At 64.8% G+C, this 56328-nt stretch carries 53 protein-coding genes (1 of these 53 only partly in view); 23 read left to right on the top strand and 30 right to left on the bottom strand.

The window, feature by feature from the left end; all coding sequences use genetic code 11:
• On the bottom strand, nucleotides 1-970 hold the 5' portion of the coding sequence (locus FAS41_RS15015) for an ArsR/SmtB family transcription factor (RefSeq protein WP_138523558.1). Its footprint begins 32 nt before the window's first position; 970 of the gene's 1002 nt are visible here — the first part of the coding sequence; it begins with the start codon at nucleotides 968-970; the stop codon falls past the left edge of the window.
• Nucleotides 971-1194: 224 nt separating this feature from the next.
• Here FAS41_RS15015 and tkt point away from each other — a divergent pair, with 224 nt between their 5' ends.
• From tkt to FAS41_RS14970, 9 genes are all read left to right on the top strand, one after another.
• Nucleotides 1195-3192: a transketolase gene (gene tkt, locus FAS41_RS15010; protein ID WP_138523556.1), complete on the top strand. Its 1998-nt coding sequence runs from the start codon at nucleotides 1195-1197 to the stop codon at nucleotides 3190-3192.
• 59 nt (nucleotides 3193-3251) lie between these two features.
• The gene (gene epd / locus FAS41_RS15005) at nucleotides 3252-4298 is read left to right on the top strand and encodes an erythrose-4-phosphate dehydrogenase (RefSeq protein WP_138523553.1); all 1047 of its coding nucleotides are present in this window, start codon (nucleotides 3252-3254) and stop codon (nucleotides 4296-4298) included.
• A 28-nt stretch (nucleotides 4299-4326) separates the two neighbouring features.
• Complete coding sequence (locus FAS41_RS15000; RefSeq protein ID WP_138523551.1) at nucleotides 4327-5490, top strand: phosphoglycerate kinase; 1164 nt, start codon at nucleotides 4327-4329, stop codon at nucleotides 5488-5490.
• Nucleotides 5491-5578: 88 nt separating this feature from the next.
• Nucleotides 5579-5773, top strand: a complete 195-nt coding sequence (locus tag FAS41_RS14995) for a hypothetical protein (RefSeq protein ID WP_138523549.1) — start codon at nucleotides 5579-5581, stop codon at nucleotides 5771-5773.
• A 142-nt stretch (nucleotides 5774-5915) separates the two neighbouring features.
• Nucleotides 5916-6251 (top strand): MliC family protein, encoded by a 336-nt coding sequence (locus FAS41_RS14990; RefSeq protein ID WP_138523547.1) that lies wholly within the window; start codon nucleotides 5916-5918, stop codon nucleotides 6249-6251.
• Between the two features lie 120 nt (nucleotides 6252-6371).
• Nucleotides 6372-7436: a class II fructose-bisphosphate aldolase gene (gene fba / locus FAS41_RS14985; protein WP_138523545.1), complete on the top strand. Its 1065-nt coding sequence runs from the start codon at nucleotides 6372-6374 to the stop codon at nucleotides 7434-7436.
• A 108-nt stretch (nucleotides 7437-7544) separates the two neighbouring features.
• Nucleotides 7545-7958, top strand: a complete 414-nt coding sequence (locus FAS41_RS14980; RefSeq protein WP_138523543.1) for a hypothetical protein — start codon at nucleotides 7545-7547, stop codon at nucleotides 7956-7958.
• 37 nt (nucleotides 7959-7995) lie between these two features.
• Entirely contained in the window at nucleotides 7996-8766 is a 771-nt protein-coding gene (locus tag FAS41_RS14975) for a class I SAM-dependent methyltransferase (protein WP_138523541.1), read from the top strand.
• A gap of 49 nt (nucleotides 8767-8815) precedes the next feature.
• Entirely contained in the window at nucleotides 8816-9310 is a 495-nt protein-coding gene (locus FAS41_RS14970; protein ID WP_138523539.1) for a YgjP-like metallopeptidase domain-containing protein, read from the top strand.
• Here the strand turns inward: FAS41_RS14970 and FAS41_RS14965 are convergent.
• Together FAS41_RS14965 and FAS41_RS14960 are read right to left on the bottom strand one after the other, a co-directional pair.
• Nucleotides 9304-9771: a hypothetical protein gene (locus tag FAS41_RS14965; RefSeq protein WP_138523537.1), complete on the bottom strand. Its 468-nt coding sequence runs from the start codon at nucleotides 9769-9771 to the stop codon at nucleotides 9304-9306. The genes FAS41_RS14970 and FAS41_RS14965 overlap by 7 nt on opposite strands.
• A 176-nt stretch (nucleotides 9772-9947) precedes the next feature.
• Nucleotides 9948-12377, bottom strand: coding sequence for a penicillin-binding protein 1A (locus FAS41_RS14960; RefSeq protein ID WP_138523535.1), 2430 nt, complete (start codon nucleotides 12375-12377; stop codon nucleotides 9948-9950).
• 186 nt (nucleotides 12378-12563) lie between these two features.
• On the opposite strand from FAS41_RS14960, the gene FAS41_RS14955 reads away from it, so the two are divergent.
• The 11 genes from FAS41_RS14955 to hemE all read left to right on the top strand — a co-directional run bounded on the left by FAS41_RS14955 (nucleotide 12564) and on the right by hemE (nucleotide 28516).
• Nucleotides 12564-13628, top strand: coding sequence for a pilus assembly protein PilM (locus FAS41_RS14955; protein WP_017520515.1), 1065 nt, complete (start codon nucleotides 12564-12566; stop codon nucleotides 13626-13628).
• Nucleotides 13628-14221, top strand: coding sequence for a type 4a pilus biogenesis protein PilN (gene pilN, locus FAS41_RS14950; protein WP_138523533.1), 594 nt, complete (start codon nucleotides 13628-13630; stop codon nucleotides 14219-14221). Before FAS41_RS14955 ends, pilN begins: the two co-directional genes overlap by 1 nt.
• On the top strand, nucleotides 14218-14874 hold the full coding sequence (gene pilO / locus FAS41_RS14945) for a type 4a pilus biogenesis protein PilO (RefSeq protein WP_138523531.1): 657 nt from the start codon (nucleotides 14218-14220) through the stop codon (nucleotides 14872-14874). The genes pilN and pilO overlap by 4 nt, the downstream gene beginning before the upstream one ends.
• The gene (gene pilP / locus FAS41_RS14940; protein ID WP_138523529.1) at nucleotides 14871-15395 is read left to right on the top strand and encodes a type 4a pilus biogenesis lipoprotein PilP; all 525 of its coding nucleotides are present in this window, start codon (nucleotides 14871-14873) and stop codon (nucleotides 15393-15395) included. The genes pilO and pilP overlap by 4 nt, the downstream gene beginning before the upstream one ends.
• 53 nt (nucleotides 15396-15448) lie before the next feature.
• Entirely contained in the window at nucleotides 15449-17527 is a 2079-nt protein-coding gene (locus FAS41_RS14935) for a type IV pilus secretin PilQ (protein WP_138523527.1), read from the top strand.
• Between the two features lie 8 nt (nucleotides 17528-17535).
• Nucleotides 17536-18054, top strand: coding sequence for a shikimate kinase AroK (gene aroK / locus FAS41_RS14930; protein ID WP_138523525.1), 519 nt, complete (start codon nucleotides 17536-17538; stop codon nucleotides 18052-18054).
• A gap of 50 nt (nucleotides 18055-18104) precedes the next feature.
• The gene (aroB, locus tag FAS41_RS14925; RefSeq protein WP_138523523.1) at nucleotides 18105-19211 is read left to right on the top strand and encodes a 3-dehydroquinate synthase; all 1107 of its coding nucleotides are present in this window, start codon (nucleotides 18105-18107) and stop codon (nucleotides 19209-19211) included.
• 6 nt (nucleotides 19212-19217) lie between these two features.
• Nucleotides 19218-20909, top strand: a complete 1692-nt coding sequence (locus FAS41_RS14920; RefSeq protein ID WP_138523520.1) for an AAA family ATPase — start codon at nucleotides 19218-19220, stop codon at nucleotides 20907-20909.
• 462 nt (nucleotides 20910-21371) lie between these two features.
• On the top strand, nucleotides 21372-25817 hold the full coding sequence (gltB, locus tag FAS41_RS14915; RefSeq protein WP_138523518.1) for a glutamate synthase large subunit: 4446 nt from the start codon (nucleotides 21372-21374) through the stop codon (nucleotides 25815-25817).
• Between the two features lie 27 nt (nucleotides 25818-25844).
• A complete protein-coding gene (locus FAS41_RS14910; protein ID WP_138523517.1) occupies nucleotides 25845-27263 on the top strand; it encodes an FAD-dependent oxidoreductase in 1419 nt (472 codons plus the stop codon).
• A gap of 188 nt (nucleotides 27264-27451) precedes the next feature.
• Nucleotides 27452-28516 (top strand): uroporphyrinogen decarboxylase, encoded by a 1065-nt coding sequence (gene hemE, locus FAS41_RS14905; protein ID WP_138523515.1) that lies wholly within the window; start codon nucleotides 27452-27454, stop codon nucleotides 28514-28516.
• A gap of 325 nt (nucleotides 28517-28841) precedes the next feature.
• Here hemE and gabP read toward each other — a convergent pair whose 3' ends face one another.
• Together gabP and FAS41_RS14895 are read right to left on the bottom strand one after the other, a co-directional pair.
• Nucleotides 28842-30236: a GABA permease gene (gabP, locus tag FAS41_RS14900; RefSeq protein ID WP_138523513.1), complete on the bottom strand. Its 1395-nt coding sequence runs from the start codon at nucleotides 30234-30236 to the stop codon at nucleotides 28842-28844.
• 243 nt (nucleotides 30237-30479) lie between these two features.
• Nucleotides 30480-31718 (bottom strand): MFS transporter, encoded by a 1239-nt coding sequence (locus FAS41_RS14895; RefSeq protein ID WP_246084883.1) that lies wholly within the window; start codon nucleotides 31716-31718, stop codon nucleotides 30480-30482.
• Nucleotides 31719-32154: 436 nt separating this feature from the next.
• Between FAS41_RS14895 and FAS41_RS14890 the strand changes: the two genes are divergently transcribed.
• A complete protein-coding gene (locus tag FAS41_RS14890; protein ID WP_138523511.1) occupies nucleotides 32155-33090 on the top strand; it encodes a LysR family transcriptional regulator in 936 nt (311 codons plus the stop codon).
• Between the two features lie 4 nt (nucleotides 33091-33094).
• Here FAS41_RS14890 and FAS41_RS31180 read toward each other — a convergent pair whose 3' ends face one another.
• From FAS41_RS31180 to FAS41_RS14780, 22 genes are all read right to left on the bottom strand, one after another.
• Nucleotides 33095-33901 (bottom strand): hypothetical protein, encoded by an 807-nt coding sequence (locus FAS41_RS31180; RefSeq protein ID WP_138523509.1) that lies wholly within the window; start codon nucleotides 33899-33901, stop codon nucleotides 33095-33097.
• A 162-nt stretch (nucleotides 33902-34063) separates the two neighbouring features.
• A complete protein-coding gene (locus FAS41_RS14880; protein WP_138523507.1) occupies nucleotides 34064-34462 on the bottom strand; it encodes a hypothetical protein in 399 nt (132 codons plus the stop codon).
• A 35-nt stretch (nucleotides 34463-34497) separates the two neighbouring features.
• Entirely contained in the window at nucleotides 34498-35724 is a 1227-nt protein-coding gene (locus tag FAS41_RS14875; protein ID WP_138523505.1) for a beta-ketoacyl-ACP synthase, read from the bottom strand.
• Entirely contained in the window at nucleotides 35724-36452 is a 729-nt protein-coding gene (fabG, locus tag FAS41_RS14870) for a 3-oxoacyl-ACP reductase FabG (RefSeq protein ID WP_138523503.1), read from the bottom strand. Before fabG ends, FAS41_RS14875 begins: the two co-directional genes overlap by 1 nt.
• Entirely contained in the window at nucleotides 36445-36945 is a 501-nt protein-coding gene (locus FAS41_RS14865; protein ID WP_138523501.1) for a hotdog family protein, read from the bottom strand. Before FAS41_RS14865 ends, fabG begins: the two co-directional genes overlap by 8 nt.
• Nucleotides 36942-38150, bottom strand: coding sequence for a beta-ketoacyl-[acyl-carrier-protein] synthase family protein (locus FAS41_RS14860; protein ID WP_138523499.1), 1209 nt, complete (start codon nucleotides 38148-38150; stop codon nucleotides 36942-36944). Before FAS41_RS14860 ends, FAS41_RS14865 begins: the two co-directional genes overlap by 4 nt.
• Entirely contained in the window at nucleotides 38147-38650 is a 504-nt protein-coding gene (locus FAS41_RS14855; RefSeq protein ID WP_138523497.1) for a hypothetical protein, read from the bottom strand. Before FAS41_RS14855 ends, FAS41_RS14860 begins: the two co-directional genes overlap by 4 nt.
• Before the next feature lie 2 nt (nucleotides 38651-38652).
• Nucleotides 38653-39375, bottom strand: coding sequence for a class I SAM-dependent methyltransferase (locus tag FAS41_RS14850; protein WP_138523495.1), 723 nt, complete (start codon nucleotides 39373-39375; stop codon nucleotides 38653-38655).
• Between the two features lie 15 nt (nucleotides 39376-39390).
• Nucleotides 39391-40629, bottom strand: a complete 1239-nt coding sequence (locus tag FAS41_RS14845) for an NAD(P)/FAD-dependent oxidoreductase (protein WP_138523493.1) — start codon at nucleotides 40627-40629, stop codon at nucleotides 39391-39393.
• Entirely contained in the window at nucleotides 40616-41785 is a 1170-nt protein-coding gene (locus tag FAS41_RS14840) for a cation:proton antiporter (protein ID WP_138523491.1), read from the bottom strand. The genes FAS41_RS14845 and FAS41_RS14840 overlap by 14 nt, the downstream gene beginning before the upstream one ends.
• Nucleotides 41779-44127, bottom strand: a complete 2349-nt coding sequence (locus FAS41_RS14835) for an MMPL family transporter (RefSeq protein WP_138523489.1) — start codon at nucleotides 44125-44127, stop codon at nucleotides 41779-41781. The genes FAS41_RS14840 and FAS41_RS14835 overlap by 7 nt, the downstream gene beginning before the upstream one ends.
• A complete protein-coding gene (locus FAS41_RS14830; protein WP_138523487.1) occupies nucleotides 44099-44692 on the bottom strand; it encodes an outer membrane lipoprotein carrier protein LolA in 594 nt (197 codons plus the stop codon). The genes FAS41_RS14835 and FAS41_RS14830 overlap by 29 nt, the downstream gene beginning before the upstream one ends.
• Entirely contained in the window at nucleotides 44686-45123 is a 438-nt protein-coding gene (locus FAS41_RS14825) for an acyl-CoA thioesterase (protein ID WP_138523485.1), read from the bottom strand. Before FAS41_RS14825 ends, FAS41_RS14830 begins: the two co-directional genes overlap by 7 nt.
• Nucleotides 45116-46657 (bottom strand): HAL/PAL/TAL family ammonia-lyase, encoded by a 1542-nt coding sequence (locus tag FAS41_RS14820; protein ID WP_138523483.1) that lies wholly within the window; start codon nucleotides 46655-46657, stop codon nucleotides 45116-45118. The genes FAS41_RS14825 and FAS41_RS14820 overlap by 8 nt, the downstream gene beginning before the upstream one ends.
• The gene (locus tag FAS41_RS14815; RefSeq protein WP_246084882.1) at nucleotides 46641-47519 is read right to left on the bottom strand and encodes a lysophospholipid acyltransferase family protein; all 879 of its coding nucleotides are present in this window, start codon (nucleotides 47517-47519) and stop codon (nucleotides 46641-46643) included. Before FAS41_RS14815 ends, FAS41_RS14820 begins: the two co-directional genes overlap by 17 nt.
• A 47-nt stretch (nucleotides 47520-47566) precedes the next feature.
• On the bottom strand, nucleotides 47567-48310 hold the full coding sequence (locus tag FAS41_RS14810; RefSeq protein WP_138523479.1) for a glycosyltransferase family 2 protein: 744 nt from the start codon (nucleotides 48308-48310) through the stop codon (nucleotides 47567-47569).
• Nucleotides 48307-49983: an ApeI family dehydratase gene (locus tag FAS41_RS14805; protein WP_138523477.1), complete on the bottom strand. Its 1677-nt coding sequence runs from the start codon at nucleotides 49981-49983 to the stop codon at nucleotides 48307-48309. Before FAS41_RS14805 ends, FAS41_RS14810 begins: the two co-directional genes overlap by 4 nt.
• On the bottom strand, nucleotides 49980-50525 hold the full coding sequence (locus tag FAS41_RS14800) for a COG4648 family protein (RefSeq protein WP_138523475.1): 546 nt from the start codon (nucleotides 50523-50525) through the stop codon (nucleotides 49980-49982). The genes FAS41_RS14805 and FAS41_RS14800 overlap by 4 nt, the downstream gene beginning before the upstream one ends.
• Nucleotides 50522-50770: an acyl carrier protein gene (locus FAS41_RS14795; protein ID WP_138523473.1), complete on the bottom strand. Its 249-nt coding sequence runs from the start codon at nucleotides 50768-50770 to the stop codon at nucleotides 50522-50524. The genes FAS41_RS14800 and FAS41_RS14795 overlap by 4 nt, the downstream gene beginning before the upstream one ends.
• An 11-nt stretch (nucleotides 50771-50781) precedes the next feature.
• Nucleotides 50782-51042 carry a phosphopantetheine-binding protein gene (locus FAS41_RS14790; RefSeq protein WP_138523471.1) on the bottom strand — a complete coding sequence of 87 codons (261 nt, stop codon included), beginning with the start codon at nucleotides 51040-51042 and terminating at the stop codon, nucleotides 50782-50784.
• Nucleotides 51017-51829 carry a lysophospholipid acyltransferase family protein gene (locus FAS41_RS14785; RefSeq protein WP_138523469.1) on the bottom strand — a complete coding sequence of 271 codons (813 nt, stop codon included), beginning with the start codon at nucleotides 51827-51829 and terminating at the stop codon, nucleotides 51017-51019. The genes FAS41_RS14790 and FAS41_RS14785 overlap by 26 nt, the downstream gene beginning before the upstream one ends.
• Nucleotides 51805-52521 carry a beta-ketoacyl synthase chain length factor gene (locus tag FAS41_RS14780; RefSeq protein ID WP_138523467.1) on the bottom strand — a complete coding sequence of 239 codons (717 nt, stop codon included), beginning with the start codon at nucleotides 52519-52521 and terminating at the stop codon, nucleotides 51805-51807. The genes FAS41_RS14785 and FAS41_RS14780 overlap by 25 nt, the downstream gene beginning before the upstream one ends.
• A 303-nt stretch (nucleotides 52522-52824) precedes the next feature.
• On the opposite strand from FAS41_RS14780, the gene FAS41_RS14775 reads away from it, so the two are divergent.
• Nucleotides 52825-53592, top strand: a complete 768-nt coding sequence (locus FAS41_RS14775; RefSeq protein ID WP_138523465.1) for a ParA family protein — start codon at nucleotides 52825-52827, stop codon at nucleotides 53590-53592.
• A 4-nt stretch (nucleotides 53593-53596) separates the two neighbouring features.
• Here FAS41_RS14775 and FAS41_RS14770 read toward each other — a convergent pair whose 3' ends face one another.
• The 3 genes from FAS41_RS14770 to trxC form a co-directional block, all read right to left on the bottom strand.
• Nucleotides 53597-54406 carry a universal stress protein gene (locus tag FAS41_RS14770; protein ID WP_138523463.1) on the bottom strand — a complete coding sequence of 270 codons (810 nt, stop codon included), beginning with the start codon at nucleotides 54404-54406 and terminating at the stop codon, nucleotides 53597-53599.
• Between the two features lie 77 nt (nucleotides 54407-54483).
• Nucleotides 54484-54930: a YiiD C-terminal domain-containing protein gene (locus FAS41_RS14765; RefSeq protein WP_138523461.1), complete on the bottom strand. Its 447-nt coding sequence runs from the start codon at nucleotides 54928-54930 to the stop codon at nucleotides 54484-54486.
• Nucleotides 54931-55015: 85 nt separating this feature from the next.
• Complete coding sequence (gene trxC / locus FAS41_RS14760) at nucleotides 55016-55450, bottom strand: thioredoxin TrxC (RefSeq protein ID WP_138523459.1); 435 nt, start codon at nucleotides 55448-55450, stop codon at nucleotides 55016-55018.
• Nucleotides 55451-55605: 155 nt separating this feature from the next.
• Between trxC and FAS41_RS14755 the strand changes: the two genes are divergently transcribed.
• A partial coding sequence (locus FAS41_RS14755) for a hypothetical protein (RefSeq protein ID WP_138523457.1) occupies nucleotides 55606-56328 on the top strand: 723 nt, incomplete at its 3' end.

Raw genomic sequence — 56328 nt, 5'->3', positions numbered from 1 at the left:
GTTTGGCGAAGTGCCGTACCTGGATCTGAAAGCCATTACGTAAACCGATGTACACACTTTCGCCGGACGCGAGCCCGGCGGCATCGGCCCAATGGGCCAGGTCTTCCTGTTCGAACCCCAGCCAGAGATCACCACAGGCCTCGCGGGCCCAGCTCTGGTCGTGGCTGCAGAGTTCGGTCACCAGCAGGCTGCCACCGGGTTTTACCAGGTGCGCCAGCTGCTTCACGGCCTCCGCCGGTGCGGCGAAGTGATGCAGCACCATGTTCAGCACCACGCAGTCCGCCGCGTCGTCGACATCCTGCAGGGCGTCGCCCAGCCGCAGCCGGACGTTGTTCAAACCTTCGCTGGCGCAACGTTGTCGCGCCATCTCGAGCATGGTCTCGCTGTTGTCCAGCGCCGTGACCTGATCGAAACGCCGGGCCAGCTCGGGGAGGAATCCGCCGTCGCCGGGGCCGACTTCCAGCGCCGTGGCGCCGGGGGCAAAGCTCAGTGCATCGAGCAATGCCAGCACGCTTTCGCGGTATTGCGGCAGTCCTGCGATCAGGTCCTGGGTCGCCTGGAACTTCTCCGCGCTGCGCGCGAAGTAGTCCCGGCTCACGGCGGCACGCTGGGCGTGCACGCCATCGACGCGGGCACTGACGTCATCGGCCAGTGCCAGTTCGTCCACTTCTTCGAGTAACGCGCCGTGCAACGTGCCGCCCAGGCTTTCGCTCTGGGGCAGGGCGCGGCGATAGAAAATCGCGTTGCCTTCGCGGCGGGTGGCCACCAGGCCAGCCTGGGCCAGCACCTTCAGGTGGTGGCTCATGCCCGATTGGCGGACGCCGAAGATGTGCGCCAGCTCCAGTACGCCGAACGAATCGTTGGCCAGCACCCGCAGGACGTTCAGCCGCAGCGGATCGCCGCCGGCCTTGCACAGGGCAGCCAGCTGGTCGCAATCGTCGTGGCGGATTTCGGGCAGGCGCAGACTCATAGGTCGCGCAGTCTAGTCGTGGCTTTCGGGGTGGGCAATAGCTGTATCAAAAAGTTTTGATATTGGCGGATGAGTGGTTTTTGACCAGGTGGACGGTCTGTGCGTGTGCCTTGCATCAGGCATCTGCTGATCTGTCATTGCCCCGCAGGGCCTGGCTGGGCGAAAATACCGGCCTTTTTTCATTCCCTTCGATCTTTCGAAGCAGCCCCGCAGGAGATTCAGCGATGCCCAGCCGTCGTGAGCGAGCCAACGCCATCCGCGCACTGAGCATGGACGCCGTGCAGAAAGCCAACAGCGGCCATCCCGGCGCCCCCATGGGCATGGCGGATATCGCTGAAGTCCTCTGGCGCGACTACCTCAAGCACAACCCGAGCAACCCGCAGTGGGCTGACCGCGACCGCTTCGTGCTGTCCAACGGTCATGGCTCGATGCTGATCTACTCGCTGCTGCACCTCACCGGTTACGACGTCACCGTCGATGACCTGAAGAACTTCCGCCAGATGCACTCGCGTACCCCGGGCCATCCGGAATACGGCTACACCGCTGGCGTCGAGACCACCACCGGCCCGCTGGGCCAGGGCATCGCCAACGCCGTGGGCATGGCGCTGGCCGAGAAGGTGCTGGCCGCACAGTTCAACCGCGACGGCCACAGCATCGTCGACCACTACACCTACGCCTTCCTGGGCGACGGCTGCATGATGGAGGGCATCTCCCATGAAGTCGCCTCGCTGGCCGGCACCCTGCGCCTGAACAAGCTGGTCGCCTTCTATGACGACAACGGCATTTCCATTGATGGTGAAGTCCACGGCTGGTTCACCGACGACACCCCCAAGCGCTTCGAAGCCTACGGCTGGCAGGTGATCCGCAACGTCGACGGGCATGACGCCGGCGAGATCAAGACCGCCATCGAGACCGCCCGCAAGAGCGACGTGCCAACCCTGATCTGCTGCAAGACCATCATCGGCTTCGGCTCGCCGAACAAGCAGGGCAAGGAAGAAAGCCACGGCGCTGCTCTGGGCGTCGACGAAGTGGCCGCCACCCGCGCCGCACTGGGCTGGAACCACGCGCCGTTCGAAGTCCCGGCCGACATCTACGCCGAGTGGAGCGCCAAGGACACCGGCGCCACCCGCGAAGCCGAGTGGAACAAGCGCTTCGCCGCCTACCAGGCCGCACACCCGGAACTGGCCGCCGAGTTCGAGCGCCGCGTTGCTGGTGAGCTGCCGGCCGATTTCGCCGAGAAGGCCGCCGCCTACGTCGCCGACGTCGCGCTGAAAGGCGAGACCATCGCCAGCCGCAAGGCCAGCCAGAACGCCCTGAACGCCTTCGGCCCGCTGCTGCCGGAACTGCTGGGCGGCTCCGCCGACCTCGCCGGCTCCAACCTGACCCTGTGGAAAGGCTGCAAGGGCGTGAGTGCCGACGACGCCAACGGCAACTACCTGTTCTACGGCGTACGCGAGTTCGGCATGAGCGCCATCATGAACGGCGTGGCCCTGCACGGCGGCTTCATTCCCTACGGCGCGACCTTCCTGATCTTCATGGAATACGCCCGCAATGCGGTGCGCATGTCCGCCCTGATGAAGCAGCGCGTGCTGTACGTGTTCACCCACGACTCCATCGGTCTGGGCGAAGACGGCCCGACCCACCAGCCGATCGAGCAGCTGGCCAGTCTGCGCCTGACCCCGAACCTGGACACCTGGCGCCCGGCCGATGCCGTAGAGTCCGCGGTGGCCTGGAAGTACGCCATCGAGCGCGCCGACGGCCCGTCTGCGCTGATCTTCAGCCGCCAGAACCTGCCGCACCAGCCGCGCGACGCCGCCCAACTGGCCGACGTGGCCCGTGGTGCCTACGTGCTGAAGGATTGCGACGGCGAGCCGGAACTGATCCTGATCGCCACCGGCTCCGAAGTCGGCCTGGCCGTCCAGGCGTTCGACAAGCTCAGCGCCGAAGGCCGCAAGGTACGCGTGGTCTCCATGCCGTCCACCAGCGTCTTCGACCAGCAGGACGCCGGCTACAAGCAGGCCGTACTGCCGGTCCAGGTGGCTGCGCGTATCGCCATCGAAGCTGCCCACGCCGACTACTGGTACAAGTACGTTGGCCTGGAAGGCCGCGTGATCGGCATGACCACCTTCGGTGAGTCGGCCCCGGCCCCGGCGCTGTTCGAGCACTTCGGCTTCACCGTCGAGAACGTGCTGGAAGTCGCCGCCGAGCTGCTCGAGGCCTGACGAGCGCCTGAACCTGCCGGGGCGCATCACGCCCCGGCAGCGATCACCTAGGGATAACAATGTCCAAGCGCCCTTACCGAGTTGCCCTCAACGGCTATGGCCGTATCGGCCGCTGCGTGTTCCGTGCCCTGCACGAGCGCGGCGCCAAGGCTGATTTCTCCATCGTCGCGCTGAACGACCTGGCGGACCTGGCCAGCCTGGAATACCTCACCCGCTTCGACTCCACCCACGGCCGCTTCCCCGGCGAGGTGAGCGTGGCCGACGGCTGCCTGCATGTCGGCGGCGACTGTGTGAAGGTATTCCGCGAAGCCGAGCCCGAGGCCATCGACTGGCGCGCCCTGGACATCGACCTGGTGCTGGAATGCTCGGGTGTCTACAACACCCGCGCTGACGGCGAGCGCTTCCTCGGCGCCGGAGCGCCGCGGGTGCTGTTCTCCCAACCGATGGCCAGCGAGGCGGACATCGATGCCACCGTGGTCTTCGGCATCAACCAGCAGGGCCTCTCCGGCGCCGAGACGCTGGTATCCAACGCGTCCTGCACCACCAACTGCAGCGTGCCGTTGCTCAAGTTGCTGAACGAGGCCGTGGGCATCGAGTACGTCTCGATCACCACCATCCACTCGGCGATGAACGACCAGCCGGTGATCGACGCCTACCACCACGAAGACCTGCGCCGCACGCGCTCGGCCTTCCAGTCGGTGATCCCGGTGTCCACGGGGCTGGCGCGTGGCATCGAGCGCCTGCTGCCGGAACTCGCCGGGCGAATCCAGGCCAAAGCCATTCGGGTGCCGACAGTGAACGTCTCGGCCCTGGACATCACCCTGCAGGTCTCCCGCGATACCTCCGCCGAAGAGATCAACCGCGTGCTGCGCCAGGCCGCCACCGAAGGCCCGCTGAAAGGCCTGCTGGCGTACACCGAGTTGCCCCACGCCAGCTGCGATTTCAATCACGACCCGCACTCGGCCATCGTCGATGGCAGCCAGACCCGCGTTTCCGGCCCCCGCCTGGTGAACGTGCTGGCCTGGTTCGACAACGAGTGGGGGTTCGCCAACCGCATGCTCGACACCGCAGGGCACTTCCTGCAGGTCGCTGCTACCGAACGTTAATCAAACAGCCCCAACAGGACTGACTGTCATGACCGTGTTGAAGATGACCGACCTCGACCTCCAAGGTAAGCGCGTGCTGATCCGCGAAGACCTCAACGTTCCGGTGAAGGACGGTGTGGTCAAGAGCGACGCGCGCATCCTGGCCTCGCTGCCGACCATCAAGCTGGCCCTGGAGAAGGGCGCGGCGGTGATGGTCTGCTCGCACCTGGGCCGCCCGACCGAAGGTGAGTACTCCGAAGAGAACAGCCTGCAGCCGGTTGCCGACTACCTGTCCAAGGCTCTGGGCCGCGCCGTGCCGTTGGTCAAGGACTACCTGGGCGGCGTCGACGTGAAGCCGGGTGAAGTCGTGCTGTTCGAGAACGTGCGCTTCAACAAGGGCGAGAAGAAGAACGCCGACGAGCTGGCCCAGCAATACGCCGCCCTGTGCGACGTGTTCGTCATGGACGCCTTTGGCACCGCCCACCGCGCCGAGGGTTCCACCCACGGCGTGGCCAAGTTCGCCAAGGTTGCCGCCGCTGGCCCGCTGCTGGCCGCCGAGCTGGAAGCGCTGGGCAAGGCCCTGGGCAACCCGGCGCGCCCGATGGCCGCCATCGTTGCCGGTTCCAAGGTCTCCACCAAGCTCGACGTGCTCAACAGCCTGGCGCTGATCTGCGACCAGCTGATCGTCGGCGGCGGCATCGCCAACACCTTCCTCGCCGCGGCCGGCCACAAGGTCGGTAAATCGCTGTACGAGGCCGACCTGGTCGACACCGCCAAGGCCATCGCCGCCAAGGTCAGCGTGCCGCTGCCGGTGGACGTGGTGGTTGCCAAGGAGTTCGCCGAGACCGCCGTCGCCACCGTCAAGGACATCGCTGACGTGGCCGACGACGACATGATCCTGGACATCGGTCCGAAGACCGCCGCCCAGTTCGCTGAGCTGCTGAAAACCTCCAAGACCATCCTGTGGAACGGTCCGGTGGGCGTATTCGAGTTCGACCAGTTCGGCGAAGGCACCAAGACCCTGGCCAAGGCCATCGCCGAAGGCTCCGCCTTCAGCATCGCCGGCGGTGGCGATACCCTGGCGGCTATCGACAAGTACGGCATCGGCGAGCAGATCTCCTACATTTCCACCGGTGGTGGCGCCTTCCTCGAGTTCGTCGAGGGCAAGGTCCTGCCGGCCGTGGAAGTGCTGGAGCAGCGCGCCAAGGCCTGATCCTGGCGACACTGCCGGGCGACAGTAAAGCAAACCTCTGCGGCATCCCCGGGTCAGAAGCCTTGTGTGGATGCCAAGGAGAACGGTCATGCGAGCTGTCACCCCTCTGCTGTCGTTTTGCCTCGTGCTGGTCGGCTGTGCCGGAAGCGGTGGAGCCCCCAGCACCTGTGAAGTGATGAGCCCGCCCTCGGTCATGGTGCCTTCGGACCAGAACCGCGAACGGGTGGAAAGCCAGAGCAGCGGCGATCCGACGCCTGACCAGAAACCGGTGAATTGCCCCTGAGGCAACGCCCTGGCGGCAGGGATCACGGTCTGACAGTGCCGCCCGCGCCCTGGCGCAGGCGGCACTGGCGTTCCTGCGACGGGACGGGCAATCTGGCGCATTGGATATCCGGCGGCGCGTCCGCCCGAAGGAGAGTCGCCCGATGCTGCGTTATCTCGTCCCGGCCCTGGCGCTTTCGCTGGTGGCGGGTTGTTCCAGTCACTCGACGGGCGGAAAATTCGCTGCGCAGGGCGGTTGGAACCAGTGGGTCTGCGACAGTGAGGCTGAGGTACGGTGGCGCTACGTCGACCCCAGCAAGTCGGTCGTCGACCTGAAGCTGGGTGAGGATGACGTGGTTCATCACCTGGAAGAGGAACCCGGCGGCTCCGGCGCTTTCTATAGCGACGGGCTGATCGGCTTGAGCATCAAAGGCGACCAGGGCCTGGTCTACTGGGTCGAGAGCAACGACCTGATCGGTCGTGGTTGCAAGGCGCGCTGAGCGCCGATTGTCCGGCACGCGCCGGAAGACTTGAACACGGCCTGCCCCTGCGGCAGGCTTCCAAACATGTAGTTAAGGGGCTCGTGTAACCGAGCCTGACTTCTGGGAGAAGCGAAGACCATGGCACTCATCAGCATGCGCCAAATGCTGGACCACGCCGCCGAGTTCGGCTACGGCGTTCCGGCTTTCAACGTCAACAACCTGGAGCAGATGCGCGCCATCATGGAAGCGGCCGACAAGACCGATTCCCCGGTGATCGTGCAGGCCTCCGCCGGTGCCCGCAAATACGCCGGCGCGCCCTTCCTGCGCCACCTGATCCTCGCCGCCATCGAAGAGTTCCCGCACATTCCGGTGTGCATGCACCAGGACCACGGCACCAGCCCTGACGTCTGCCAGCGCTCCATCCAGCTGGGCTTCTCCTCCGTCATGATGGACGGCTCGCTGAAGGAAGACGGCAAGACCCCGGCCGACTACGAGTACAACGTCCGTGTCACCCAGCAGACCGTTGCCTTCGCCCACGCCTGTGGCGTGTCCGTGGAAGGCGAGCTGGGTTGCCTGGGCTCCCTGGAAACCGGCATGGCTGGTGAGGAAGACGGCGTTGGCGCCGAAGGCGTACTGGATCACAGCCAACTGCTGACCGACCCGGAAGAGGCCGCTGACTTCGTCAAGAAGACCCAGGTCGATGCCCTGGCCATTGCCATCGGCACCAGCCATGGTGCCTACAAGTTCACCAAGCCGCCGACCGGCGACGTGCTGTCCATCGAGCGCATCAAGGAAATCCACAAGCGCATCCCCAACACCCACCTGGTGATGCACGGCTCCTCCTCGGTGCCGCAAGAGTGGCTGAAGGTGATCAACGAGTTCGGCGGCGACATCAAGGAAACCTACGGCGTGCCGGTCGAGGAAATCGTTGAAGGCATCAAGCACGGCGTGCGTAAGGTCAATATCGACACCGACCTGCGCCTGGCTTCCACCGGTGCCATTCGCCGCATGATGGCCGAGCAGCCGAGTGAGTTCGACCCGCGCAAGTTCTTCGCCCAGACCATCGTCGCCATGCGCGATATCTGCATCGCTCGCTACGAAGCCTTCGGCACCGCTGGCCATGCCTCGAAGATCAAGCCGATCTCCCTGGAAGGCATGTTCCAGCGTTACGCCAAGGGTGAACTGGTGTCGAAGGTCAACTGATTCCGAGCCCGGTTCCCGCTTTCGCTCTCTCTCTGTTTCTGAAGAGCAGAAGAGCTGAAGAGCCCCGCCCTGCGGGGCTCTTTCGTATCCGCCAGAAGGAAAACGCCGATGCTGCGTGCCTTGCTTTGCGTCCTGCTGCTGACGTTCCTCGCCGGCTGTTCACTGCGCCAGGCCGCGCCTGTCGCGCCGTCACCCAAGCCTCCGGTGGACCTGCCGGCGGACGCGCAGAACTGCCTGACTCACCAGGAGTGTACGCTCAAGACCTCGCGCACCCTGCTGTTCGTCTTCGATTATGCCGAGGCGGGCGCAGCCCTGGTGGAGAACGAGAACCGCGTACTGAGCACGCCGGAAAAGGCTCCGAAGCAGGGCTGGCCGGCTATCCGTATCCAGCTGGCCGATCCGGATGGTGGCCGCTTCGAGTTCTCCAGCAAATGCCGACAGAAGCGCTGTCGTATCAAGGACTCGCGCCTGCTCAGCTGCTACCGTAGCTATCTTGATGGAAAGACCTGCCGGTTCCGCTGAGCGCTGATGCTTGGGCCGGGCCGGCTCTGGAGGCACGATGACGGATGTACATGGCAGTGCGCAGGAAGGTTTCTCCCGTGAGGCGAAGGCATACGCCCACGGGCGCCCGGACTATCCCGACGAGTTGCTGGGCTGGCTCGGCGAAGAGCTGGGCATAGGTGACGGCAAGGAAGTGGTCGACCTCGGTGCAGGTACCGGGAAGTTCACTTCCCTGTTGCTGCGTACCGGTGCGCAGGTTACCGCCATCGAGCCAGTTGCGGCCATGCGGGAGCAGCTCAGCACTTCCCTGCCTGCTGTGAAGGTGCTCAGTGGCACGGCCCAGGCGATGCCGCTGGCGGCGGAAAGCGTCGATGCGCTGACCTGCGCCCAGGCCTTCCACTGGTTCGCCGACGCGCGGGCGCTGGAAGAAATCCATCGCGTCCTGCGGCCGGGTGGCCACCTCGGCCTGGTGTGGAATGTACGCGATGAACGCGTCGACTGGGTCGCCCAGGTGACGCGCATTCTCGAGCGCTACGAAGGCAGCACGCCACGCTTCCACACCGGGCAATGGCGTCGCGCCTTTGCCGGGTCGCGCTTCGAGGACCTGCGCCTGCGCGAATTCAGCTACCAGCACATCGGTCCGCCGGAGCAGGTAATTGTCGCGCGTACCCTGTCGGTGAGCTTTATTGCGGCGCTGCCCGAAGAGCAGAAGCAGCGCGTCACCGAGCAACTGCATGAACTGATCGCCACGCACCCGACGTTGAAGGGACGCAGCGAAGTTGCCTTCCCCTATCGCACCGAGGCCTACAGCACCCGCGCGCTGGCCTGACCGGGGAATGCGGTAGACTGGCGGACGTTTCCTCCGCCAGTCGTTTCCCATGCAGCCGCTTCGTTATCTCCAGGCCTATCCTCCACATCTCCAGGACCAGGTGCGCCAGCTCATCGAGCAGGACCGCCTCGGCGAGTACCTGGAGCGCCGCTATCCCGGTCGTCATGACGTACAGAGCGACAAGGCGCTGTACGGCTATGCCATGGACCTCAAGCAGCAGTACATGCGCACCGCGCCAGCGGTGGACAAGGTCCTCTACGACAATAAGCTGGATGTAGTACAGCGCGCGCTGGGCCTGAACACGGCAATCTCGCGCGTGCAGGGTGGCAAGCTCAAGGCGAAGAAGGAAATCCGCGTCGCCTCGTTGTTCAAGGACGCGGCGCCCGAGTTCCTGCAGATGATCGTCGTCCACGAACTGGCGCACCTGAAGGAGCGCGACCACAGCAAGGCCTTCTACCAGCTCTGCGAGCACATGCTGCCCGGTTACCACCAACTGGAGTTCGACCTGCGCGTCTACTTGACCTGGCGCGACCTGCCTCAGTAGTACAGGCGCCCCAGGTAGAGCAGAGCCAGGCACCACGGCAGCAACAGGGTGATGCCCAGGTAATGCAGCGCCTTCCGCGTGCCGCTCTCACCTCGGTTAACCCAATTGATCCCCGCCAGTACCAGCGCATAGACCGCGAGGCCCGCCAGCAGCCATTCGTATTGCTCTGTTGTAGGCGATACCGGGCCGAGGTGGGTATGGGTGAGGTGCCATGCGCAAAGGGCGATGGCCGGCACCAGGAGGGCCAGCGCCACCAGGATTCGTCCAGTGAGCTGCAGCAGAAAGGCGATGAGCAGTCCCGCCAGGCCGGTGCTGGCAATCAGCACGGCAAACAACTGGTCGAGATAGACAAGGTCGGGCATGGGCTCGAGTGAGCGGGGTTGCCCGAGCAGGCGCAGCAAAGGCGCGCCAAGCAGAAGGGCGATCAGGCAGAACAGCCAGCCAAACAGGGGGCGCGCCATCCGAGGCTCCTGATGAAGTTGCTGCGGGAAGCCCCTGACGCGCCGGATGGGGTCGGTCGCCTGGGGTTGTTCGCCGCCGCAAAGCCCAGATTAATCAATGATTTGGCTAAATGCCATTATTTTGCCGGGAATAATTCCCAAAAATGAGAAGGCCCCTCCGGGGAGGGGCCTTGCTGTCAGAACAGGTCGATCGGCGCTTCTTCATCCGCTGGCATGCCGCTGCCGGGAGCGCTGCCAGGCGCCAGTTCGTTCATCGACGGTGGCGTGTCTTCGTTCTTGAACAGTTCGAAGTACGCACCTGGAGTGCCCGGAGGTGCCGCACGGCCGGTGACCGGGTCGATGCGCAGGCTGACCAGGCCGGGCGGTTCGGGCAGCAGGTGCGACGGTTTGTCTTTCAGTGCTGCGCCCATGTAGCGCATCCAGATCGGCAGAGCGACGTTGCCGCCGTATTCGGCGCGGCCGAGGCTTTCCGGCTGGTCGAAGCCTACCCAGACGGTGGTCATGAAGTCGGCGTTGAAGCCGGAGAACCAGGCGTCCTTCGATTCGTTGGTGGTACCGGTCTTGCCAGCCAGATCGTCACGCTTGAGCGCCAGGGCGCGGCGGCCGGTGCCGCGCTTGATCACGTCCTGCAGCATGCTGGTCATGATGTACGCGGTACGCGCATCGATGACGCGCTCGGCAGCGGCCGGCTCGATAGTGGTCTTGGCCTGGCTCGGGTCATCGTTGCCGAAGGCGTCGGTGGCGGCCGGTTGCGGTTGCGCCTGCACCTGTTCCTCGTTCTGGGGAATGCTCGGCGGGTTGGCCTGGTACAGCACCTGCCCGTCGCGGCTTTCGATGCGCTGCACGATGTACGGCGAGACCTTGAAGCCGCCGTTGGCGAAGACGGTCCAGGCGCTGGCGATCTCCATGGGCGTCAGGGTCGCGGTGCCCAGGGCCATGGACAGGTTGGGCGGCAGGTCGTCCTTGTTGAGGCCGAACTTGCTGATGCAATCGCGTGCGCGATTGACGCCCAGGGCCTGGAGAATGCGGATCGACACCATATTGCGCGACTTGTACAGCGCCTCGCGCATGGGGATTGGGCCGAGGAAGGTATTGGTGTCGTTCTTCGGACGCCAGACCTTGTCCAGGTACTCGTCGTAGAACACCACCGGGGCGTCGTTGATCAGTGAGGCGGCGGTGAAGCCGTTGTCCAGCGCACAGCTGTAGATGAACGGCTTGAAGCTGGAGCCGGGCTGGCGACGGGCCTGGGTGGCACGGTTGTAGTTGCTCTGTTCGAAGGAGAAGCCGCCCACCAGTGCCATGATCGCGCCGTCCTGCGGGTTGAGCGAGACCAGGGCGCTCTGTGCGGCCGGCACCTGGGTCAGGCGCAACGAGCCGTCGTCCTTGCGCTGCACGCGGATCACATCGCCAGCCTGCACCACGTCGCTGGGCTGGCTGGGCATGCGGCCCATACTGTTGTTGCTCAGATAGGGGCGGGCCCACTTCATGCCGTCCCAGCTCAGGGCTTCTTCCTTGCCGTCACGGGTCATGACCATGGCGCCGCTCTTCTCGACCTGAGTGACGATGGCGGGTTCCAGGCCGCCGAGCGGGCGCTGCTGCGCGATGGCCTGGCGCCAGGCGTCACGAGTCTTGCCGGGGAGCCGCGTCTCGGGGCCGCGGTAGCCGTGGCGCTGGTCGTAGTCCTGCAAGCCTTCGCGCAGGGCGGTGTTGGCGTCTTCCTGCAGGTCGCTGCGCACCGTGGTATAGACGCGATAGCCCTCGGTGTAGGCGTCGCCACCGAAGCGGCCGACCAGTTCGGCGCGGGCCATCTCGGCGATGTATGGGGCTGCCAGCTCCGGAGTCTGGACGTGGTAGGACGCACCGACCGGTTCCTGGATGGCGGCCTGATAACGCTGCTGGTCGATGAAGCCGAGCTTGAGCATGCGCTCGAGAATCCAGTTGCGACGCTCCAGGCTGCGCGCGGCGTTGGCGAGTGGGTTGTAGCGTGACGGCGCCTTGGGCAGGCCGGCGATCATCGCCATCTGCGCCAGGCTCAGGTCCTTGATGGACTTGCCGTAATAAACCTGCGCGGCGGCCTCGACGCCGTAAGCGCGGTTGCCCAGGTAGATCTTGTTGACGTAGAGCTCGAGGATCTCGTCCTTGGTGAGCGAGCGCTCGATCTGCAGGGCGAGCAGGATCTCGTTGATCTTGCGAGAGAAGCTTCGTTCGTTGGTGAGGAAGTAGTTCTTCGCCACCTGCATGGTGATGGTACTGCCACCGGTCTGGATGTGGCCGGTCTTCAATAATTGCGCGGCAGCACGCATCAGGCTTTTGACGTCCACGCCATAATGGTTGGCGAAATTGTCATCTTCAGCCGATAACAGTGCGTGGGTGAAATCCGGGGGGATTTCAGCAAATCGAATCGGCGTTCGGCGCATCTCGCCAAACTCTGCTATCAATTTGTTATCAGCACTGTACACGCGCAGCGGCATCTGCAACCGCACGTTGCGCAAGGCCTCCACGGACGGAAGGTTCGGGCTGAGGTACAGATAGGCGCCGCTGAAACTGAGCAGCACTCCACAAATAATGGTGACGCAGGTCCACCACAGAAACTTCAGCAGGCGCATCGGGAAGGTCTTGGATTTCCAGAGAAAAGAAAGAGTTAAGCGGATGGCGCGGTAAAAAGGGAAAAGCTGATCACATTATAAGCAGTTTTTTTGCTGGCGAGCCATTTGCGAAGCTGTCAAGTCTGGTATCTAATGTGGAAAAACATAAATCGTCCGTAAGTCTCGGATGCTGATAGGAAATCAGTCGTGCTAGGGCTCTTCAATAAGAAAGCGAACACGCTGCTGGGGATAGACATCAGTTCGACTTCGGTCAAACTTCTCGAATTGAGCCGCTCTGGAGGCCGCTACAAGGTAGAGGCCTACGCTGTCGAGCCGCTCCCGCCCAATGCAGTGGTAGAAAAGAACATCGCTGAGCTGGAGGGTGTCGGCCAGGCGTTGTCACGTGTGGTCGCCAAGGCGCGGACCGCAGTGAAAACGTCTGCGGTCGCGGTAGCCGGCTCGGCGGTCATCACTAAAACCATCGAGATGGACGGCGGTCTCTCGGACGACGAGCTGGAAAATCAGCTCAAGATCGAAGCCGATCAGTACATCCCCTATCCCCTCGAAGAGGTCGCGATCGACTTCGAGGTGCAGGGCACGTCCGCACGCAACGCGGATCGCGTCGATGTTCTTCTCGCCGCTTGCCGGAAGGAGAACGTCGAGGTGCGCGAAGCCGCGCTGGCGCTCGCGGGTCTGACGGCCAAGGTTGTCGACGTTGAAGCCTACGCGCTGGAGCGAGCATTCAGTCTGCTGGGAGACCAGCTGGGCGGCAATGCCGACGAGCTCACAGTTGCGGTGGTCGATATCGGCGCCACCATGACTACGCTCAGCGTCCTGCACCATGGCCGCACCATCTATACGCGTGAGCAGCTTTTCGGCGGGCGTCAGCTCACCGAGGAGATCCAGCGTCGCTATGGACTGTCGGTCGAGGAAGCGGGTCTCGCCAAGAAGCAGGGCGGTCTTCCGGATGACTACGACAGCGAAGTACTGCAGCCGTTCAAGGACGCCGTGGTTCAGCAGGTGTCGCGTTCGCTGCAGTTCTTCTTCGCGGCCGGCCAGTTCAACGATGTGGACTACATCCTGCTGGCGGGAGGCACTGCGTCCATCCCTGACCTGGATCGCCTGATCCAGCAGAAGATCGGTACTCCGACCCTGGTGGCCAACCCCTTCGCCGACATGGTGCTGAGCGGTAAGGTCAACGCCGGTGCGCTGGCCAGTGATGCGCCCGCGCTGATGATTGCCTGCGGTCTGGCGATGAGGAGTTTCGACTGATGGCACGCATCAACCTATTGCCGTGGCGGGAGCAGCTGCGCGAGGAGCGCAAGCAGCGCTTCCTGGTGATCCTGGGTGCCGTTCTGCTGGCTTCCGGGGCGATCGTTTTCCTGGGTGATCAGTACTTCAACTCGGCCATCGAGAACCAGACTGCGCGCAACGACTTCCTGCGCAAGGAAATCGCCGTGCTGGATGCGCGCATCAAGGAGATCAGCGAGCTGAAGACCCGTCGCCAGCAATTGCTGGAACGGATGAAGATCATTCAGGACCTGCAGGGCAACCGCCCGATCATTGGCCGCGTGTTCGACCAGCTGGTCCGCACCTTGCCCGATGGCGTCTACTTCACTGAGCTGAAGATGTCCGGGAAGTCCATTGCCATTGCCGGCGCGGCCGAGTCCAACAATCGCGTCTCCAACCTCATGCGCAACCTCGATTCGTCGGAGTGGCTGACTTCGCCGAACCTGACTGAAGTGAAGGCTATTACCCAGGGCGCCCTGGATCAGGCGAATGTCTTCCAGTTGACGGTGCAACAGACCCAGCCCGGCAGCGAGGAGCAGGACAAGCAGAGCACCCCGCAAGGAGCCAAGAAATGAGTCTGGCCAGTTCTCTGGAGAGCTTGCGCAAGGTCGATATCAACGACCTTGATCTGAACAACCTTGGTTCCTGGCCGGCAGCCGTCAAGGTCATCGCCTGTATCCTGCTGATGGCTGTGGTTCTGGCGCTTGGCTACAACTTCCATCTGAAGGAACTGCAGGAGCAGCTCGACCGCAATCGTGAGGAAGAGCAGACCCTCAAGCAGCAGTTCTCGACCAAGGCCTTCCAGGCGGCGAACCTGGAAGCCTACAAAGGGCAGATGAAGGAGATGGAAGAATCCTTCGGCGCCTTGCTGCGTCAGCTGCCGAGCGACACCGAGGTGCCCGGCCTGCTGGAAGACATCACCCGCACTGGCCTGGGTAGTGGTCTGGAGTTCGAAGAGATCAAGCTGCTGCCGGAAGTGACCCAGCAGTTCTATATCGAGCTGCCCATCCAGATCAGTGTCGTGGGCGGGTACCACGATCTGGCGACCTTCGTCAGTGGCGTGTCCAGCCTGCCGCGGATCGTGACGCTGCATGACTTCGACATCAAGCCGGCGAGCACGGACAGCACCTCCAAGCTGCGCATGAGCATCCTGGCGAAAACCTACCGCTACAACGACAAGGGCGTTAAGGCCCCGGCGGCTGGAGCCAAGACAGGAGCTAAGAAATGAGGGGGCGCCTGATCATTTGCAGTTTCCTGCTCCTGTCCTTGAACGGTTGTGGCTCGGGTAGTGATTTTGCCGACCTGCAGAGCTACATGGACGAAGTCCGCGCTCGCCCGAAGGGGACGATCGAGCCGATGCCCAAGTTCCAGACCTATGAGGCCTTTACCTATAGCGCTTCGTCCCTGCGCAGTCCCTTCCAGCCGCCGGTGAAGATCGACCTGGCGGTCAAGCAGAAGGGCAACAGGGTTATCAAGCCCGATGAAACACGGGTCAAGCAGTTCCTCGAGGGCTTCAACATCGAAACCTTCGAAATGGTCGGCACCCTGGCCAAGGACAGTCAGGTATTTGCTCTCGTGAAAGGTGCAGGAGGGGTGCATCGGGTACGAGTGGGTGACTACCTTGGACGCAACGACGGCAAGATCGTTGCGATCAACGAAGCCAAGATCGACGTGATTGAAATCGTTCCTGATGGTGAGGGTGGCTGGCTGGAGCGTCCGCGCAGTCTGACTCTCAAGGAACGCTCCTAAGGGCGGGGATGAACATGGATAACAAACAGCAGTCTGCACGACGGATTCAGACGATGAATAGAAAGCTTTCCCGCCTCGGCATTTCCGTGCTCGCGGCCGTATTCGCGCCGGCCCTGCTGGCCGCGAACCTGCAGAGTGTCGATGTCGCGGCACTGCCGGGCGATCGTGTGGAGCTGAAACTGGGCTTCGACGAACCGGTGGCCGCACCGCGTGGCTACACCATCGAGCAGCCGGCGCGCATCGCGCTTGACCTGCCGGGTGTGCACAACAAACTGGGCAGCAAGAACCGCGAACTGGGAGTGGGCAATGCCCGCAGCCTGACCGTGGTCGAGGCGAAGGACCGTACTCGCCTGATCGTCAATCTGGCGACCCTGGTGCCGTACAGCACCCGTGCGGAAGGTTCGAACCTGTACGTCGTGGTCGGTGCGGGGGCAGCGACTTCCAGCTCCTACGCGTCTGCAGCGCCGGTAGCTGCTCCGGCCGCCAAGCCCGCTCAGCCCAAGCCGTACGTCCCGGCTGGCAAGGCGATTCGCAATATCGACTTCCAGCGTGGCGAGCAGGGTGAGGGCAATGTCGTGATCGATCTGTCCGATCCGACTGTCAGCCCGGACATTCAGGAGCAGGGCGGCAAGATTCGCCTGGACTTCCCGCGTACCCAGCTGCCGGACAACCTGCGCGTTCGCCTGGACGTGAAGGACTTCGCTACCCCGGTTCAGCTCGTCAATGCTTCCGCGGTCGGCGACAAGGCCAGCATCACCATCGAGCCGACCGGTCTGTACGACTATCTCGTCTACCAGACCGATAATCGCATGACCGTCAGCATCAAGCCGCTGACCCAGGACGATGCCGAGAAGCGCAAGAAGGACACCTTCGCCTATACCGGTGAAAAGCTCTCTCTGAACTTCCAGGACATCGATGTGCGCTCGGTGCTGCAGTTGATCGCTGACTTCACCGACCTGAACCTGGTGGCTTCGGATACCGTGCAGGGCAACATCACCCTGCGCCTGCAGAACGTACCGTGGGATCAGGCGCTGGACCTGGTGCTCAAGACCAAGGGCCTGGACAAGCGCAAGGTTGGTAACGTGCTGCTGGTCGCGCCAGCTGACGAGATCGCGGCTCGCGAGCGTCAGGAACTGGAGGCGCAGAAGCAGATCTCCGAACTGGCTCCGCTGCGTCGCGAGCTGATTCAGGTGAACTACGCCAAGGCTGCGGACATCGCCAAGCTGTTCAGCTCAGTGACCGGCAGTGGTGGTGGCGCTCCGGGCGTCGCAGCGGCTGCACAGGGCGACAACCGCGGTTCGATCACCGTGGATGACCGTACCAACAGCATCATCGCCTACCAGACCCAGGATCGCCTGGATGAGCTGCGCCGCATCGTCGCCCAGCTGGACATCCCGGTCCGTCAGGTGATGATCGAGGCGCGCATCGTCGAAGCCAACGTCGACTACACCAAGGAATTGGGTGTGAACTGGAGCGGTTCGCTCTCCGGACACGGCAACTTCGATGTCTCCGGCGGCACCAACAGCACCGGCAATACCTTCGTTGACCTGGGCACGTCAAATGCCACCCCGACATCGGGCATCAGCATCGGCTTCACCACCAACAACACCATCCTGGACCTCCAGCTCAACGCGATGGAGAAAACCGGTAACGGTGAAGTGGTGTCCCAGCCGAAGGTCGTTACCTCGGACAAGGAAACCGCGAAGATCCTGAAAGGCTCGGAGATTCCCTACCAGGAAGCCAGCTCCAGCGGCGCGACCTCGGTGTCCTTCAAGGAGGCGGCGCTGTCGCTGGAAGTGACCCCGCAGATCACCCCGGACAATCGCATCATCATGGAAGTGAAGGTCAACAAGGACGAGCCGGACTACGCCAACGCCCTGAACGGCGTGCCGCCGATCAAGAAGAACGAGGTGAACGCGAAAGTGCTGGTCAACGATGGCGAAACCATCGTGATCGGTGGCGTGTTCTCCAACACCCAGACCAAGTCCACGGCCAAGGTGCCGTTCCTGGGCGACGTGCCGATGATCGGCCGCCTGTTCAAGAACGACTATGTGACCGACAGCAAGAACGAGCTGCTGGTTTTCCTTACCCCGCGGATCATGAATAATCAGGCCATTGCAATCGGCCGTTGATCAATGTCGTGTCCAATTTGATTCTGGTAGGCCCGATGGGAGCTGGTAAAAGCACCATCGGGCGTCTTCTCGCCAAAGAGCTTCACCTCGTCTTCAAAGATTCGGATAAAGAGATCGAGCAGCGCTGCGGAGCCAACATCCCCTGGATATTCGATGTCGAGGGCGAGGCTGGCTTCCGCGAGCGTGAGCAGGCGATGCTGGCCGAGCTGTGCGATGAAGGGGGCATGGTCATCGCCACGGGCGGCGGCGCCGTCATGCGCGACGCCAATCGGCTCATCCTCAAGGGTGGCGGCAAGGTGATCTACCTGCACGCTTCGGTCGAGCAGCAGATTTCCCGTACTGCGCGTGACAAGAATCGCCCGTTGCTGCAGAAGCCCAATCCGGAGCAGATTCTTCGCGATCTCATGCAGATGCGCGATCCGCTTTATCGCGAAATTGCCGACGTGATCATCGAAACCGATGAGCGGCCTCCGCGTATGGTCGTCCTGGAGATCATCGAGCGCCTGCGTGAGTTGGAGCGCCATTAACGGCGCTGCAATCTGCGGTATCCTAGTCCCCTTTCTTGCCTGGGGGTTTCATGCGCACACTCAACGTCGATCTGGCCGATCGCAGCTACCCGATCTATATCGGTGAGGGGCTGCTGGATGATCTGCGCTACTTCGAGCCGCATATCCGCGGTCGCCAGGTAGCCATCGTCACCAACGAAACCATCGCGCCGCTGTACCTGGATCGACTGCAGAAGACCCTGGCCGGCTACAAGGTCACCACGGTCGTGCTCCCCGACGGCGAGGCCTACAAGCAGTGGGAAACCCTGCAGCTGATCTTCGATGGCCTGCTGACCGCGCGCCATGATCGCAAGACCACCCTGATCGCCCTCGGCGGCGGCGTCATCGGCGACATGACCGGTTTCGCCGCGGCTTGCTACCAGCGCGGTGTCGACTTCATCCAGGTGCCGACTACCCTGCTGTCCCAGGTGGATTCCTCCGTGGGCGGCAAGACCGGCATCAACCACCCGCTGGGCAAGAACATGGTCGGGGCCTTCTACCAGCCCCAGGCCGTGATCATCGATACCGCGACCCTGAAGACCTTGCCGCCCCGCGAGCTGTCGGCAGGGCTGGCGGAAGTGATCAAGTACGGCTTCATCTGCGACGAGCCTTTCCTTACCTGGCTGGAAGCGCACATGGACGACCTGCTGGCGCTGGAGCCGACTGCGCTGACCGAAGCCATCGAGCGTTCCTGCGCGGCCAAGGCCCGCGTAGTCGGTGCCGACGAGAAGGAAACCGGCGTCCGCGCCACGCTCAACCTGGGCCATACCTTCGGCCACGCCATCGAGACCCACATGGGTTATGGCGTCTGGCTGCATGGCGAAGCCGTGGGTGCGGGAACCGTGATGGCACTTGAGATGTCGCATCGGCTGGGATGGCTGACAAAGGCCGAGCTCGATCGCGGCATCCGCCTGCTCGCCGCGGCGAAGCTGCCGGTGGTCCCGCCGCAGGAAATGAATGCCGAGCATTTTCTCGAGCACATGGCTGTCGACAAGAAAGTGCTCGATGGCCGTCTGCGTCTGGTATTGCTCCAAGGGCTGGGGGGCGCGGTCGTGACCGCCGAATTCCCCCGTGAGATTCTGGAAGAAACACTGCGCGCTGACTACCAGGCACTGGTCGGTCAGGCAGGAGAACACTGAGGTCCCATGTCCAGCTTGCATGCCGATGAGGCCTTCCTGGCCCACTACCAGTTCAGCCACGACCCTTTCGCACCGCGGGTTCCGGGCTTCAAGTTCTTCCCGGCGCAGCGCAAGCCCGTACTGGGCCAGCTGCACCACCTGGCTCGCTACAGCCAGCTGCTGCTGGCCGTGACAGGTCCGCTGGGCAGCGGCAAGACCCTGTTGCGCCAGGCCCTGGTGGCCAGCACCAACAAGGATGCTGTCTCCAGCGTGGTGATATCCGGTCGCTCGGTGACCGACGAAGCCACTCTGCTGCGCCAGCTCGCGCAAGGCCTGGGTATCACCCAGACCAGCATCGAGGCGATTCTCGCCAAGGTCGCCCAGCTGGCGATCACCGGCCAGGATGTCTATCTGCTGGTCGATGACGCCGAGCAACTGCGTGACGACGCCCTCGAAGTCCTGCTGCTGCTGGCCGCTGGCAATTCCGAAGCGCGCCTGCACGTCTTCCTGTTCGGCGAGCCTGAGTTGCTGTCGCGCCTCGAAGTGCTGTCCGAGGGCGAGGAGCGCTTCCACGCCATCGAGTTGCAGCCGTACAGCGAGGAAGAGACCCGCGAGTACCTGGCGCAGCGCCTCGAGGGTGCGGGGCAGGGTATCGAGCTGATCTCGGCTGACCTGCTGGCCGACATCCACGAACAATCCGGCGGCTGGCCCGGCACCATCAACCAGACCGCCCGCGACGCGATGATCGAAGCGATGCTGGCCGATCGCAGTGGTGAGCGCAAAGCAGCTGGCGCTGGCTTCAAACTGCCGAAGAAGCACCTGGCGATCCTCGGCGTGGTCGCCATCGGCGTCATCGCCGCCTGGTTCATGCAGGGCAAGACCACCAAGCCGGAGACTGCGAGCAACACTGCCGCGCAGACTTCGTCGCAGCTGCCGTTGGGCGGCGCCGCTACTCCGCAGCCGAATGCGCAACCGCAGCCGGATGCCCAGGGCAATGGCCCGTCGGTGGAATTCGCTGGGTCCAACCAGCCTCTGCCCCTGCCGCTGGTGGGTGAAAGCCAGCCGGTGATCCGTGAGCCCATGGCCCAGGCCGGCGGCCAGGAAGATGCCGATGAAGGCGGCATGCCGTCCGCGGCTATCCCTCCGACCGTGACCACCACCGCGCCTCCGGTGACGCCGCTGGCCAACAACGGTCCCAAACCGCTCAATCCTGTCCCGGCGGCTCCGGTCCAGCAGCAGGCCGCCATCCAGCCGGCTCCGACTCCGACGCCCACCCCGCGTCCGGAGCCGGTCAAGCCCGCCGCCACTGCACCGGCCAAGCCCGTCCAGGCCGCCAAACCGGCAGTGACCAAGCCTGCTACCACCGTCGCCAGCGCCAAACCAGCGACCGCCGCCAGCAAGCCCGCGGCAGCAACCGGTAGTGCTGGCGGCAGCAGTTGGTACCAGTCCCAGTCCGGCTCGCGCTATTCCGTGCAAGTCTTGGGTACCGGCTCCGAAGCCAGCGCCAAGGCCTTCATCAGCCAGCAGGGCGGCGGCGAGTATCGCTACTTCCGCAAGAACCTGCAGGGCAAGCCGTTCTACGTCGTGACCTATGGCAGCTTCGCCGACCGCGCCTCCGCGCAGGCGGCGATCAAGAAGTTGCCGGCGAAGATCCAGGCCTCCAAACCCTGGGCTCGTCCTTTCTCCAGCATCCAGCAGGACATCGCCGGAGCACGCTGAAAGGTCGCACTGTCGCGAAAATGAAAAAGCCGAGCCCCATCCCCTGGGGCTCGGCTTTTTTATTGGGTTGTTTCTTTTGCTGCATTCTTATAAAAATGCGACATCGGGTGTCGGCAGTGCGTCAAAAAAAAGCAGTGACGTCGCTTTCCTCGTGTGTACAATGACCTCCCTTTGCCTATCGGAAACTTGCCGCTTGAGCGAGTAGACAGGCGAAGTGCTTGAAGAGGGTCTGCTGACGTTTCGTCATGGCCAGGGCCGGAACCGCCGCCACGTTGGGTAAGACGTGGCAACTCGCGCGGAACGGTCATTCCAGGTGAACCAGGGGCTACAACGGCGCTGCACGATAGAGGCGGCCCGAGCCTTTAGGGTGCGCGGGAAACGAGCCTGCACGGCGAAACAGGGCGATGGCGAAACGTCAGCAGACCCTGGAATTTATAAAAGTTTTGCCGGTGAGAGTTCCCTATGAAAGCAGGTCTGTACCATCCTGAGACGTTCAAGGATAACTGCGGATTCGGTCTGATCGCCCATATGACGGGTGAGGCAAGCCACGAACTTCTGCAAACCGCCATCGAAGCACTGACCTGCATGACCCACCGAGGTGGGATCAACGCGGACGGGAAAACCGGGGACGGCTGTGGGCTGCTGATCCAGAAGCCCGACCAGTTCCTGCGCGCCGTGGCCAAGGAATCCTTCGCGACCGAACTGCCCGGCCAGTACGCCGTGGGCATGGTCTTCTTCAACCAGGACCCGGTGAAAGCCGAAGCCGCCCGCGCGAACATGAATCGCGAGATCGAGCGCGCCGGCCTGAAGCTGGTCGGTTGGCGCAAGGTGCCGATCGACACCAGCGTGCTGGGTCGCCTGGCGCTGGAGCGTCTGCCGCAGATCGAGCAGGTGTTCATCGGCGGTGAAGGCCTGTCCGACCAGGAATTCGCGGTCAAGCTGTTCAGCTCCCGTCGCCGCTCCTCCGTGGCCAACGCCGAGGATGCCGACCACTACATCTGCAGCTTCTCGCACAAGACCATCATCTATAAGGGCCTGATGATGCCGGCGGACCTCGCCGCCTTCTATCCGGACCTCTCCGACGAGCGCCTGAAGACCGCCATCTGCGTCTTCCACCAGCGCTTCTCGACCAACACCCTGCCGAAATGGCCGCTGGCCCAGCCGTTCCGCCTGCTGGCGCACAACGGCGAGATCAACACCATCACCGGCAACCGCAACTGGGCCCAGGCCCGTCGCGCCAAGTTCGCCAACGAGTGGATGCCGGACCTGGACGAGCTGGGCCCGCTGGTCAACCGCGTGGGCTCGGACTCCTCCAGCATGGACAACATGCTCGAGCTGATGGTCACTGGCGGCATGGACATGTTCCGTGGCCTGCGCATGATCATTCCGCCGGCCTGGCAGAACGTCGAGACCATGGACGCCGACCTGCGTGCGTTCTATGAATTCAACTCGCTGCACATGGAGCCGTGGGACGGCCCCGCCGGCGTCGTGCTGACCGACGGCCGCTACGCCGTCTGCCTGCTCGACCGCAACGGCCTGCGCCCCTCGCGCTGGGTCACCACCAAGAACGGCTACATCACCCTCGCCTCGGAAATCGGCGTGTGGGACTACAAGCCCGAGGACGTCATCGCCAAGGGCCGCGTCGGCCCGGGCCAGATCCTCGCGGTGGACACCGAGACCGGCCAGCTGCTGCAAACCGAGGACATCGACAACCGCCTGAAGTCGCGCCACCCGTACAAGCAGTGGCTGCGCCAGAGCGCGCTGCGCATCCAGGCCACCCTGGACGATGACCAGGGCGTTGCCAGCTACGATGGCGACCAGCTCAAGCAATACATGAAGATGTTCCAGGTCACCTTCGAGGAGCGTGACCAGGTGCTGCGCCCGCTTGCCGAGCAGGGCCAGGAAGCGGTCGGCTCGATGGGCGACGACACCCCGATGGCGGTGCTGTCCAAGCGCATCCGCTCGCCGTACGACTACTTCCGCCAGGTCTTCGCGCAGGTCACCAACCCGCCGATCGACCCGCTGCGCGAAGCGATCGTGATGTCCCTGGAAACCTGCCTGGGCATCGAGCAGAACATCTTCGAAGAGTCCCCGCACCACGCCAACCAGGCGATCCTGACCACCCCGGTGATCTCCCCGGCGAAGTGGCGGACCCTGATGAACCTGGAGCGTCCGGGCTTCGACCTGCACCACATCGACCTGAACTACGACGAGTCCGTTGGCCTGGAAACGGCCGTGCGCAACATCGCCGACCAGGCCGAAGAGGCCGTACGCGCGGGCAAGGTGCTGCTGGTGCTGTCCGACCGTCACATCGCCCCCGGCAAGCTGCCGGTGCATGCGGCCCTGGCCGTCGGCGCCGTGCACCATCGCCTGGTACAGACCGGCCTGCGTTGCGACTCCAACATCCTGGTGGAAACCGCCACCGCCCGTGACCCGCACCACTTCGCGGTGCTGGTGGGCTTCGGCGCGTCCGCGGTCTACCCGTTCCTCGCCTACGAGGTGCTGGCCGACCTGATCCGCACCGGCGAAGTGCTGGGTGACCTCTACGAGGTCTTCAAGTACTACCGCAAGGGCATCTCCAAGGGGATGCTGAAGATCCTCTCGAAGATGGGCATCTCCACCATCGCCTCCTACCGTGGCGCCCAGCTGTTCGAGGCCATCGGCCTGTCTGACGAAGTCACCGGCCTGTGCTTCCCGGGTACCCCAAGTCGCATCCAGGGCGCGCGCTTCCTCGATATCGAGAACGAGCAGAAGCTACTGGCCAACGAAGCCTGGAACAACCGCAAGGCGATCCAGCAGGGTGGCCTGCTGAAGTTCGTCTACGGCGGCGAGTACCACGCCTATAACCCGGACGTGGTGAATACCCTGCAAGCCGCCGTGCAGCAGGGCGACTACGCCCGGTTCAAGGAATACACCGCACTGGTGGATAGCCGCCCGGTGTCCATGCTGCGCGACCTGCTCAAGGTGAAGCCTGCCGAGCAGCCGCTGAGCCTGGACGAGATCGAGCCGCTGGAGTCCATCTTCAAGCGCTTCGACGCCGCCGGTATCTCCCTTGGCGCGCTGTCGCCGGAGGCCCACGAGGCCCTGGCCGAAGCCATGAACCGCCTGGGCGGTCGCTCCAACTCCGGTGAGGGCGGTGAAGACCCGGCGCGTTACGGCACGCTGCGCAGCTCGAAGATCAAGCAGGTGGCCACCGGCCGCTTTGGCGTGACCCCGGAATACCTGGTCAACGCCGAAGTCCTGCAGATCAAGGTGGCCCAGGGCGCCAAGCCCGGCGAAGGCGGCCAGCTGCCCGGTGGCAAGGTCAACGGCCTGATCGCACGCCTGCGCTATGCGGTGCCCGGCGTGACCCTGATCTCGCCGCCGCCGCACCACGACATCTATTCCATCGAAGACCTCGCCCAGCTGATCTTCGACCTCAAGCAGGTCAACCCGCAGGCGCTGGTATCGGTGAAGCTGGTTTCCGAGCCGGGTGTCGGCACCATTGCCGCCGGCGTGGCCAAGGCCTACGCCGACCTGATCACCATCTCCGGCTACGACGGCGGTACCGGCGCATCGCCGATCACCTCCATCAAGTACGCGGGTTCGCCGTGGGAGCTGGGCCTCGCCGAGGCGCACCAGACCCTGCGCGGCAACGACCTGCGCGGCAAGGTCCGGGTGCAGACCGACGGCGGCCTGAAGACCGGCCTGGATGTCATCAAGGCGGCCATCCTCGGCGCCGAGAGCTTCGGCTTCGGCACCGCGCCGATGATCGCTCTGGGATGCAAGTACCTGCGCATCTGCCACCTGAACAACTGCGCCACCGGCGTCGCCACCCAGAACGACAAGCTGCGCAAGGACCACTTCATCGGCACCGTGGACATGGTGGTGAACTTCTTCACCTTCATCGCCAGCGAAACCCGTGAGTGGCTGGCCAAGCTTGGCGTGCGCAGCCTGGAAGAACTGATCGGCCGCACCGATCTGCTGGAAATCCTGCCGGGCGAGACGCCCAAGCAGGGCAACCTCGACCTCACGCCGCTGCTGGGCAGCGACCTGATCCCGGCCGAGAAGCCGCAGTTCTGCGAAGTCGAGAAGAACCCGCCGTTCGACCAGGGCCTGCTGGCCGAGAAGATGGTCGAGTTGGCCCGTGGCGCCATCGAAGGTGCCAAGGGTGGCGAGTACGAACTGGACATCTGCAACTGCGACCGTTCCATCGGCGCGCGGATTTCCGGCGAGATCGCCAAAGTCCACGGCAACCAGGGCATGGCTAAAGCGCCGATCACCTTCCGCTTCAAGGGCACCGCGGGCCAGAGCTTCGGCGTGTGGAACGCCGGCGGCCTGCACCTGTACCTGGAAGGCGACGCCAACGACTACGTCGGCAAGGGCATGACCGGCGGCAAGCTGGTCGTCACCCCGCCCAAGGGCAGCCCGTTCAAGTCGCAGGAATCGGCCATCGTCGGCAACACCTGCCTGTACGGCGCCACTGGCGGCAAGCTGTTCGCTGCCGGCACGGCGGGCGAGCGCTTCGGTGTGCGCAACTCCGGCGCCCACGCCGTGGTTGAAGGTACCGGTGACCACTGCTGCGAATACATGACCGGCGGCTTCATCTGCGTTCTGGGCAAGACCGGCTACAACTTCGGCTCCGGCATGACCGGCGGCTTCGCTTATGTCCTCGACATGGACAACTCCTTCGTCGACCGCGTGAACCATGAGCTGGTTGAAATCCAGCGGATCAGCGGCGAAGCGATGGAGGCCCAGCGCAACCATCTGCGCAAGGTGCTGGTCGAGTACGTGGCGGAAACGGCGAGCGAGTGGGGCGCACATCTGCTGGAGAACCTCGACGACTACCTGCGTCGGTTCTGGCTGGTGAAACCGAAGGCTGCCAGCCTCGGTTCCCTGCTGACCAGCACTCGTGCCAACCCGCAATAAGCGCCTGAAGTTTGATGAGGTCTGAAAATGTCTGAACGTCTTAACAATGACTTCCAGTTCATCGAAGTCGGGCGCAAGGATCCGAAGAAGAAGCTTCTTCGCCAGCGCAAGCGCGAGTTCGTGGAAATCTACGACCTGTTCAAGCCGCAGCAAGCGGCTGACCAGGCCCACCGTTGCCTGGGTTGCGGCAACCCGTACTGCGAGTGGAAATGCCCGGTACACAACTTCATCCCCAACTGGCTGAAGCTGGTCTCCGAAGGCAACATCCTCGCGGCTGCCGAACTGTCCCACCAGACCAACACCCTGCCGGAAGTCTGCGGCCGCGTGTGCCCGCAGGATCGCCTGTGCGAAGGCGCCTGCACCCTGAACGACGGCTTCGGTGCGGTCACCATCGGCTCGGTGGAGAAGTACATCACCGACACCGCCTTTGCCATGGGCTGGCGCCCGGACATGTCCAAGGTCAAGCCCACGGGCAAGCGTGTCGCCGTCATCGGCGCGGGCCCGGCGGGCCTGGGCTGCGCCGACGTGCTGGTGCGCAACGGCGTGTCCCCGGTGGTGTTCGACAAGAACCCGGAAATCGGGGGCCTGCTGACCTTCGGCATCCCCGAGTTCAAGCTGGAGAAGCAGGTGCTCTCGCGCCGTCGTGAAGTCTTCACCGGCATGGGCATCGAGTTCCGCCTGAACACCGAGATTGGCAAGGACGTCACCATGGAGCAGCTGCTCGATGAGTACGATGCCGTGTTCATGGGCATGGGCACCTACACCTACATGAAAGGCGGCTTCCCCGGCGAGGACCTGCCCGGCGTGCACGATGCGCTGGACTTCCTGATCGCCAACGTGAACCGCAACCTGGGCTTCGAGAAGTCGCCGGAAGACTTCGTCGACATGAAGGGCAAGCGCGTCGTGGTACTGGGCGGTGGCGACACCGCGATGGACTGCAATCGCACCTCCATCCGCCAGGGCGCCAAGAGCGTGACCTGCGCCTACCGCCGCGACGAAGAAAACATGCCCGGCTCGCGCAAAGAGGTGAAGAACGCCAAGGAAGAAGGCGTGAAGTTCCTCTTCAACCGCCAGCCCATCGCCATCGTCGGCGAGGACAAGGTGGAAGGCGTGAAGGTGGTCGAGACCCGTCTCGGCGAGCCCGACGCCCGCGGCCGTCGTAGCCCCGAGCCGATCCCGGGTTCCGAGGAGATCATCCCGGCCGAAGCCGTGCTGATCGCCTTCGGTTTCCGCCCGAGCCCGGCCCCGTGGTTCGACCAGCACCAGGTGGAGATCGACAGCCAGGGCCGCGTCATTGCTCCGGCTGCTTCGCAGTTCAAGCACCAGACCAGCAACCCGAAGATCTTCGCCGGTGGCGACATGGTCCGCGGTTCCGACCTGGTGGTGACGGCGATCTTCGAAGGCCGCACGGCCGCCGAAGGCATCCTGGACTACCTGGGAGTCTGATCGTGACGTCGTAGGATGGGTGGAGCCTGTGATACCCATGCGGACGATGGGTATCGCTTCGCTCCACGCCATCCTACGAAGAGAAAGCGCAGCGACAAACTGTCGCGATGGACGAAAGGCACGGCACCCGCCGTGCCTTTTCTTTTGGGCTTTGCGAAAATACCCGCACTTTTTTGCCGGATGCCGTTATGACTGCCTTGAAGAACGATCGCTTCCTCCGCGCCCTGCTCAAGCAGCCCGTCGATGTCACCCCAGTCTGGATGATGCGCCAGGCCGGCCGCTACCTGCCGGAGTACCGCGCCACCCGCGCCAAGGCCGGTGACTTCATGAGCCTGTGCATGAACCCGCAGATGGCCTGCGAAGTGACCCTGCAGCCGCTGGACCGCTACCCGCAGCTGGATGCGGCGATCCTCTTCTCCGACATCCTCACCATCCCCGACGCCATGGGCCAGGGCCTGTACTTCGAAACCGGCGAAGGCCCGCGTTTCAAGAAGGTCGTCAGCACCCAGGCGGACATCGACGCCTTGCCGATCCCCGATCCGGAGAAGGACCTGGGCTACGTGATGGACGCCGTGCGCACCATCCGCCGCGAGCTGAATGGCCGCGTCCCGCTGATCGGCTTCTCCGGCAGCCCCTGGACCCTGGCCACCTACATGGTCGAAGGCGGCTCCAGCCGTGACTTCCGCAAGACCAAGGCGATGCTCTACGACAATCCGCAGGCCCTGCACGCCCTGCTGGACAAGCTGGCGCAGTCGGTCACCAGCTATCTCAATGGTCAGATTCTCGCGGGTGCCCAGGCGGTGCAGATCTTTGATTCCTGGGGCGGCGCGCTGTCGGCGGCGGCCTATCAGGAGTTCTCCCTGGCCTACATGCAGAAGATCGTCGATGGCCTGATCCGCGAGCAGGATGGGCGTCGCGTACCGGTGATCCTCTTCACCAAGGGAGGCGGCCTCTGGCTGGAATCCATGGCCAACACCGGCGCCGAAGCCCTGGGCCTGGACTGGACTTGCGATATCGGCAGTGCCCGCGCCCGCGTCGGCGACAAGGTAGCCCTGCAGGGCAACATGGATCCGGCGGTGCTCTACGCCAAGCCGGAAGCCATTCGTGCCGAAGTCGCACGCATCCTCGGCGCCTTCGGTAACGGCAATGGCCACGTGTTCAACCTCGGCCACGGCATCACCCCGGAAGTCGACCCAGCCCATGCCGGTGCTTTCTTCGAGGCGGTGCACGAGCTGTCGGCGCAGTACCACTGAGCCTGATGCTTCACTGAAAAGCCCCGCATTCGCGGGGCTTTTTCCTTTCCGGGTATCGGGTTTTCGTGATTTTCCGGCAAGTTCTGTGGTTAATCGGGTTCGCGAGCAAGCGCGCTCCTACGAAGAGCACTCCGGTACCTGCCTGTAGGAGCGAGCCTGCTCGCGAACATGTCTGGCGCCGCCGCTGCAAAGACCTTCCCGAGCGTAGGAGCGGACTCCGTCCTTGATCGGCCTGAGCAGCGGAGGATTTTCCGAACAAAAAAAGCCCCGCTCGGAAGCGGGGCTTTTTGTTCCCTCAAGGAACCTCAGGCTCCCTCAGAGTGCATCACGCGGTATCGCCCACCATGCCGGCGGCGCGCTGGGCCTTGTTGCGGCGGTTGGACACCAGCAGGCCGGAGCAGACCACCACGATGGTCAGCAGGGTGGTGGCGACCACTTCCATGCGGTGGTCCGGGCGGATCAGCATGATCACCAGGGCGCCGACGATGAAGAGGATCACCGCCCAGGTCAGCCAGGGGAACAGCCACATCTTCAGCTTCAGCTGGTGGCCCTGGGCGAGCAGCTTCTTGCGCATGCGCAGCTGCGACATGGCGATCACCAGGTACACCAGCAGGGCGATGGCGCCGGAACTGGCCAGCAGGAAGTTGAACACTTCGGCCGGGGCCAGGTAGTTGGCGAAGGTGCACAGAAAGGCCATGGCGGTGGACAGCAGCACGGCGTAGACCGGGGTGCGGCTGGCGCTGGTCACCTGGGCGATCTTCGGTGCGTCACCGCGCTTGCTCAGGGAGTACATCATGCGCGAAGCGGTGTAGAGCGCCGAGTTCAGGCAGCTGGTGACCGACACCAGCACGATGATGTCGACGATCAGCTTGGCGTACGGGATGTGCAGGTGTTCCAGCACGGTCTGGTAGGAGCCCATGCTCACCAGGCGCGGGTCGTTCCACGGCACCAGGCAGACCACGATCAGGATCGACAGCAGGTAGAACAGCGCGATACGCCAGATCACCGAGTTGGTGGCGCGGGTGATCTGTTGCTCCGGGTCCTTGGATTCGGTGGCGGCGATGGTGACGATCTCCGAACCCATGAAGGAGAACATGGTGGTCAGCAGCGCGGCGAGCACGGCGCCCCAGCCCTTGGGCAGGAAGCCTTCGCTGGTCAGGTGGCCGATGCCGGAGACTTCGCTGTTGGGCGAGAAGCCGAAGATGGCCGCGCAGCCCAGTACCAGGAAGGCGATGATCGAGACGACCTTGATCAGGGCAAGCCAGAACTCGAACTCACCGTAGTTCTTCACGCTGAACAGGTTGGTCACGGTCAGCGCGGAGGTGATCACGAAGGCCAGCACCCAGATCGGCGCGCCGGGGAACCAGGCGTGGATGATGGCCGCGGCAGCGTTGGCTTCCAGCGGGATCACCAGGACCCAGAACCACCAGTACAACCAGCCGATGGTGAAACCGGCCCAGTGGCCGATGGCACGGTCGGCGTAGGTGGAGAAGGAGCCGCTGTCCGGCTGCGCGACGGCCATTTCGGCCAGCATGCGCATCACCAGGACCACCAGCAGGCCGGCGACCAGATAGGAAACCATGACGGCCGGACCGGCTTCGGCAATGGCGTGGCCGGAGCCTACGAACAGGCCCGCACCAATGGCGCCGGCGATCGAAAGCATCGTGACATGACGATTTTGCAGGCCCTGGGAGAGCCCTGAAGAGGGGGTGCTGCTCATGCTTTACCTACAACTACGGAGGGAATTGCGTACTGCGGGAGTCGAGGTCCGTTTCAGGATTCCAACAAGTCGTTCGAGATTGTGAACGCAAGGATCGCGCCACATTCTGTTACGACTTAAGTCGTAGATTGGGAATTTATTCCACAACGCCCGCCTGGCAGGCGTTGTCGGATCTGAGATAAATGTCTTTGTACGACCGTTCCATGTCGTTTTTAGGCATGCTCGATGTCGTGTGTGTAGAAACTACCCAGCTTTGTTGAGTGCAGGAAGGTCGCGCGGTAACACTGGCAGGCGTGCCAGGTGCAGGGCCACCAGCAGGCCGATGCCCAGCAGGCTGGCGATGAACAGGCCCACGCCGTTCCAACCATACTGGTGCCAGAACAGGCCGCCAGCGGTGCCGGCGACGCTGGAGCCGGTGTAGTAGCTGAACAGGTACAGCGACGACGCTTGCCCCTTGGCCTTCAGGGCGCGGCGGCCGATCCAGCTGCTGGCCACCGAGTGCGCGCCGAAGAAGCCGAAGGTAAACACCAGCAGGCCAACCAGTACCAGGGCCAGCGGTTGCAGCAGGGTGATCAGTACGCCACCGAGCATCAGCGCGATCATCGCCCAGAGCACCTTGCGTCGGCCCAGCTTGTCGGCCAGCGAGCCGACCCACGCCGAGCTGTAGATGCCCGACAGGTAGACCAGCGAGAGCACGCCGACGATGGCCTGGCTCAGGTGATAGGGCTCTGCCAGCAAGCGGTAGCCGATGTAGTTGAACAGGGTGACGAAGGCGCCCATCAGCAGGAAGGCTTCGAGGAACAGCCACGGCAGGCCGGCATCGCGGAAGTGCCCGGTGAAGCCTTCGATGAGCCGGCGCGGCTTGAGCGGCGCCGGGCGGAAATTCTTCGATTCGGGAAGGATGCGCCAGAACAGGAGGGCCGCAGCCAGGGCGAGCACGCCCAGGGTGGCCAGTGCGACGTGCCAGTTCACGTAGTCCACCAGTACGCCGCTGATCAGTCGTCCACTCATGCCGCCGATGGCGTTGCCGCCGATGTACAAGCCCATGGACAGCCCGATGTGCTGCGGGTGGATTTCCTCGGAGAGATAGGTCATGCCCACCGCCGCCAGGCCGCTGAGCGACAGGCCGAGCAGCGCGCGCATGGCCAGCACGCCATGCCAGGTCGGCATCAGCGAGCTGCCAATGGTGAACAGGGCGGCGAGGACCAGCGACGCGACCATGATCGACTTGCGCCCGATGGCGTCGGAGATCGGCCCGGTGACCAGCAGGCCGAAGGCCATGGTGATGGTGGAGATCGACAGCACCAGGCTGCTCTGCGCGGCAGTCAGGCTGAAGGCCTGGGACAGCACCGGCATCATCGGCTGCACGCAGTAGAGCAGGGCGAAGGTGGCGAAGCCACCGGAGAAAAGCGCAAACGAGGTGCGCATGAATTCCGGGGTGCCTTTCTCGATGTAGGTTTCGATCTCTTCGACGGCGCGCATCACCTCGCCGTTGGCCTCACGCGCGCTCTCGCGCAGATCGGCCAGCACCTCCGCCGGATCGTTGGCGGCTACTGGTTCTTGTACGACGGCCGGTTCGGCCGCCATGGGATGTTCTTCCCGCAAAGCCCGCAGGGCAGGTTGACTCACGACACACCTCAGGTAGATGACAGCAGAGGGCCTGGAATGGCGGCAAGGGGCCGCGCGGCCAGGCTGGGAGCAGGTTGGTAGTCGTTATTGGGCTTGTGTGGAAAGGATAAGGAGCGGGCTTTATTATTTCCAATATATTAATCGACACGTTTGAGTCGTTTTACGAATCAAACGCCTGTGACGTCGGTTAAACGCCGGGTTCGCGAGCAAGCTCGCTCCTACGAAGAGCGTTCCCTGTAGGAGCGAGCTTGCTCGCGAACCGCACGGCACAACCCTTTGCGAGGGCACCATGGAACTGCGACACCTGCGTTATTTCATCGCCGTGGCGGAAGAGCTGCACTTTGGTCGTGCCGCCGAGCAACTGGGGATTTCCCAGCCGCCGCTGAGCCAGCAGATCCAGGCGCTGGAGGAAGAGATCGGTGCGCGCCTGCTGGAGCGCACCAACCGTCGCGTGGCGCTCACCGAAGCCGGCAAGCTGTTTCTCGATGAAGCGCGGCAGGTGTTGCAACAGGTGGACCGCGCCGTGCTCCTGGCTCGGCGTGCCCATCTGGGGGAAATCGGCGAGCTGAAGGTCGGCTTCACCGCGTCGGCGCCGTTCACCTCCAGCATCCCGCGCGCCATCCTGGCGTTCCGCCAGGCCTACCCGGATGTCCACCTGGACTTGCAGGAACTGAGCAGCGGGCAGGCGGTGCAGGCGCTGCTGGAGGAGCGCGTGCAGGTCGGACTGATCCGTCCGATCCCGCTGCCGGAAACCCTGGAGGCCGTGGAGTTGTTCAGCGAACCGCTGGTGGCGGTGTTGCGTGCCGACCACCCGTTGGCACAGGCCAGCCAGGAGGGCCTGGCGTTCGCCGAGCTGGCGGAGGAACCCTTCGTGTTCTTCCCGCGCAGTTACGGAACGGGCCTCTACAGCCAACTGATGGCGCTGTCGCGGCAGGCCGGCTTCAGTCCGCGCATCGCCCAGGAAGCGGGCGAGGCGATGACCATCATCGGCCTGGTGGCGGCGGGGCTCGGCGTGTCGATGCTGCCGGCGTCGTTCCGCCGGACGCGGGTGGATGGCGTGGTCTATCGCACCTTGAGTGATCCAGGGGCCACCAGCTCCGTCTGGCTGGTGCGCCGGCGCAACGAGACGTCGCGCCTGGCTCAGTCGTTCTTCGACCTGGTGACCCAGGAAGTCACAGCTCTGCACACGGGGTCGGCCCCCGTCCCTGCCGAGCGAGGGCGCTGAAGTCCTACTGGATTTCCGCCATCTTGCCGCGCAGCGCCACGCCGGCCATCAGCGAGCCGGTGTGGCACTCGTACTTGGTGTTGTCGCTGTAGACCTGGCGGTTGTAGAAGCTGACGAGATCCACCACGGCATTCGCTCCCTCGCGCTTGGCTGCATTCTGCAAGGTCGCCAGGGCCGAGATCATGGCCCAGTCGCAGGCTTCCTCTTCGGTCTTGTTGGTTGAGTTGGTCTTCTTGCTGGTGGAGGTTTCGCTCATCGGGTTGACCAGCCCCGGCACGTGCTCGCCAGCCAGGAAGAAGCGCACGCTGCCGTCCAGGTGGCCGGCCTGGGTCGCACGCTGGACCACGCGGTTGAATTCCAGGTGCAGCGGCACTTCGTCGGTGGTCTGGGCGATGACCGGCAGCGCATCGACGCGCTCGCCGATCGGGTCCAGGTGCAGCTCGCGCAGGATGTTGTCGTTCACCAGGCTGATCCAGCGGTTGTAGTTGCGATGGATCTTGCCGTCCTTGTAGTCCAGTCCCCAGCTGTCGCGGTAGCCGATGCGGTACTGGGTGGTGGAGTAGGGAATCGTCACTTCGGCATGGTGGCGACCGCGTACGGTGATGGCGGCCTGGATCTCGCTGGGCGTCACCTTCTGCACCGTCCACTGGCGCTTCTGCAGGCCGGTGATGATGGCGGTCTGCATCTGCGCCGGGGTGATATGCAGATCGCTGGGGAACTGTTCCGTGGGGGCATAGACCGGCTTCGAGGTGCAGGCGGCCAGGGTGAAGACAGCGGCGGTGAGGGCTATGCAGCGTACGAGCGAGAGCATCCTTTTTCTCCTGGTGCTTCGGGGTCGAGCCAGCGCTACGCGTTCGACTAGGCGTCGAGGCTGCGGCAGGCAAAGGGGGGTATCAAAATCGGCATGCGCTCCGGTAGATCGACCCGCCGCAGGCTTCCAGCGCGCGGTGGGGGAGTCTTCCGGGGCGGAGGGTCAGCGCGCTGTCGGCGTCAGGCCCAGGTTCTGCTGGATCCTCTCGTTGAGCAGGACGACCCAGTTGTTGTAATTGCGGTGGATCTGTCCGTTCTCCTCGTCCAGCCCGCGGCTGCTGCGCAGCTTGATGGAATACTGCTGGCTGCTGTACGGGATGCTGATCTCGGCGTGGTGACGCTCGCGCACGGTGATCTCGGCGTAGATCACGCTGCCGTTGTCCTGCTGCAGCGTCCACTGCTGTTGGGCCAGGGCCTTGTGGATCGCCTCCTGCACCTGGGCCGTCGTGCGTCGACCGTCTGCCGGCAGGCTCTGGTCGAGGTTCAGCACGGCCCGGCCGGTACAGCCGACGACCAGTGCGGCGGCGAGGCAGAGGATGACGCTACGGATCAGTCGGGACATGGATCGCTCTCCTTGCAGTGTCCTGTGGTGGCGACTCAGCGCCAGCGCTTGAAGATCAGCGAGGTGTTGATGCCGCCAAAGGCGAAGTTGTTGTTCATCACGTACTCGTGGCTCATCACGCGCGGTTCGCCCTGCAGGTAGTCGAGCTCGCCGCAGCGAGGGTCGACCTGGTCCAGGTTCAGGGTGTGCACGTAGCGATCGCTGTTCATCATCTCGATGCTGAACCAGGACTCCAGCGCGCCGCACGCTCCCAGAGTGTGGCCCAGGAAGCTCTTCTGCGAGCTGATCGGCATACGCTTTCCGAACAGTTCGCTGGTGGCCTGCGTCTCGGCGATATCGCCCTGCTCGGTGGCAGTGCCATGGCCGTTCACGTAGCCGATGGCCTCGGCGTCCAGGCCGGCGTCTTCCAGTGCCAGCTCCATGGCGCGGCGCATGGTCGCCTGCTCGGGGCGGGTGGTGTGCTGGCCGTCGGCGTTGCTGCCGAAGCCAACGATCTCGGCATGGATGTGCGCGCCACGGGCCAGGGCGTGTTCCAGTTCTTCCAGCACCAGCATGCCAGCGCCTTCGCCGATCACCAGACCGTCGCGGCCGGTGTCGTAGGGGCGCGGCGAGAGGTGGGGCGTATCGTTCTTCAGGCTGGTGGCGTAAAGCGCGTCGAACACCATGGCTTCGGTGGGGCACAGCTCTTCCGCACCGCCGGCGAGCATCAGCGGCAGGCGGCCGAAACGAATCGCCTCATAGGCGTAGCCGATGCCCTGGCTGCCGCTGGTGCAGGCGCTGGACGTCGGAATCACGCGGCCCTTGAGGCCGAAGAAGATGCTGATATTGGCCGCTGTCGTGTGCGGCATCATGCGCACATAGGAGTTGGCGTTGAGGCCGTCTGCCACCGAGTGCAGCAGCATGTTGCCGAAGGCCTTGATCTCGTCGGTGCTGCCGACGGACGAGCCGCAGGCCACGCCCATGCGGCCGTCGCGAATCGACGCGTCGTCCAGCAGGCCGGCATCGGCCAAGGCGCGTTCGGCTGCACCCACGGACAGGCGCGAGACGCGGCCCATGCTGCGCAGTTGTTTGCGGGTCCAGTGCCTGGGCACGGAGAAGTCCGGCACCGGGCCGGCCAGCCGGGTGTTCAGCTCGGTGAAACGGTCCCACTCGTCCATGCGCCGGATGCCGCTGCGGCTGGCGTTGAAGTTCGCCTCGATGCTGGCCCAGTCCGAACCCAGGGAAGTAATGCCGGACATGCCGGTGACGACCACACGCTTCATCAGCACAGTCCTCCGTTGACCGCCAGCACCTGGCGGGTGATGTAGCCGGCCTCGGCCGACATCAGGAAGTTCACCGCGCCTGCGACCTCTTCCGCCGTGCCCATGCGCTGGGCGGGGATCATCTTGAGGATTTCCTCCACCGGCACCTGCTCGTCGAGCATGGCGGTGTCGATCAGCCCCGGCGCCACGCAGTTCACCGTGATCCTGCGCTTGCCCAGCTCGATGGCCAGCGCCTTGGCGGCGCCGATCACGCCGGCCTTGGAGGCGCTGTAGTTGACCTGGCCGCGGTTGCCGATCAGCCCGGAGACCGACGTGATGCAGACGATACGTCCCGGCTGGCGGCGGCGGATCATCGGCATGATCACCGGGTGCAGGACGTTGTAGAAACCGTCGAGGTTGGTGCGCAGCACCTGGTCCCAGTCCTCCTCGGTGAGCGCGGGAAAGGCTCCGTCGCGGGTCAGGCCGGCATTGCAGACCACGCCGTAATAGGCGCCGTGGCTTTCCACATCGGCTTCAAGGACGGTGCGCGCGGTCTCGCGGTCGGCCACGTCGAACTGCAGCACGCGGGCATTGCGGCCCTGGGTCTGGATCTCCGCCTGCACGGCTTCGACTTCGGCGCGGCCGCTGCGGCAGTGCAGCACGAGGTCGTGCCCGGCTTGGGCCAGGCGCAGGGCGATGGCTCGGCCGATACCGCGGCTGGAGCCGGTTACCAGAATGGGGTCAGTCATACGCTTGGCTCTTTGGGCTCTCGCTTCCTGGCGCTGGGGCCTCGAGAGGGGGTTCTTGTAGATAGCTGGCGGCCTCGGGCGGGCGGAACACGGTGAGGCGCGCCAGTGCCTTGATGTCCGCTCCTTCCAGGTGGCATTCGAAGACGCCCATGCCATTGTCGTCCTGCAGGGTCCGGATGGCGTGGAGGGTGAGTTGCGCTCCGACCGGGAAGCTTGCCACGTTGCACTGGTACTGGCGCGTGCCGAGCAGGAAGCCCAGCTCCACCGGCTCGCCGCGCGAGCGCGCCTGGCAGCCGGCATAGGCGGCGATGCTCTGTGCCATCAGCTCCACGCCGATCCAGGCCGGCAGGCTGCCATCGGCCTCGTTGAACAGCCCGCCGGGGCGCACGGTCAGGCGGGTACGGATGTCCTCCTCGCCGAACTCGAGCACTTCGTCGAGGAGGATCATGTCCCCCGCATGGGGCAGCAGGGAGGCGATCGGCCAGTCGATCATCGGGGCACTCCAGAAAGATTGCTCAACTCGCCCAGGATCAGGCTGACGTTGTTGCCGCCGAAGGCGAACGAGTTGCTCATCAGATAACGCGGCCCCTGCACAGCAAGGCCGGGACCGTTCTCGCCGACCAGCGCGAGGGGCGGCAGCTGTGGGTCGGCGACGCCATCCCAGCACTGCGGCGGCAGGCGATTATCCGGATTGTGCTCGCTCAGCAACAGCCAGCAGAACGCCGCTTCCAGCGCGCCGGCGGCGCCGAGGGTGTGCCCGGACAACGGTTTGGTCGAGGAACAGGGCACGCCCTGGGGGAACTCGGCGCTGACGGCGAGGCTTTCCATGGCGTCGTTGTGCAGGGTCGCGGTGCCATGCAGGTTCAGGTAGGCGATCTGCCCGGCCTGCAGTCGCGCATCCGCCAGCGCCTTGCGCATCGCCTCGCGGGCGCCGCGGCCTTCGGGTTCGGGCGCGGAAATATGGTGTGCATCGGAGCTGGCGCCGGCGCCGAGCAGGGCCACGCGGCCGGGCTCGCGGGTCATCAGGAATAGCGCCGCACCTTCGCCGATGTTGATGCCCTTGCGGTTAGCGGAGAACGGATTGCAGCGCTCGTTCGAAACCGCCTCCAGGGCGCTGAATCCGTTGAGCGTCAGCTCGCACAGGCTGTCCACGCCGCCACACAGCACGGCGTCGCACAGCCCGAGATCCAGCAGCCGGCGCGCGCTCTGCAGGGCGCGGCCGCTGGAGGTGCAGGCGGTGGAGATGACATAGGCGGGGCCGGCCAGCTCATAGTGCTCGGCAAGGAAGGCGGCGGGGTTGGCCAGCTCCTGGTGCGAGTAGTGGAAGCCCTCGGGCAACTGCCCGTGCAGGCTGTGATGACGAATGCCCTGGGTGGTTTCCTGGATGCCCGAGGTGCTGGTCCCCAGTACCACTGCGACGCGCGCTGCGCCGTGGCGCTGGATGGCCGCGCGGATGGCCGGGTCGATCTGCGTGGCGGCGGCCAGCAGCAGGCGGTTGTTGCGGGTGTCGTGGCGCTTGTCGGGGATAGCTGCCAGGCGAGCCTTCACCGTGCCCACCGGCAGGCTCCTGCCCGGCACCCAGCCGGACTGTACCTGCATGCCGACAGACTCGCCGGCCAGCAGCGCGGCGGCGACTTCACGGCAGTCGTTGCCCAGTGCGCAGATCAGGCCCAGCTCGTTCAGGTAGGTAGCGTTCATGGTGCGGCGCTCTCGGAGTCCAGGGGCGTCACCCGGTAGCGGAGGTCGGCGGATTCGAGGGTGAAGTCCTGCGCCGACCGGTAGGTGATCTTCCAGCGCTGCTGCAGGTGGCGCTCAGGGTCGTCCGACCGGTAGTCCTTCGCCGGGTAGCGCGAGGCAAGTTCGCCCTCGGGCGTCAGCGCGAACAGCAGCACGGCGAAGAGCTCGCGCGCTTCCGGGTTGGGTGGCAGCAGGCCGTCGTTGCTCCATTCTCCCTCACGCAGTAACTGGCGCGACAGCGGAATGCCCAGCGGATCGATCAGTGACCAGCGCAGCGCGGCGCCTTCCTGCTGGATCACCAGCAGCCAATCCTGTGTCGAGAGCTGGCTGGCATGACCTTGTTCGCGCTGGATGTGCAACTGCATCGGCGTCGACAGCGACGGCATTGCGGACGGCAGCGGCGCGTGCTGGGCACAGCCGGCCAGCAACAGGGCGAAGGCAAGACTCAACCAGCGGATCATGCTCAGCGGCTCTCCAGTGGCTTGCGTACCACGGCATTGACCAGGGTTTCCTCGCGCTGGCCGAACGGTTTCGGCTGGCGCAGGCCCCAGCGCTCCAGCAGACCGAAGTCCCTGGCGCGGCTCCACCACAGGTAGGGGTAGGAGACGTTCTTTTCGCCGAACTCGAAGCCCTGCTCGCGGAGCATCTGCAGGTACTGCGCGGCGCTCTTCTGCACGTGCATCGGGTGACGGAAGAACCAGCGGATCACCCAGGTATCGATGTAAGCCTCGGTGGACTCGGCGAACAGCAGCAGGCCGCCCGGTTTGAGCACGCGCCAGAATTCCTGCAGCGCCTGCTCCTGCTCCACCAGGTGATGGAAGGTCTGGTGGCAGAACAGGATGTCGACGCTGGCCGAAGGCAGCATCAGGTCGGCGCAGTCGGCGCAGTTCAGCTCCACCTCGATGTTTTCCCGCGCCGCTTCCATGGCCGAGCAGTCGAGGCTGTGCGGGTCGGCATCGAGACCGATCATCCGCCCAGGCTTGAAGGCATCGCGCAGCAGGCGAAACGAGCGGCCCTGGCCGCAGCCCGCGTCGAGCAGCACCGGGTTGGCCGGGATGTCCCAGCTGATCAGGCGCTTCAGGTCGTTGATCGCCACGCGCAGCACATGGTGCTGCCAGGTGTGGCTCTGCAGGAACCAGAAACCGAATCGGGTTTCTTCGACGTAGGTGGAGGCGGGGCGGGTCATGACAGTCCTTGTCCTTCAGCTTGCGCAGATTTCGGAGAGTACCCGCAGGCGACGCTGCGGTTCGGCGACGAAGGGATTGCGCGTGTCCCACGCGTAGCCGGCGAGGATGGAGCAGATCATCCGGCGGATTTCCGGGGTCGCCTTCTCGTAGAAGATCACGTCCTGGAAGCTGCCGTCGTACCAGCCTTCGACGTAGGCACGGAAGGTGTCCACGCCGCGCTTGAGCGGCTGGGCGAAGTCGGCCTCCCAGTCCACCGTCTCGCCCTTGAGCTGACGGTCGAGCAGGCTGGCCGCCAGGCTGGCGGAACGCATGGCGATGGTGACGCCGGAGGAAAATACCGGGTCGAGGAATTCTGCCGCGTTGCCCAGCAGGGCGAAGCCCGGACCGGCCAGGCGCTTGACGTTGGCCGAGTAGCCGCCGAGGGTGCGCGCCGGCGTATCCCAGACGGCGTTCTTCAGCAGCGAACGCAGGTTCGGCGCAGCTTCGACGAAGTCCTTCAGGCAGGTGTCCAGGTCGTCCAGCCTGCCCTCGAAATGGTGGTCCTCGGCCACTACGCCGATGGAGGTACGGCCGTCGCTGAAGGGGATGGTCCAGTACCAGACTCCGCGCTCCTCGGGGTGGATGCTGACGAGGATCTTCTCGCGGTCGAAGTGCGGCGCGTCGATGCGATCCTCGATATGAGTGAATACCGCGCGGCGCACCGGGAAGCCGGATGGCGCCTCCAGGTCGAGCAGGCGCGGGAGCACGCGGCCATAGCCGCTGGCGTCGAGAACGAAGGTGCACTCCACCTCGTATTCGCTGCCGTCCAGGCGGCGCACCCGCAGGCGCGGGCAGTCACCGGCGAAGTCGGCGGCGATGATTTCTTCTTCGTAGCGGATGTCCACGCCCTGCAGTTCGGCCTGGTCGGCCAGCAGCTGGTCGAAGCGCGCACGCTGGACCTGGAAGGTGGTGCCCTTGCCCTTGGTGAACTTGTCGCGGAAGTCGAATGCGCTGTAGCGCTCGCCCCAGGCGAATGCCGCGCCGTGCTTCACCTGGAAGCCGGCGGCCTGCACCGCATCGAGCATCCCGGCCTCTTCGACGAAATCCAGGCAGTGCGACAGCAGGCTCTCGCCGATGGAGAAGCGCGGGAAGCGCTGGCGCTCCAGCACCAGCACGTCGTGGCCCTTGCGCTTGAGCAGGGCTGCGGCGATGGCGCCGGAGGGACCGGCGCCGATCACCACGACCGCGCGTTTTTGCGAATCAACGAGGGACATCGGAAGGGCTCCTTGCCGGGCTGGCGTCCTTGTCGGTGTGACGAGCGCGTGGGCGGCGAACGCCGCACAGCGCGGGCAGCAGGGTGGCGAACAGGCTCATCAGCAGCAGGCTGAAATACAGCAGCGAGTCGATATGACCCTGCTGGAATAGCAGGTTGAGGAAGACGATCTCGGTCAGCCCGCGAATGTTCAGCAGCAGGCTTTCCCTCCATAGCTCGGGAAGGCTCGCGCCCGGCAGCGCCCAGCGCAGGCCGAGCCAGCTGCCGGCCAGCTTGCTGAGCACCGGCAGCACCAGCAGCGCGCCGAGGTAGAGCCAGGAGTAGCCGGAGAGGGCCGTGTGGAAGTCGATCTGCAGGATGCCGAAGGCCAACACCAGTGGCACCAGCAGAGTGTTCTGCAAGGCCAGCGCCGCGCGTGGCGCGACCGGCAGGCGGAAAGGCTGACGTACCGCGGCCTGGGCCATCAGCCAGGTAATGGCGAACACCAGAGTGTTCAGGTGCCCGTGCTGGAAGGCGATCATCAGGCCGAAGAACGGCAGGCTGTAGGCCAGGTGCTGGCGCACACCGATCAGGCGTAGCAGCAACGGAATCACGCCGGCCAGCAACGGCCACACCAGTTGGAACGGATCGCTGCTGCCCTGGGCCAGGCCGAACAGGCTCCAGCACCACAGGTCCATCAGCACCGCCGCGTGCATCAGTCGGCGGGTGGCATCCTCGGGGTAGTCGATGTTGCGCAGGAACAGGTAGAGCACCGGGATTGCCGTGATGGCGAACAGCAGGCCGATGCCCAGCACGCTGATGCCCTCGCGCACACCCAGCAGCCACCACGCACTGGCCATGCCGCAGGCCAGCGGTACGGCGAAGCTGGGTAGGGCGATCTTCACGCTCTGGCGGCTGACGTCGAGGTCGATCACATCGCTCAGGATGTGCCCCAGCAGCAGCGCGAAGCCGATGTCGTAGAGCGGTCGCAGCCAGGGCGCGGTGACCAGCGTACGCACCTCGAAGCCCTGGCCCTGCAGTACGATGAACAGCAGCGGCAGCAGCAGGCCGGCCACCAGCAACTGGCTGACGATGGGCAGCAGGCGCAGACGGCGCCCGCCGATCACCGCCAGGGCGAACAGCGGCGGCATGGCCAACCAGAAAAGGATCGTCAGCATGCCGCAGTTCCCTCTCGGGTGCCTGCTTGCGCCCAGGGGCAGAACAGGAAACAGAATGCGAGGCCCAGCCCCACGGCCAGGCCGAAGTTGCTGATCACCGGCGTGGCCGACAGCGCCAGCAGGCCGAACGACAGCCAGGTGGTGATGGCCGCGAGCAGCACACCCACCAGGCTCACTGCCGCACCGCCGACGCGCTCGCGCATGAGGATGGTGTAATCCACGCCGATGGCGGTCACCAGCAGCAGGCCGAACAGGCTGAACAGCGTCAGCGGCTGGCCCAGCCAGCCGAGGCTGGCGAGGCTGCACAACGCTGCCAGCAGCGGCAGCAGGACGATGCGCAGGGCGCCGCGCGGGCCGAAGGGCTTGAGCAGCAGGGCGAAGATCAGCACGCAGGAGAGCAGCTTGAGTTCGGTGGCGCTGACCTGGGTGGCGGCGAACAGGCGGTTCAGCTCGCCGAGGCGGTCCACCAGTTGCACGCCTTCCAGCCCCTTGGCCTGCTCGGCCAGCACGCCGGCATCGGATAGCCCTTGCAGGCTCACCAGCCCGGCTACGCCGCCGCTCACCGTGCCCAGCCACAGCGGCCGCCAGGGTTCGCCCAGCGGGCCTTTCAGCGCTTGGTCGAGCGTTTGCGGCGGGAGTTTTTCCAGCTGCTCCAGCTCGGCTTGCAGCGCGGCCAGGGGAATGCCCAGGTCGACCAGTGCCTGCCAGTGCTGAGGCAGTTGGCGCAGTGCCTCACGGGCCTGCTGTTGCTGCTGCTCGGTGGCGAGCAACTGGTTGAGCGCGAGATAGCCCTTGAGCTGGCCGGAGGCGACCAGCTTCTCCAGCCGCGTGGCCAGTTCGGCCTGGCGTTGCAGCAACTGGGTTTCATTGGCGGCGCGCACCAGGAAGAACTGGCTGGTGGGCTGGTAGCCGGTGATGCGCGCGGCGGCCTGGGCCTCGCTGAGCAGTTGCGGCTTGGCGCCCAGCCATTGGCGCAGGTCGTTCTTCACCTGCAGTTGCCACAGTCCGCCAGCGCAGAACAGCGCGACAGCGACCAGCAGCGGCCAACTGCCCGTGCGCTTGAGCAATGATTGGCGTAGGCCGATCAGTCGTTCGCCCAGCGAAAGCAGCAGCGGCTGGGGGGCGATGGCATTGCCGCGCAGCAGGAGTGGCAGCAGGCCGATCACACACAGGTAGGCGGCGAGCAGGCCGGCCACCGAAAAGGTCGCCACCTGGGTCAGCGCCGGGAAGGGCGTGCAGGCCAGGGCGAGGTAGCCGATCAGGTTGGTCAGCAGGCTCAGCAGCAGCCCGCGATGGCTCAGCCGCAGCGCCTGCCAGGGTTGCCAATGAGTCAGGCTCCAGGCCTTGGACAGATAGTGCAGTGGGTAGTCCGACGCCACGCCGATCAGGCTCGCACCGAGTACCAGGGTGAGCAGGTTGATCTTGCCGAACAGCGCGATGCACGCGGTAGCGCCGGCCAGCACGCCGACCAGCACCGGCAGGAAGGCCAGCAGCGCGCGCACACGGCGGAAGGCGAGTAGCAGCAGAAGCAGGGTACCGAGTGCGGCGCCGCCGCCGACCCAGGTCATTTCGCGGCTGGCCTGGCGCTGGCCGTCGGCGGCGTAGAGCAGACCGCTCGCGGCGACTATCTGTCCGCCGTCGGCAGCCACTTGCTGACGCGCCTCGGCGATCTGTGCGGCCACGGCGCGCGGCAGGCTCATGTCGAAGGCATCGGCGCGGGTGCGGGCGCGCAGCAGCACCCAGCTGCGGCCATCGGCTTCGGCGACCAGCGCGCCGCTGCCGATGTCCAGTTGCACCTTCGCTGTCAGCGGCTGGTGATGCTGGATACGCAGGGCCAGGCCGAACCAGTCCTGGTCGTTGGGCAGCAGGCCGAAGCCGGAGAAGGGGTCGAAGAGTTGTTCCACTCGCTGCTGGATGAAAGCGGCAGGATCGCTTGTGAGCTGCTGGCGGTCATCGCGGTTGAGCAGGGCGAGGCGGCCATCGCGCAACTTTTCGCGCAGGGCCGGCAGGTCGGCCTGTACGCCCCATTGCACTTTCTCGTAGAGCCCGCTGGTCTGCCAGCGCTCGGCCAGCGCGCGGGCATGGGCGATGGCGGTGTCGCGCTCGGGGTAGCCGACCAGCACCAGCAGCTCGCGGTTGAGCGGCTCCTGCATGCGTTGCTCGGCCTGCTTTTGCAGGGCATCACGGCTGCCGCCGGGCACCAGCTCCAGCAGGTCGGTGCTCAGCGGCGCGGCGCCGCGCCATTGCCAGGCGGCAAGGGCGAGCAGCGCCAGCAGCCCGGCAATCACCAGGCGCGGCAGCCACTGCGGCCGCTCAGCGGGCAAAGTCGCTGCGCTCCGCATCGGTCAGGCTGTCGCCGGGCTGGCTGCTGGTCATGCGCAGCACGGTGCGGTCGCCCTGGGCTTCGTGCAGTTCGATGCGTTGCACCAGCTCGCCGCCAGCGATTTCGATACTGTCGAAGATCTGCTTGAGCAGCACGGCGCGCGGCGTGAGGGTCAGTTTCCAATCGCTTGCTTCGCCGCTCAGGGCCAGGTCGAAGTCCCGTTGCAGGCCGCTGCTGTCGCCTTCCAGCACGGCGAGGAACAAGCGGTTCTGCTGTGCACTGGCGCTGCGTTGCGGCAGTTGCTGCCAGCCGTTGGCGTCGCGCCGGGCGATGCCCTGGTCGTCGATCCGGTAATCCTGCTTCAACGGCGACTGCAACAGCCACAGCAGCCCGTGCTGCTTGGCGAGGACGAAGTGACCCTTGCTCACCAGCGGCTGCGGCAGCGAACGCAGGTGCTTCTCCTGGACGAACTCGCCACGCACCACCGCCGGCTTGCCCAGCTGCGCGGCCAGTTGCGGCAGGTCGAAGGCGTGGGCCAATGGTGCGAGCAATAGACCGCAAACCAGCAGGGCGCGCTTCAGCATGCTTCGGCCTCCAGCGCACGCTGCACGGCGGCGATGAACACGGGCGGGGAGACCATCTGCATCTCGCGGCTGGCGATTTCCACCGCCACCTGGCTGCTGCTGGCACGGGTCAGGCGTTCGCCGGTTTCGGCGTCGCTGATCAGGTAATTGATCTTCAGGCGGTTCTCCCACTCCACCAGGTCGGCGCGCACGCTGATGCGCTGGCCGAAGCGTGCGCCGCGCACATAGCGCAGCTGCAGGTCGATCACCGGCCAGGCGTAGCCGGCCTCGCGCATCTGCGCGTAGTTGTGGTCGAGCTTGTCGAGCAGGGCGCAGCGCGCTATTTCCAGGTACTTGACGTAGTGGCCGTGCCAGACCACTTCCATCATGTCCACGTCGAAGAACGGCACGAGGATTTCCACTTCGGCCTGCAGCACCCCGGCCTTACGCATAAAGCCCCCAATGGCGTGCACGGATACGCTCAAGGCAAAGGCGCAGTTCGCCTTCCAGCGCGCGGTCCTCGATCAGTGGTGGGAAGTCCTGGCCGAGCTGCTCGTGCATGCCGCCCAGCGGCGTCGGCAGGGGCTGTGCATCGTCTTCGCGCCCGCGCAGCCAGACGCCCTGTTGCGCGGCCAGCAACGCGGCGGCGGCGACCTGCTCGGTCAGCTCCAGGCTACGCAGGGCGTCGCGCGCGGCGATGGTGCCCATGCTCACCTTGTCCTGGTTGTGGCACTCGGTGGAGCGCGAGAACACGCTGGCTGGCAGGGTATTTTTCAGCGCCTCGGCGGTCCACGCGCTGGCGCCGATCTGTACGGCCTTGAAGCCATGGTTGATCATCGCGCGCTCGGCCGGCGCACCCGAAAGGTTGCTCGGCAGACCGTGGTTGTAGCGGGTGTCCACCAGCAGCGCGAGCTGCCGGTCGAGCAGGTCGGCGACGTTGCCCACCAGGTTCTTCAGGCTGTCCATGGCAAAGGCGATGTGCCCGCCATAGAAGTGCCCGCCGTGCAGGACGCGCTCGTCCTCGGCGTCGATGATCGGGTTGTCGTTGGCGCTGTTCAGTTCGATCTCGATGAATTGCCGCAGCAGGCCCAGGCTGTCGGCCAGCACGCCCAGCACATGGGGTGCACAGCGCAGCGAGTAGCGGTCCTGCAGACGGTGCAGCGGCGGCGTCGGCGCGTCGATGGCGAGGTCCTGGCGAATCCACGCGGCGACCTGCATCTGCCCCGGATGTGGCTTGGCGGCGAACAGGCGCTCGTCGAAATGCTCCGGGTTGCCCTGCAGCGCGATGACGTTCAGCGCGGTGATGCGCGTGGCCAGCTTGAGCAGGTAGTCGGCGCGCACATAGGCGAGGCAGGCGAGGCCGGTCATCACGGCGGTGCCGTTCATCAGCGCCAGCGCTTCCTTGGGCCGCAGCACCAGCGGCTGCCAGCCCAGTTCGGCGTGGACTTCAGCGGCGCTGCGGCGCTCTCCGCGCCAGAGCACGTCACGCTCGCCGGCGAGAGTGGCGGCGACATAGGACAGCGGCGTGAGATCACCGCTGGCGCCCACTGAACCTTCTTCCGGAATCAGCGGCAGGATGTCTTGTGCGAGGAAGGCATGCAGGCGTTCCAGCAGCTCCAGGCGCACACCGGAAACGCCATGGCTCAGCGAGCGCAGGCGCGCGGCGAGCACGGCGCGGGTAGCCTGTGGATCGAGCAGCTTGCCCAGGCCGCAGCCGTGGAAGGTGAACAGGTGCTGCGGCAGCGCCTCGACGTGCTCCAGCGGCACGGCCACCACGCAGGAATCTCCGTAGCCGGTGGTCACGCCGTAGATCACGCCTTCCTTGTCCAGCAGGGTGTCGAGGAACTGCGCGCCACGGGCGATGCGCGCGCGGAACTCGGCGTCATCGTCCAGGCAGCTTTCGACGCGGCGCTCGGCGAGGGCGACGATCTGCTCGATGCTCAGGTGGCCTTGGCCGAAAACCGGCGCTTCAGTGGCTGTCGTCATGGGCTTTCCAGAACGGGTAGAAGTTGAACCACTGCTGCGGCGCGCGCAGGCAGTAGTGTTCCAGGCGTTGGGCGTAGCGCTGGGTCCAGTGCTTGAGGACCTCGGCGCGGTCGCTGCGGCGCCACTGGATGCGTTCGGCGAAAGGCTCCAGGTGCACGCGGTAGCGGCCTTCTTCCTTGAGACAGAACATCAGGTTGGCCGGGCATTGCAGCAGGCCGGCAAGCAGCCAGGGGCCCTGCGGGAAGGCCGCGGGCGCGCCGAGGAAGTCGACCTCGACGTTGCGCCCGCCGTGCAGCGGAATGCGGTCGCCGGCGATTGCCAGCCATTCGCCGGCGTCCAAGCGCTGGGACAGTTGCAGCATGATCGCCGGGTCCAGTTCGCTCACCTGGATCATCCGCAGGTGGCTGGCGCCGGACTCGCCGAGCAGCTTGTTGAACTGCTCGGCGTGGCGGGTGTGCACCAGCACGTTCATGCGCACCTTTTCGCCCAGCTCGGCCAGCGCGCGGCAGACCTCGAGGTTGCCCAGGTGAGCGCCGACCAGCAGTTGGCCACGGCCACTGCGCAACTGCGCGCGCAGGCCATGTGGGTCGCACAGTTCGATGCTGGAGATATCCAGTCGGCCGGCCCAGACGTCGAGCTTGTCGAGGATGGCGTCGGCGAAGGCCATGAACTGGCCGAACACGCGGCCGGTGGTCGGGCACAACGAGGCGTCGCCGCTGTGCTGTGCCAGGCGCTGCTGGTACTCGCGGATGGCGCCGCGTGCACGGGAGCCGAAGAGGAAGAAGTACAGCACGATCAGGTGCAGCAGCGGCGACAGCAGGCGTCGGCCGAGGGTGCGCGCGGCCCAGGCGGTGAAGCGCATCAGCAGCAGGCTGCCGCGCTCGCGTTGCTGCGCCCAGTGTTGCGCGCTCACGCGGCGCTCCGCAGGCGGCGCCAGAGAATGGCCGGCGAGCGCCAGAGCATGCCGAAGAACAGCCGGGCGTGCATGGAAGAGATCAGCGCGTTGTCATGGAACAGGCGGAAGTGCGAGAGGCCGTCCAGCGGGTAGTGCACCCGTGTTGGCAGCCACTGCATCGGCTGGTTGCGCCAGGCCAGGCGCACGAGGATTTCCGGGTCGAAGTCCATGCGTTTGCCCAGCTTCGCGCTGTCGATCAATGCCAGTGTCGGTGCGAGCGGGTAGACGCGGAAGCCGCACATGCCGTCGCGGATCGACAGCGACAGGCTGTTGATCCACACCCAGACGTGGGTCAGATAGCGCGCGTAGAGACGGCCCTTGGGCACGCTCTCGTCGTACTGCGGATAGCCGCAGATCAGCGCGCCGGGGTGCTGGTGTGAGGCGTCGAGGAAGCGCTGCACGTCGGTCAGGTCATGCTGGCCGTCTGCATCCACCTGTAGTGCATGGGAGTAGCCCAGGCGCGCGGCCTCGCGCAGGCCGGCCATTACCGCGCCGCCCTTGCCCTGGTTCACGGAGAGGCGCACTAGATACGTATCGTGGCCTTCGGCGAGCTGGTCCATCACTGCCGCGCATTCGCGGCTGGAGGCATCGTCCACCAACACGCAGGGCAGGCCGGCGGCGAGCAGTTCGGCGACGACCTGGGGCAATGCATGCTCGTGGTTGTAGACCGGGATCACCGCGCACGGACGGACGCTCATTGGCCGGCACCCAGCAGGATGCGCCCGGAGGAGCAGGCCGCTTCGCCGCGGGTAAAGGCGAAATACAGCTTGCCGCGCCCGGCATCCCAGCGCAGCGACAACAGGCAGCGATCACCCGGCCGCAGCAGTTGCTGGAACTTCAGCACTTCCATGCCGCCGAAACGCGGCGGCAGGTCGAATACCAGGCGGCCCAGTTGCTGCGCCCATTGCACCTGCACCACGCCGGGCAGCACGGGGGCCTTGGGGAAGTGGCCGGGGAAATAGGCAAGGTCCAGGGGAATTTCCAGCTGGAAGCGCTGTTCACCTTCCGCTTCGCTGCGTGCCAGGACCTCGGGGTCGCGGCTGCGTGGCGCGTGTAGCAGTTCATCCACCAGGCTTTGCGGCAGCTTGCCCTGGGCATTGCCCGGCAGGCGCCGAAGCAGGCGCCAGCGGCGTGGCAGGGCGAGGGCTTCGCAGTGGCCGGCCAGGTGTTCGCGCAGGCGCTGGGTCAGTGCGCGTCGACCGCCGTTGCGCAGCGCGTGCAGGCCGGCATCGCTCAGGGCGACCAGTGCGCCGAGGCTGGCGCGGTTTTCCTGCACGACGCCCAGGCGTGCTTCGCTGACGAAGGGGTGCTGCATCAGCGCCTGCTCCAGTTGCGGCAGGGAGATGCGTTTCTCTTCCAGTTTGACGATGCGATCCAGCCGGCCGAGCAGCTCGAAGCGGCCGTCGGCGCAGAGGCGCGCAGCGTCGGCGGTCTGTTCGGATTCACCGGGCGGCAGGTAGGTCGACTCGATGCGCAGCGCGCCGTGCTCGTCCTGGCTCAGCGTGACGCCTTCGAATGGCTGCCACAGCTGCCCGCCCTGGCGCCAGGCGATACCACCGGTCTCGGAGCTGCCGTAGATTTCGGTGGGGGCCTGGCCGAGGCGCTCATGCAACTGCTCGCCGGCTTCGGTCGGCAACGGTCCACCGGAAGAGAACACTCGAACTACCGGGCGTAGCGCCGGCCAGTCGAGGTTGTCGCCCATGCGCTTGAGCAGCGCGGGGCTGCCGACCCAGGCGAAGCGTGGCTGATCCAGGCTGTGGCGTTGCAGGTCTTCGGGAAAGGCGATCTGCCGGCGCAGGAAGGCGCGGCCGGCGGAGAGTGGCCAGAGTACGCGGAACAACAGGCCGTAGATGTGTTGTGCGGCGACGCTGCCGAGGACGCGAGCGTCGTCCAGTTCCGTCCCCCAGAGGTTTTCCAGCACCTGCACTTCGTTGCTCAACTGGCGCAGGGTCTTGCCGATCAGCTTGGGCTCGCCGGTGGACCCGGAGGTACTCAGCACCAGGCGGCAGGCGTCGAGATCGAGCTCAGTGGGGATGACGGCCGGACCGTCCAGTTCGGTCAGCAGCAGGTCGCCGGGCTGGTCACCGATCCAGGCGTCGATCTGCGCGGCCAGCCGTTCGCGGCTGTGGGCGAGGTTGTCGGCTGGCAGCACCGCTTCGGCACCGGCGAGCCAGGCGGCGTAGAGGGCGATGGCCAGTTCGCCGGCATCCTCCAGATGGATCGCCACGCGCTGGGTGTTGCGCTGGCACAAGGCGCCGGCGACCGCGCAAACGCGCTGCACGAAGTCACCGGCCGACAGCGCAGGCTCCAATGCCAGCGGGCGCTCGGCAGGCAGGTCCGGCAGCAGCCGGGCGAGGGATATCGGTTTCATCCTTGACCTCTGACCCGTTGCCGCACCAGCCACTCGACGGCGAACAGCACGCCCATCAGCAGGTAGGAAATCAGGCCGTTGTACAGCGTCCACCAGGCCAGCGGCGCCCACAGGGTGAGGGCCGCGGCGATCAGGCCGTTGCCCAGGAAGAACAGCACCCAGACCTGGGTCACCCGGCGGGTGTAACGCACGGCATGGGGCGGTAGATCGGGTTCGTGCAGGCGCGCCAGGCGCTCCACCAGCGGCGGGCCGAACTTCAGGCTCAGGGCGAACAGGCCGAGCAGGCCGGCGCTGACCAGTACCGGGTACCAGCGCAGCAGGTGTGGCTCGTTGCACAGCCAGAGCACGATGCAGAATGCCACGGCGGCCAGCGCCATCCAGCGTTGTCCGGGGCGTTGGCCGCTTCCCAGGCTGCGGGCGAACCACAGTCCGCCCAGGAGCAGGGCGAAGAATTTCGGCGACAGGTGATCGATGCCGAAGTAGATCGCGAACGGGTAGAGCAGCCCGGCCAGCAGCAGGCCGAGCCCGACCAGGCGTGTCATGGGTTGGCCAGGCGATAGACCGCTTCGACCACGTCGCCGACGGTGCGCACCGACTTGAACTCCTCGGCGGCGATCTTCTTGCCGGTGTGGCGCTTGAGGTGGTCGATCAGGTCGACGGCGTCGATGCTGTCGATCTCCAGGTCCTCGTACAGGTTGGCGTCGAGGCTGATCTGCTGCGGCTCGAGTTCGAACAACTCGACGAGGGCGTCGCGCAGGGTGTTGTAAATGTCCTCACGGGTTTGCATGGTCGGCGATCTCAGGCGGCTTTCTGGGCAGTCACGAAGGCCGCCAGGTTCGCCACGTTGGCGAAGTGCTGGCGGGTGTCCTTGGCATCGGCGTCGATCTTGATGCCGTAGCGTTTCTGGATCGCCAGGCCCAGTTCCAGGGCATCCACCGAGTCCAGGCCGAGGCCGTCGCCGAACAGCGCGTCTTCGGCGCCGATGTCATCAGGGCCGATGTCTTCGAGGCCGAGGGCGTCGATGATCAGCTGTTTAATCTCCAGTTGCAGATCGCTCATCTCTTGCGAGCTCCTTGGTGAAATGCTGGTGCAGGAAGGCATTGAGCCGGCGCGAGGCGGCCGGGGCCGGGCCCTGGCTGGCGAACTCGCGCGGATCGATGTCATCGCCCACGCGCAAGCGGAAATGCACGCGGCGAGCGGGAATGCTGTACCAGGGCTCAGCCTTGGTCAGGGTGGTCGGGGTGACGGTGATGGTCACCGGGGTGATTTCGCTGGCACCGCGCAGGGCAATCGATGCCGCACCGCGGTGGAACTCGGGCGCCTTGCCTGGCGTGGTGCGGGTGCCTTCGGGGAAAACGATCAGGGTCTGGCCCTGCTGCAGGGCCGCCACGGCGGCATCGAACATGTCCATGCTGCCGTTGTTGCTGATGTACTGAGCCGCTGTCACCGGGCCGCGGGTGAAGGGATTGGCGAACAGACTCTGCTTGACCACGCAGTTGGCGTTGCGGATCAGGCCGATGAGAAACACCACGTCGATCAGCGAGGGGTGGTTGGCGATCACCATCTGCCCCGGCCGTCCCAGACGCTCGATGCCTTCCACTTCGTAGGTGAGCACGCCGCTGCGCTGCATCACCTGCACGAACAGCCAGAACAGCCGGCTGACTGTCTGGCGTGCCCGGGTACGGCGGCGAATGGTGTCGCCGGGCAGCAACGCCAGCAGGGGGAACACCAGTACCCGCAGCAGCAGGCCGCCGACACCGAAAATGGCGAAGCAAAGGCCGGTGGCGAACAGGCGCCACAGCCAAGCGTCGGTGCGCTTGCTCAGTGGTTGCGTTGCCAGGTCCATAGACGCTTCTTCCAGGGGTGATGGATCAGGCTGGCGGGCTCGATCAGCGCGCGCACCAGGTTCAGTGCATTGGGTAATGGCGGCGCGCTCAATGGCGCGTCGTTGTTCGAAAGGCTCAGGCTCCAGTCGCAGCCGCGCTTGAGGCGCAGGGCCACGGCATGGGGAAAAGGCACATCGTCGACCCACGGCGCGTAGAGCTCGGGTGGTGTCTCTTCCGCCGCGACGACCAGGACTTCCGTAGCACCCTCGGCCAGCAGGGCGGCAGCTTCCAGCAAACCATGCTCAAAGCCGTCCCGTTCACCGGCAATCGCCGTCATTTCGCTGGTGTCCTGCCGCAGGATCGACCACAGGCCGATCACCGCGTTGTGCACGGAAAGGCTGAACTGGGTCGGGGACAATGGTTGTTCGACGGCCAACTCGCGCAGCAGTTCCAGGCTGCGGCCGGTTTCGCCGTGGCGGGAGACGAAGATCAGCGGCATCGGCGGCCGCCCGTCGGCCAGGGGCCAGGCGACACTGAAGACCATGCGCGCCAGAGGACTCAGGCGGCGGCGCTGCAGGGCGGGGAGAAAGGCGACATCCGGCTGCCCGGTGGTGTCAGGCATGCGCTCTTCGCGGGTCCACTGTTGCCAGTCGGCGGTCGTGGACAGGCCCGGGGCCCAGGCGCTCCACTGGTCGATATCGAATTGAATCACGCTGCGAGCTCTTGTGGGCCCTTGGGGGCGTTCCTGTCGGCAAATGAGTCTTCCCTGGTCCACCAAGGGCTTCGTCGACACGTGCCATGGCGCAATGCTGGCATTATCCCGGTCGTTCTGAGGTCAGGCAAACTTTTGCTTACAAAGGCTGGGCAAGGTTCTCAATTTACCGTCGTGCCTGTTACGAAGCTTGGGGGAATCGCCGGGAGCCGCCGAGCGGTCGTCTGGCGAAGGATGCTCGCCCTTGTCATGGGCTTTGCATAGAATCCATCGGCACTCGATTGGTTCCTGGAGGGACGGCTCATGCGGCGTGTGGTGTTCAATCAGAAAGGCGGGGTCGGCAAGTCCAGCATCGCCTGCAACCTGGCGGCAGTGAGCGCGGCGGAGGGCTATCGCACCTTGCTGGTGGACCTGGATGCACAGGCCAACTCCACGCATTACCTGACCGGTCTGACCGGCGAGGACCTGCCGGTGGGCATCGCCGACTTCTTCAAGCAGACGTTGTCGTCCGGGCCTTTCAGCCGCAAGGGCAAGGTGGATATCTACGAGACGCCCTTCGACAACCTGCACATCGTCACCGCCAGCCCGGAGTTGGCGGACCTGCAGCCCAAGCTCGAGCAGAAGCACAAGATCAACAAGCTGCGCAAACTGCTGGACGAGCTCTCCGAAGACTACGACCGAATCTACCTGGATACGCCGCCGGCGCTTAATTTCTACACGGTTTCCGCGCTGATCGCGGCAGATCGATGCCTGATTCCCTTCGACTGCGACAGTTTCTCCCGCCAGGCGCTGTACGGCCTGCTGCAGGAAATCGAAGAGCTGAAGGAAGACCACAACGAAGAGCTGGAAGTCGAAGGCATCGTGGTCAACCAGTTCCAGCCGCGCGCGACCCTGCCGCAGCAACTGCTGGATGAGCTGGTGGAGGAGGAATTGCCGGTGCTACCGGTGTACCTGATGAGCTCGGTGAAGATGCGCGAGTCCCACCAGGCCTGCACCCCGCTGATATTTCTCGAGCCGCGGCACAAGCTGACCCAGCAGTTCGTCGAATTGCACAACCTGCTGGAAGCCTGAGCGATTACTGGCTGATCAGCACATCGCAGGGCGGCCGGCGCAGGAAATAGCGCGTCGAGCTGCCCAGCATGGCCTGCTCGATGGCGCCGCGGCTGCGACTGCCGAGCACCAGCAGGTCCGGCGTCCATTCCCGCAATGCCGTCTCCAGCGCCTGCTGGGGTGTCCCCTGTTGCACGGCGCAAAGCAGTTGCGGCCCTGTTGCCGGCACCTGCGTGCGCTCATCCTGCAGCGCCTGGCGCAGCAGTTCGCGCTGGGTATCCAGATGGCTGTCGGCACGATCGGCCTTCTTGCCCGGCTGGTAGGCGTTGAGCGCCAGCAGCTCGGCGTCGGGCGCGAGCAGCCGGTAGCCGGCGCGCCAGGCCTGGCAGGAGCAATGCGACAGGTCCAGGCCAGAGAGAGCCTTCGCGTAAGGTCTGGCGGATTCGTCCACGGCCAGCAGGATTGGCGTCCGGCAATGGCGAGCGATGCGCTCCAGGGTGGTGCCGTCGAAGCGCTCCAGCAGCTGCTGATGGTGCGCGCCAATCACCAGCAGGTCCGCATTCAATTCCTGAACCGTATCGGTCACGGTATTGGCCGCGCGGCCCTGGCGGATCACCAGCTGGTAATCGTTGATGTCACTGGCGCGGGCCGCATCGCGCAGTGCCACCTCGGCGGCTTCGCGCACCGTGGCCATCATGCGGTCCGGGAAGAATTCCTCGATGACGTGCAGCAGCGTGACACGGGCGCCGTGCTGGCGGGCCAGCTGGGCGGCGCGGCGCACGGCGATATCCGCCTCGACGCTGAGGTCGTGGGCGACGAGCAGGTTCTGGTACATGGTGGATTCCCTCTGGTGGCGCTTCCACTGTCGCGCCACGTAGGAAATTTCACCTTGATGCAGGGCAATGGCCGGCTTCAGCGACTACGTAGCTGATAGATGGCGTGGCTTTCGGCGACGATGTTGCCCTCTTCGTCCTTGAGCTGCAGGTCGAGGACGAATTCGGACTTGCCGTGGTGAGTGGCTTCCTCGCCGATGCGCTGGATTTCCTCTTCGCTGAGCTGCGCTTCGACCGTCACGTCGCTGGCGGCGGGCCGCAGGAAGCGCAGGCCGGCTTCCTTGACGATGGGGTAGAAGCGCCGGGCGTCGAAGCTGGTCAGCATCAGCACACCGCCGGGCATCTCGGCCACGGTGAACAGCGCTCCGGCGTACATGTTGCGGATGTGGTTCTCATTGCCCTTGAGCGGCATGCGCAGGCGCACGTGGCCCGGTTCCAGCACCTCGGCCTTGAGGCCGGTGCGCTTGACGAAGGCGATGTGTTCTTCGGTGAGCTGGCGGATGAAGTCTTCGGGGTAGGAAGGCATGGCGTGCTCCGTTGGCTTTTTGCCCAAGCCTAGCCGCCCCGCGCGGCCTGGCAATGACCGCACGGATTGACCGAAACGCTCGCCCTCAGATGCCCTGGCGGGACAACCAGTCCAGTAGCTGCGGCAGCGGCATGGCACCGCTCTGGCGCGCCACTTCCTGGCCGTTGCGCAGCAGTATCAGGCTGGGAATCGAGCGAATGCCCAGGCGCGTGGAGAGGTTCGGGTTGGCATCGCTGTCCAGCTTGGCCAGCCGCACCTTGCCCGACAGCCGCGCGGCGGCCTGCTCGAACACCGGCGCAAAGCCCTTGCACGGCCCGCACCAGTCGGCCCAGACGTCCACCAGCAGCGGCAGATCGCCCTTGGCCTGGGCAGCGAAACCGGCTTCGTCGAGGTCGAACGGGGTCTCCAGCACTATCGGTGATTGGCAGCGGCCGCAGCTGGGCGAATCACCCAGGCGTGCGGCGGGGACGCGGTTCAGGCCGTTGCAGTGGGGGCAGGGAATGATCAGGGGATCGGACATGGTGGGGCTCCAGAGGCAGTGAAGAGCTAGGTGGAGGCGAGTGTAGGGTTTATCAAGCGGCGCCGATTCATCACATCAAGTAGCATCAAGCGGCGGGTGGTTTTAAAGTCACCCTTTCATTACGCGATCTGGCATCAATAATAAAAGGCTTGTGAATGATAAAAACTATCCCGATGTGGAAGATGTTAATGGTATCCAAGGGCAAAATCATGGGGCTTGCCGTGCTCGCGTTCCTGCCTGTTTTTATCGTCGCCGGTGCCTGGATGTTTCTTGAAGGCCTGCAAACCGGGCAGAAGCGCCAAGCTGCAATAGGGCTTGCTAGCCTGGTTTCCTTTGGTGCATGCACGCTGGCATTTGCACCTCCCAGAAAATATATTCCTGGGAAAACATTTCTGGCTTATAGAAATAAAAAGCTCGTGATACAGAAGGCCATAAACTACGGTTATGCCGCCGTGGTGTCTGTCTTTTTGTTGCTTGCGGTCGTTTCGCCGAGCGATGCGGTAGGGTTGACGATCATGGCGCTGGTAGTCTGCAGTAGCGTCTACGTCCTCTCGAAAAGTTTGAAATTTCACGCGGATGTCGATTTCTCGACAAATGAATACTTGGCAAACGCCTTGGGGTTTTCTGTAGGGGAGAAAGTTCTGCTCAGCTACCAGAATTTCAATACCAACGACGTTGAACAAGGTAGCAATGCGTTTGCCGCAACGGCGACAAAGTTAATCGTGGCATCCTTTGATGGTGTTGCCTGGACAAAGCTGTCACGAGACCTGAGTCTGATTTCGCACATTGGCATCATTGGTAGTGAGGATCAAGATTACTTCGTTAAGTTGCAGTTCGGTGATGGCGGCCATGTTCTGTTGTGCATTAGTCTTTTTGAA

The organism is Pseudomonas nicosulfuronedens, assembly GCF_005877905.1.
Classification (GTDB): domain Bacteria; phylum Pseudomonadota; class Gammaproteobacteria; order Pseudomonadales; family Pseudomonadaceae; genus Pseudomonas; species Pseudomonas nicosulfuronedens.
This window is presented reverse-complemented; position numbering and strand designations above follow the sequence as displayed.

Bases quoted from the DNA above. Each gene is read 5' to 3' on its own strand.
- tkt (WP_138523556.1), top strand. From the start codon at position 1,195: ATGCCCAGCCGTCGTGAGCGAGCCAACGCCATCCGCGCACTGAGCATG.
- epd (WP_138523553.1), top strand. From the start codon at position 3,252: ATGTCCAAGCGCCCTTACCGAGTTGCCCTCAACGGCTATGGCCGTATC.
- FAS41_RS15000 (WP_138523551.1), top strand. From the start codon at position 4,327: ATGACCGTGTTGAAGATGACCGACCTCGACCTCCAAGGTAAGCGCGTG.
- FAS41_RS14995 (WP_138523549.1), top strand. From the start codon at position 5,579: ATGCGAGCTGTCACCCCTCTGCTGTCGTTTTGCCTCGTGCTGGTCGGC.
- FAS41_RS14990 (WP_138523547.1), top strand. From the start codon at position 5,916: ATGCTGCGTTATCTCGTCCCGGCCCTGGCGCTTTCGCTGGTGGCGGGT.
- fba (WP_138523545.1), top strand. From the start codon at position 6,372: ATGGCACTCATCAGCATGCGCCAAATGCTGGACCACGCCGCCGAGTTC.
- FAS41_RS14980 (WP_138523543.1), top strand. From the start codon at position 7,545: ATGCTGCGTGCCTTGCTTTGCGTCCTGCTGCTGACGTTCCTCGCCGGC.
- FAS41_RS14975 (WP_138523541.1), top strand. From the start codon at position 7,996: ATGACGGATGTACATGGCAGTGCGCAGGAAGGTTTCTCCCGTGAGGCG.
- FAS41_RS14970 (WP_138523539.1), top strand. From the start codon at position 8,816: ATGCAGCCGCTTCGTTATCTCCAGGCCTATCCTCCACATCTCCAGGAC.
- FAS41_RS14965 (WP_138523537.1), bottom strand. From the start codon at position 9,771: ATGGCGCGCCCCCTGTTTGGCTGGCTGTTCTGCCTGATCGCCCTTCTG.
- FAS41_RS14960 (WP_138523535.1), bottom strand. From the start codon at position 12,377: ATGCGCCTGCTGAAGTTTCTGTGGTGGACCTGCGTCACCATTATTTGT.
- pilN (WP_138523533.1), top strand. From the start codon at position 13,628: ATGGCACGCATCAACCTATTGCCGTGGCGGGAGCAGCTGCGCGAGGAG.
- pilO (WP_138523531.1), top strand. From the start codon at position 14,218: ATGAGTCTGGCCAGTTCTCTGGAGAGCTTGCGCAAGGTCGATATCAAC.
- pilP (WP_138523529.1), top strand. From the start codon at position 14,871: ATGAGGGGGCGCCTGATCATTTGCAGTTTCCTGCTCCTGTCCTTGAAC.
- FAS41_RS14935 (WP_138523527.1), top strand. From the start codon at position 15,449: ATGAATAGAAAGCTTTCCCGCCTCGGCATTTCCGTGCTCGCGGCCGTA.
- aroB (WP_138523523.1), top strand. From the start codon at position 18,105: ATGCGCACACTCAACGTCGATCTGGCCGATCGCAGCTACCCGATCTAT.
- FAS41_RS14920 (WP_138523520.1), top strand. From the start codon at position 19,218: ATGTCCAGCTTGCATGCCGATGAGGCCTTCCTGGCCCACTACCAGTTC.
- gltB (WP_138523518.1), top strand. From the start codon at position 21,372: ATGAAAGCAGGTCTGTACCATCCTGAGACGTTCAAGGATAACTGCGGA.
- FAS41_RS14910 (WP_138523517.1), top strand. From the start codon at position 25,845: ATGTCTGAACGTCTTAACAATGACTTCCAGTTCATCGAAGTCGGGCGC.
- hemE (WP_138523515.1), top strand. From the start codon at position 27,452: ATGACTGCCTTGAAGAACGATCGCTTCCTCCGCGCCCTGCTCAAGCAG.
- gabP (WP_138523513.1), bottom strand. From the start codon at position 30,236: ATGAGCAGCACCCCCTCTTCAGGGCTCTCCCAGGGCCTGCAAAATCGT.
- FAS41_RS14895 (WP_246084883.1), bottom strand. From the start codon at position 31,718: ATGCGCGCCGTCGAAGAGATCGAAACCTACATCGAGAAAGGCACCCCG.
- FAS41_RS14890 (WP_138523511.1), top strand. From the start codon at position 32,155: ATGGAACTGCGACACCTGCGTTATTTCATCGCCGTGGCGGAAGAGCTG.
- FAS41_RS31180 (WP_138523509.1), bottom strand. From the start codon at position 33,901: ATGCTCTCGCTCGTACGCTGCATAGCCCTCACCGCCGCTGTCTTCACC.
- FAS41_RS14880 (WP_138523507.1), bottom strand. From the start codon at position 34,462: ATGTCCCGACTGATCCGTAGCGTCATCCTCTGCCTCGCCGCCGCACTG.
- FAS41_RS14875 (WP_138523505.1), bottom strand. From the start codon at position 35,724: ATGAAGCGTGTGGTCGTCACCGGCATGTCCGGCATTACTTCCCTGGGT.
- fabG (WP_138523503.1), bottom strand. From the start codon at position 36,452: ATGACTGACCCCATTCTGGTAACCGGCTCCAGCCGCGGTATCGGCCGA.
- FAS41_RS14865 (WP_138523501.1), bottom strand. From the start codon at position 36,945: ATGATCGACTGGCCGATCGCCTCCCTGCTGCCCCATGCGGGGGACATG.
- FAS41_RS14860 (WP_138523499.1), bottom strand. From the start codon at position 38,150: ATGAACGCTACCTACCTGAACGAGCTGGGCCTGATCTGCGCACTGGGC.
- FAS41_RS14855 (WP_138523497.1), bottom strand. From the start codon at position 38,650: ATGATCCGCTGGTTGAGTCTTGCCTTCGCCCTGTTGCTGGCCGGCTGT.
- FAS41_RS14850 (WP_138523495.1), bottom strand. From the start codon at position 39,375: ATGACCCGCCCCGCCTCCACCTACGTCGAAGAAACCCGATTCGGTTTC.
- FAS41_RS14845 (WP_138523493.1), bottom strand. From the start codon at position 40,629: ATGTCCCTCGTTGATTCGCAAAAACGCGCGGTCGTGGTGATCGGCGCC.
- FAS41_RS14840 (WP_138523491.1), bottom strand. From the start codon at position 41,785: ATGCTGACGATCCTTTTCTGGTTGGCCATGCCGCCGCTGTTCGCCCTG.
- FAS41_RS14835 (WP_138523489.1), bottom strand. From the start codon at position 44,127: ATGCGGAGCGCAGCGACTTTGCCCGCTGAGCGGCCGCAGTGGCTGCCG.
- FAS41_RS14830 (WP_138523487.1), bottom strand. From the start codon at position 44,692: ATGCTGAAGCGCGCCCTGCTGGTTTGCGGTCTATTGCTCGCACCATTG.
- FAS41_RS14825 (WP_138523485.1), bottom strand. From the start codon at position 45,123: ATGCGTAAGGCCGGGGTGCTGCAGGCCGAAGTGGAAATCCTCGTGCCG.
- FAS41_RS14820 (WP_138523483.1), bottom strand. From the start codon at position 46,657: ATGACGACAGCCACTGAAGCGCCGGTTTTCGGCCAAGGCCACCTGAGC.
- FAS41_RS14815 (WP_246084882.1), bottom strand. From the start codon at position 47,519: ATGCGCTTCACCGCCTGGGCCGCGCGCACCCTCGGCCGACGCCTGCTG.
- FAS41_RS14810 (WP_138523479.1), bottom strand. From the start codon at position 48,310: ATGAGCGTCCGTCCGTGCGCGGTGATCCCGGTCTACAACCACGAGCAT.
- FAS41_RS14805 (WP_138523477.1), bottom strand. From the start codon at position 49,983: ATGAAACCGATATCCCTCGCCCGGCTGCTGCCGGACCTGCCTGCCGAG.
- FAS41_RS14800 (WP_138523475.1), bottom strand. From the start codon at position 50,525: ATGACACGCCTGGTCGGGCTCGGCCTGCTGCTGGCCGGGCTGCTCTAC.
- FAS41_RS14795 (WP_138523473.1), bottom strand. From the start codon at position 50,770: ATGCAAACCCGTGAGGACATTTACAACACCCTGCGCGACGCCCTCGTC.
- FAS41_RS14790 (WP_138523471.1), bottom strand. From the start codon at position 51,042: ATGAGCGATCTGCAACTGGAGATTAAACAGCTGATCATCGACGCCCTC.
- FAS41_RS14785 (WP_138523469.1), bottom strand. From the start codon at position 51,829: ATGGACCTGGCAACGCAACCACTGAGCAAGCGCACCGACGCTTGGCTG.
- FAS41_RS14775 (WP_138523465.1), top strand. From the start codon at position 52,825: ATGCGGCGTGTGGTGTTCAATCAGAAAGGCGGGGTCGGCAAGTCCAGC.
- FAS41_RS14770 (WP_138523463.1), bottom strand. From the start codon at position 54,406: ATGTACCAGAACCTGCTCGTCGCCCACGACCTCAGCGTCGAGGCGGAT.
- FAS41_RS14765 (WP_138523461.1), bottom strand. From the start codon at position 54,930: ATGCCTTCCTACCCCGAAGACTTCATCCGCCAGCTCACCGAAGAACAC.
- trxC (WP_138523459.1), bottom strand. From the start codon at position 55,450: ATGTCCGATCCCCTGATCATTCCCTGCCCCCACTGCAACGGCCTGAAC.